This is a genomic window from Nocardiopsis sp. NPDC101807 (assembly GCF_044766605.1).
In the GTDB taxonomy this organism is placed as follows: domain Bacteria; phylum Actinomycetota; class Actinomycetes; order Streptosporangiales; family Streptosporangiaceae; genus Nocardiopsis; species Nocardiopsis tropica.
In genome coordinates, this window is the sequence record NZ_JBIWMK010000011.1 from 57,672 (window position 1) to 112,751 (window position 55,080).

The following is a 55,080-nucleotide window of genomic DNA, read 5'->3' on the forward strand; positions in this document are numbered from 1 at the left end:
GAGGCCCCGCGCGACCACGACCGGTGGCGAGGCGACCGGGGGGACGGTTTTCACAGTGGACTCGGTCACGACAGACAGCTCCAGAGACGGTGAGACGACGGATGTGCGGGGAGTGGTTGATCGGTGTTGCCCGCGCCGGGGGACCCCTCGTCCGGCCCGGCACACCACAACGCTAGGACCGCGGGGGCCGCCCGGGCGTCCACCGCTGGGCCGATCCCGGGATCGGCCGAAGGAGGGGTGCGAGCCGGGTTCGGGACTCCTTCGTCTGGCCGACCCCCCGACTTTCGTCGGGGGCGGGGTCGTCACTGTCCGTGTCGATCGACGGAAACGGTGGCTCCGACCTGCGGTGACGCGAAAGTTCGGGGGGTGTGGCGGAGTGACGGGGCGGTCACCGGACGCGGCGGGACGGGCGGGGGCCGCCCGTAGAATCCGCACCATGAGGACCTGGGTCAACGACAGGGGGCGGTCCGTCGGCGCCCGGTGGCGGAGCAACTGGCAGTGGTGGTGGGACCGCAGGCTCCGCATCGCCGACTGGCTCTACGCGCTGGGGACCCTGCCGCTGAGCCTGCTCCTCCAGGTGGGCGTGAACGGCGTCTTCAGCGGTGCGATCGACACCGCGTCCGCCGCCCTCTCGCGCTCCGGGTCCGTGAGCGCGATGATCGCGCTGCTCGGCCTCGCCGTCCTCCTCTCCGTGGTCCCGGCCTTCGTGGCGGCCGCCGCCATCCTGTTCCGGCGCACCCGGCCCAAGTGGCTGCTCCTGATCGCGGTCGTCCTCCTGGCGGGCTTCGGCAACTTCGTTCCGGCCTCGATCGCCATCTACTCGTACGCCGTCTACTTCGACAACCGCAGGCTGGTCGCCGCCTGGTTCGCCCTGCTGTGCCTGGCCACCGGCGGCGGGTACGGGACCAACGGCCTCACGTACGTCATCGCCGTGGTGTTCTTCCTCGTCGTCCCGGTGACGGCGGGCCTGTGGATCGGGACCAGGCGCCAGCTGGTCGAACGGCTCCACGAGCGGGCCGAGCGGCTCGAACGCGAACAGCACCTGATGGCCGAGCGGGCCCTCACCGCCGAGCGCACCCGTATCGCGCGGGAGATGCACGACGTGGTCGCGCACAGGGTGAGCCTCATGGTGCTGCACGCGGGCGGGCTGGAGGTGTCCTCGGAGGACGCCAGGACGGTCGAGGCCGCGGGTCTGATCCGCACCACGGGACGGGAGGCGCTGTCCGAGCTGCGCGGGATCCTCGGAGTGCTGCGCGACGAGACGACCGCCGCCGCGCCCACGGCGCCCCAGCCCGTCCTGGCGGACCTGGACCGGCTCATCGGCGAGTGGAGCACCGCGGGCATGGTCGTGCGCAGGGAGGAGACGGGCCGGGTGCGGCCCCTGGCGCCGGGGGTCGAGCGCACCGCCTACCGGATCGTCCAGGAGGGGCTGACCAACGCGGCCAAGCACGCCCCCGGCGCGGAGGTCGCCGTGCGCCTGCACCACGGTCCCCGCCAGGTCGAGGTCGAGGTCGCCAACGAGCCCGCGCCCGCGCCGACCGTGCCCATGCCGCAGAGCGGGTTCGGGCTGACCGGCCTCCACGAGCGCGTGGTGCTGGCGGGGGGCGACCTCAGCGCGGGGGTGTGCCCCGACGGGGGGTGGCGGTTGCGCGCTATCTTGCCAACCGGCGGCCACCCGGACCGGGACGCGGAGTGAACCCCGCCGAAGGGGTCCGGGAACCCTGCTCCGGGGGGCAGGGCCCGCCGGGCCGCGCCCGGAGCCGCCGACGGCCGCCGGCGCGGTCGCCGCTGCCTTCGCACACCGACACGAGAGGACCCGCACGGTGATCCGCACGCTCCTGGTCGACGACGAACTCCTGGTCAGGTCCGGGCTGCGGATGATCCTGGACTCCGCCCCCGACATCGAGGTCGTGGGGGAGGGGGGAGACGGGGAGGAGGCCGTGCGCCTCGCCGAGGAGCTCCGCCCCGACGTGGTCCTGCTGGACATCCGCATGCCCGGCACCGACGGGATCACCGCCGCCGGCCGTCTCACGTCCCTGCCCGAACCGCCCCGCGTGGTCCTGCTGACCACGTTCGACCTGGACGAGTACGTGCACAGCGCGCTGCGCGCCGGGGCGGTGGGCTTCCTGCTCAAGGACACGCCGCCGCGCGACCTCATCGCCGCGGTGCGCACCGTGCACGAGGGCCACGCCATGCTCGCCCCCAGCGTCACGAAGCGCATGCTCGAACGCTTCGCCTCGCCCGCCCCCGCCGATTCGGCCGCGGGGCGCGAGGAGGCGGCCCGGCGCCTGTCGGTGCTGAGCGAGCGGGAGCGGTCGGTGCTCGTGTCGGTGGCCCAGGGCATGTCCAACGCCGAGGCGGGCCGCGCCCTGGGGATGCGGGAGGCCACGGTGAAGGCGCACGTCAGCCGCATCCTGGCCAAGATGGGCATGTCCAACCGGGTGCAGGCCGCCATCCTCGCCCACGACGCGGGATGGGCCTGAACCGCGGCGGGATCCCCGGCGCGGGTCGGGCGCCCGCGGCCCGGGGGCGCCCGTCCCCGGCAGAGCACGCACACGTCCACCGACCGGCGCGGAGGTGCCCGTGTCCCCACCGATGAGGTTGACCGCGATCACACTCGACTGCGCCGATCCCCAGGCCCTGGCGGCGTTCTACCAGCGGGCCACCGGCCTCGAACCGCACCCGGGGTCGGACGCCGACTTCGCCGGCCTCACGCGAGGGGACGGGCTCTTCATCGGCTTCCAGCGGGTCGACGGCTACCGTGCTCCGCGCTGGCCCGACCAGGACGTCCCCCAGCAGTTCCATCTCGACTTCGCGGTCGAGGACCTGGACGAGGCGGAGGCCCGGCTGCTGGAGCTGGGCGCCGGCAGACCGGACCACCAGCCGGGCGAGGGGGTGTGGCGGGTCCTCACCGATCCGGCCGGCCATCCCTTCTGCCTGGTGAGGGGTTGACGGCCCGTACCCCGTCCGGCGAGACAACGGTCACTCCGCGCGGCGCGGCGGCGGACGGCGCCGCCCGCGCCGACGAGGTGGGGCCGCATCGGGGCAGGTCCGGCCGCTTGGTGGGGATATGGGGGTCGATGTCGTCCTCCGCCTCAGTTGCGTCTACCGGTCGGTAGCTCGGTACGCTGCAATGCGATCCCACCCCCGGAACATCACGTCGTGGCTGATCACAGCAGCCGCAGGAGAAGAGGAGCCCCTATGTCGCGCTCGGTACTGGTCACCGGCGGCAACCGCGGAATCGGTCTGGCCATCGCCCGTGAGCTGGCCGCCGGTGGAGACTCCGTCGCGGTGACCTACCGGTCCGGCGAACCGCCGGAGGGCCTGCTCGGCGTCCGCTGCGACATCACCGACTCCGCCCAGGTGGACGCCGCCTTCAAGGAGGTCGAGGAGGCGCAGGGCCCCGTCGAGGTGCTCGTCGCCAACGCCGGTATCACCAAGGACCAGCTCCTGGCCCTGATGAGCGAGGACGACTTCTCGTCCGTCGTGGACACCAACCTCACCGGTTCGTTCCGCGTCACCAAGCGCGCGGTGCGCGGCATGATGCGCAAGCGCTCCGGCCGCGTCGTCCTCATCTCGTCCGTGGTGGGCCTCCTCGGCTCCGGCGGCCAGGCCAACTACGCCGCGTCCAAGGCCGGCCTGGTCGGCTTCGGACGCTCCCTCGCCCGTGAGCTCGGCTCGCGCAACATCACGGTCAACGTGGTCGCCCCCGGCTTCGTCGAGACCGACATGACCGCGGTCCTGAGCGAGGACCGCCAGGCGGAGATCAAGAAGAACGTCCCGCTGGGGCGCCTCGGCTCGGCCGAGGACATCGCCAGGACCGTGGGCTTCCTCGCCGGCCCGGGGGGCGCCTACATCACCGGCGCCGTCATCCCCGTGGACGGCGGCCTCGGCATGGGGCACTGAGCCGCCCCGCCCGGCCGCCGGCCCTTCCCCGCACCTCGCAGACCGCAGCCACCGGAGCTCCCCCTCCGGGACAGCAAGACAGGACGGACCACCCGAACCATGGGAATCCTCGAAGGTAAGCGCATCCTCGTCACCGGGGTGCTCACCGACTCCTCCATCGCCTTCCACGTGGCGCGCCTCGCCCAGGAGCAGGGCGCCACGCTCGTGCTCACCGGTTACGGCCGGATGAGCCTGGTGGAGCGCATCGCCAAGCGCCTGCCCGAGACGCCCCCCGTCCTGGAGCTCGACGTCACCGACGACGAGCAGCTCGGCACCCTCGCAGCCCGCGTCGGCGAGCACGTCGACGGCCTCGACGGCATCGTCCACTCCATCGGGTTCACGCCGCAGGGCGCCCTGGGCGGGAACTTCCTCGACACGGAGTGGGCGGACGTGGCCACCGCCGTGCACACGTCCACGTTCTCCCTGAAGTCCCTGACCACCTCCCTCATGCCGCTGATGGGCGGGGGCGGCTCGGTCGTGGCCCTCGACTTCGACAACAGCGTGTCCTACCCCACCTACGACTGGATGGGCGTCGCGAAGTCCGCGCTCGCCTCCACCGCCCGCTACCTGGCGCGCTACGTCGGCGACCGGGACATCCGGGTCAACCTGGTCTCCGCCGGGCCGCTCAGCACCATGGCGGCCCGCAGCATCCCCGGCTTCGCCGAGCTGGCGCAGAACTGGCCGGAGCGGGCCCCGCTGGGCTGGGACATGACCGACCCGGAGCCCGCGGCGAAGGCCGTCGTGGCGCTGCTGTCCGACTGGTTCCCGGCGACGACCGGGGAGACCGTCCACGTCGACGGCGGCTTCCACTCCACCGGGGCCTGACCCGGCCGCCGGGGGCCCGCTCCCCCGTGCGGTAGGTTGACGCGGTCGGGAGCCCCCGGGGCTCCCGACCGCGTGCCGTCCCGGGACCGGTCGCGGCGTGTGCACCCGTGTGCCCGGCGCTTTCCGTGTGACCCTGGTGGACGGCCGCGAGAACCCGAGAAGTGCGACGGCGTCGGAGGGTACGGACGTATGGATCTGGGACTGTCAGGGGCACGGGTGATCGTGACGGGGGCGAGCCGCGGGATCGGCCGCGCCATCGCCCAGGCGTTCGCGGAGGAGGGCGCCGACCTCGCGATCTGCGCCCGCAGCCCCGAACCCCTCGCCAGGGCCGCCGAGGAGCTGAGCGGGACCGGCGTGAAGGTGTTCTCCCGCGAGCTGGACGTGACGGACCACGACGCACTGCCGTCCTTCGTCGAGGACGCGGTGACGGCCCTCGGCGGGCTGGACGTCCTGGTGTCCAACGTGTCCGGCGGCAGCGCCCCCACCGCGGACCAGTGGCAGCGCGGGTTCGACGCCGACCTGATGCCGTTCGTGCGGCTGACCGGGGCGGCCGGGCCCCACCTGCGCGCCTCCGGGCGCGGCGGCGCCGTCGTGCTGGTCTCCACGACCTCCGCACTGCACACCACGGCGCCCGCCGGGCCGCGGTCCTACGGCGCCGTCAAGGCGGCGCTCAACCACCACGCGTCCTCGCTGGCCCGTGCGTGGGCGCCGGACGGGGTGCGGGTCAACACCGTCTCGCCCGGTCCGACCGAGTTCCCCGGCGGGGGGTGGGCGCGCCGCCGCGAGGACGACCCCGCGTTCTACGAGAGCATCCGCGAGCGCATCCCCCACGGACGCCTGGGCCGCCCCGAGGAGGTCGCCCGCCCGGTGGTGTTCCTCGCCAGCCCGGCGGCCGCCTTCGTCACCGGGCAGAACCTGGTCGTCGACGGGGGCTTCCTCGACCGGGTCTGACCCCGGGGCCCCGCCCGTCGGGTGCGCGCGGCTCCGCCCGGGCCCGCGGGGCGCGCACGGGCGGGGCGGACCCCGCGCCCGGGCGCACGCCGCCACCGTCGCCGTACGGCTGTATGGTCGTGTCGGCGCGCCCTGGTACCGTCGTGCGGTGCCCAGAACCGCAGACCACGCCCACAGGCGGGCGCAGATCACCGGGGCCGTGTGCGAGCTGATCGCCGACAGCGGCCTCGGCTCCGTCACCGTGGCCCGCACCGCCGCCCGCGCGGGGATGTCGGTCGGGCTCGTGCAGCACTACTTCCCGTCCAAGGACGACATGCTGCTGCACGCGTTCGAGCGCGTCAGCGGCGACGTCGCCGCCCGTGTCTCCGACATCGTCGGGGCGGGCGCCCGGCACGAGCGGACCATCGCCGAGATCCTCGGCGCGGCCCTGGCCGAGCACCTGCCGCTGGACGGGCCCCGGCGCGCGGAGTTCCGCGTGATCCGGACCTTCGCCGGCCGGGCGCTGGACAACCCGGCCCTGGCCGAGGTGGACGCCCGCGCCGGAGCCGCCATGCACGCCGCACTCGCCCGCGCCGTGGGCAACGGCGTGGAGTGCGGCGAGGTGGCGCCCGGCCTCGACGCCGACGCGGCCGCCGCCCGCCTGGGCGCCGTGACGGAGGGGCTGGCCACCCAGGTCCACCGGGGGACCCCCGGCGCGGCCGAGCGGGCGCGGGCGGTGCTCGGGGCCGAACTCGCCTCCGTCTTCACGGGCGAGTGCCGCCAGTACGCCCGCTGAGGGCCGCCCCGTCCCGGAGGGGGCGGGGCCGCCGCGCCCGGGGCGGCCGCGTGCGGCTACCCCTCGCGCAGGATCCGGACCAGGAGCGTCGAGCGCTCCAGGACGGCGTTGTCCCGCACGCCCGCCTCCAGTGCGCCCGCGGTGGCGTCCACGACCGACACGTGCCGCGTGGCGCGCGTCAGCGCCGTGTACACCTGCGGGCGCGACACGGGGACCTCGGGCGGGAACACCGCCACCACGGCGGGCCAGAGGCCGCCGTGCGCGGCGGCCACCGTCACCGCCCAGCCGTGGCGCAGAGCCGCCGGGTCTGCGACCCTCACCCTGGCGCCGCCGGCGAGCTCCACCACGGCCCCCCGGTCCACCTCGCGCAGGTACCCGGTGTCGCCCGGGACGAAGCCGGGACCCGCGGCGGCCAGCACGACCCGGTCGCCGACGTCGAACCCCCCGTGCGCGCCGGGTCCGGGGTTCAGCCGCTCCTTGCACCCGGCGTTGAGCGAGCGCGTGCCGGCCGGTCCGTCCTCGCGGGCGGCCACCACCTGGACGTCCTCGGCGCCGATGCCCAGCGCGCGCGGGATGGAGTCGGTCACCAGCTGCACCACCCGGTGCGCGGCCTCCTCGGCGGAGGAGGCGGGCACCCGCACGACCTCGCGTCCGGGCGCCTCCACGTCGGGGACGCCGCCGTCGGCCACGGCCGACGCGAGCTCCGCGAGGGGCCCGGGGGCCTCGGCTCCGGCGATCTCCGCCACGTGCGCGGTCCGCGAGGCGGCGACGTCGAGCACGACCCGCCCCGGCGCGGCGGACGGAGCCTGGTGGGGGTCGGCGACGAGGACCAGGTGGGCGCCGTCGGGGCACGCCGCGGCCAGTTCGGCGGTGCGGGCCGCTCCCACGGACATGGCCTCGTACAGCACGACGAGTCCGACCGTCAGGGGAGCCCCGGCCACCAGGTCGGCCAGCGGGACCGCGCGCAGGGGAGCGGGCGCCTCGGGCCCCTCACCAGGGCCCTCCTCGGTCCTCTCGCCCTCCTCGGGCCCGTCGGGGGCCCCGGAGCCCTCCCCCTCGGCCGGTCCCCCCCCGTCGGCGGAGTCCCCGGGCGGGGCGGGGGCCGCCGCGCGGTCCCCCTTGCCGGACGCGTCCCGCGCGGGGCCGTCGCCGGGCCCGGCGTCCGCCCCGCGGGCGCGCGCGATCTCGGCGTCGAGGGCCGCCGCCGCCTGCGCGGTCGGCGCCGCCACCGCGATCCCCACCCGGCTGTCGGCGGCGATCGCGTGCAGGCAGAGCAGGGCCCTGGCGATCTCCCCGGCTTCACCCGGCCCGTGGCTCAGCACGGTCACCGGGCGCAGGGCCGCGGTCACCACGGCCTCGCGGGTCCGGTCGGAGACCGAGAACCCGCCCCGCTCCTCGGCGGCCTCCACGGTCTCCCCGGCGGTCGCCGTGTCCATGATCGGGTCGTTGCCGCCGATCAGCCGCAGCAGCTCCTCGCCCAGGCGCTGTTCGGCGCCGCCCACGTCCGCCAGGGCGTAGTAGCGGTCGGTGTCCTCGGGCACCTCCGGGACCACGCCCTCCTCGAAGTCGAAGTCGTCGTCGGGCTCGTCGGTGCTCTCCAGCACCACCGCGCTCCCGTCGGCCACGGCCGCCTCCAGGGCCGCCGCGGGGGCGGGCGCCCCCAGCTTGCCGACGGCCGCCGCGAGCCGCTTCTCCTCCACGACGGTGTTGCCCCGGCGCGCGGCCAGCCGCAGCACGTGGGCGGTCAGGGCCGCCAGCCGGCGGGGGTCGTCGGGGCGGGCGGAGTCGCCCAGGCGTCTGCGCGCGCAGAAGTCGGCCTGTTCCACGGTCACCTGCGGGAGGCGCAGCAGCAGCCAGGGGTTCGCGTCCAGGTCCGCGGCGGCGCCCGGCCCCAGTGCGGCCAGCAGCCGGGGCGCCAGGGCGCCGGGGGCGCCCATCCGGTCAAGGACGGCGTTGACCTGTTCGACAGCCTCGGACACCTCGGGTGGTTCCCCTCGTCACGCGGTTCGTGGACTCTGGGAGCCTATCGACTCGCGGTGACGTTCCGGTCCGGCGCCGACCCGCGCCGAGCTGCGGGGGGTGCGTCCGCTCAGGCTCCGCGCCGCGTGCGCCCGCGCCCCCGGGCGGGCCCGTCGTCCCCGCCCACGACCTCGCGCACCGCGAGGCAGGGATCGGTGGTCGGGGAGGACTCCTGGATGCTGGTCGCCGCGCGCAGGGCGCTCGCGCGGAACAGGGCCCGGGAGGACTCGTCCACGCCGGCCAGCACGCGCTCCTCGACGCGGTCCACCCGGTCGCGGGCGTCGGCCAGCACCTGGCGTCCGCGCTCGGTGGCGCACACCCGCCGCACCCGGCGGTCGCCGGGGTCGACCCGGCGGCGCACCAGTCCGGCCTCCTCCAGGTCGTCGAGCAGGTAGGTCATCACGCTGCGGTCGATCAGCAGGCGCTCGGCCAGGGCCGCCTGGGTGGGCGGCTCGGAGTGGACCGCCGCGGTGAGGACGTGGTAGCCGCGGCTGCCGTGCGGGATGTCGGTGAGCGAGGACTCCGTGAGCTCGTGCCAGCGGCGCAGCACGACGGCCAGGGACCACCCCAGGGTCGTGCCGGGGCCGCCGTCCGGAGTGGTGGTCGTCATGCCACCGAGAGTACCAGGAATACGTGGTGGCTAAGATAAGTTGTTGCCAACATCATTTGCTGAACAAACTAGTTTCGCCCCCTCCGAGGAGAAGCCCCATGCCCGACTACGGACACCCGCTGGAGTTCGGCGCCTTCGTCACGCCCGCGGCGCAGGACCCCGACCGGGCCGTCACCCTGGCCGAACTCGCGGACGAGGCGGGGCTGGACCTGGTCACCTACCAGGACCACCCCTACAACCCCGGGTTCCTCGACACCTGGACCCTGCTCAGCTGGGTGGCCGCCCGCACCACCCGGATCAGGGTGTCCGGCAACGTGCTCAACCTGCCCCTGCGCGGCCCCGCGATGCTGGCCCGCTCGGCGGCCAGCCTCGACCTGCTCTCCCGCGGCCGGTTCGAGCTCGGCCTCGGCGCCGGGGCCTTCTGGGACGGCATGGAGGCCATGGGCGCGCGGCGCCTGACCCCGCGCCAGTCCGTCGACGCGCTCGACGAGGGCATCGATATCATCCGGGCCGTCTGGGACACCGAGGCCCGCGGCGGTGTCCGCCTCGACGGCGAGCACCACTCCGTCCGGGGCATGAAGCGGGGGCCCGCCCCCGCCCACGACATCGGCATCCACCTCGGCGCCTACAAGCCCCGCATGCTCCGCCTGGTCGGCGCCAAGGCCGACGGCTGGCTGCCCAGCCTCGGCTACCTGCGGCCCGAGGACATGGCCTCGTCCAACAAGACCGTCGACGAGGCCGCCCTGGCGGCCGGCCGCGACCCCCGCCAGATCCGCCGGATGCTCAACCTCTCCCAGAACGCCTTCCTGCCGGGCAACCGGGGCTTCCTCCAGGGGCCGCCCGAGCAGTGGGTGGAGGAACTCCTCCCGCTCGTCCTCGAACACGGATTCTCCACGTTCATCGCCGCCACCGACGACCCCCGCACCCTCCGGACCCTCGCGGCCGAGGTCGCCCCGGCCCTGAGGGAGGCCGTGGCCGCCGAACGCGCCGGAGCGGGCACCCCGACCGGTCCGGTCCGCCCCGTCGCAGCCCTGGCCGCCCGCCGCACCGGCATCGACTACGACGCCGTCCCCGAGGCCCTGCGCGCCGGCGCCGTCGAGCCCGGGGACAAGGGCTACGCCAAGGTCCGCCACGGCTACATGCAGCACGGCAGCCCCGGACTGGTCCTGCGGCCGGGGGACGCCGACGGGGTGGCCTCGGCCCTGGCCTACGCACGGGCCCAGGACGCCCCGCTCCACGTCCGCAGCGGCGGACACGGCATCAGCGGACGCTCCACCGGCGACGGCGGCGTCGTGGTCGACCTCTCCCGCATGGACGGCGTCCAGGTCCTGGACCCCGGCGCCGGACTGGTGCGGCTCGGCGCCGGGGCCCGCTGGGGAGCCGTCGCCTCCGCCCTGGCCCCCCACGGGCTCGCGCTCGGCTCGGGCGACCACGGGGGCGTCGGGGTCGGCGGTCTGGCCACCACCGGCGGACTGGGCTACCTCTCCCGCGCCCACGGCCTGACCATCGACAACATCACCGCCGTCGAGGTCGTCACCGCCGACGGGGAGCTCGTGCGGGCCGACGCCGACCACCGCCCCGACCTGTTCTGGGCGATGCGCGGCGCGGGCGCCAACTTCGGGGTGCTGACCGCGGTCGAGGCCACCGCCGCGCCGCTCCGCGACGTCGTCCTCGGCCAGTTCGCCTACGACGCGAGCGACACGGCCGGGTTCCTGCGGGCCTGGGGCGAGATCGCCGAGGCCGCGCCCCGCGAGGTCACCGCGTTCCTCACCACCGGCCCCGGGCGCGGGGGCGGCGGGCCCGTCGCGCAGGCGATGGTGGTCTACGCCGGGGACGACACGGACCTGGCGGTGCGGGCCCTCGAACCGTTCCTCGCGGCGGGGCCGGTGCTGGACCAGCGCGCCCAGGTCGCGCCCTACCCGGCGATCCTGCCCCACGACGACGCCCCGCACCGGGGCCACGGGCTGCCCGCCTCGCGGACCGGGCTGCTGCGGCACATCACGCCCGAGCTGGCCGGGGGCATGGCCGGGCTGCTCGCCTCGGGCGACGCGTACTTCATGCAGCTGCGACAGGTCGGCGGGGCGGTCAACGACGTCCCCGCCGACGCCACCGCCTACGCCCACCGGACCCAGAACTTCTGCCTGGCCGCCATGTCCTCGGGGCCGCGCGTGCCCCGCATGGACGAGCGCTGGGCAGAGCTGGAGGAGCACCTGGAGGGGATGTACCTCAGCTTCGACACCAGGACCGGGCCGGAGGTCCTCGCGCGGGCCTTCCCCGAACCCGCCCTGGGCAGACTGCGCGCCCTCAAGGCCGAGTACGACCCCGGGAACCTGTTCGACAAGAACTTCCCGATCCCGCCCGCGACCCGGGACTGACCCGGGGAGGGGGCCGGGGGAGCGGCGTCCGGCCGGTGGAGGCGGCGGCCGGAGGGGTCAGCGCTCCGGCCGCGCCGTCGCGTCGTCGAGGGCGTCGCGGATCTCGGACGGCAGTTCCACTCCCTCCACCCCCAGGACCTCCTCCAGCTGGGCGAGGGTCCGCGGCCCGGTGACGGCGGCGGCCACGCCCTCCTGGTCGCGCGCCCAGCTCAGCGCGACCGCCAGCGGCGGCACGCCCAGGCCCTCGGCGGCCGTGCACACCGACTCCACGACGCGGCGGCTGCGGTCGTCCAGGTACGGCTCCACGTACGGGGCCATGTGCGGGAACGCCGCCCGCGAGTCCGGCGGCGTCCCGTTGCGGTACTTGGCGCTGAGCACCCCGCGGCCCAGCGGCGCCCACGCGATCACGTGGGCGCCCGCGGCCGCCGCGGCGGGCCGCAGCCCCCGGTCGGCGCCCCGGTTGAGCAGGGAGTACTCGGTGCCCACGCTCACCAGCGGAACGCGCCCCGGCTGCGCCCTCTGCCAGGTGGCCATGGTGGCGAACTGCCAGGCCTCCAGGTTGCCCGCCCCCACGTAGCGGGCCTTGCCCGCCGCCACCGCGGACTCCATCGCGGCCAGCGACTCCTCCGGCGGGGTGGCCGGGTCGAACACGTGGAGCTGCCACAGGTCGACGTAGTCCGTCTGCAGCCGCCGCAGCGACGCGTCCAGGGACGCCAGCAGGTGCCGCCTGGAGGCGTCCACCGGCCGGTAGCCCTCGGGGGTGTGGCCGGTCTTGGTGGCCACCACCACGTCGTCCCGGCGCACGGCGGCGCGCAGCAGCCGCCCCAGGATGCGCTCGCTCTGCCCGCCCGTGTAGATGTCGGCGGTGTCCACGAGCGTGCCGCCCGCGTCGACGAACGCGGTGAGCTGCTGCCCGGCCTCCTCCTCGGAGGTGTCCTTTCCCCAGGTCATCGTCCCGAGGGCGGTACGAGACACCCAGAGCCCTGATCTGCCCACCTGTCGCTGTTCCATGCGGCGGAGAGTACCGTGTTCACCCGGAGTCGGCCCCGAGTACACCCTCGCCGCGTAGTCTCGGCGCAGCCCGGACCGGGGACGTTCGCCACGATCGCGGCTCGAACACGGCGGGGACCGAACCCTCTCCGTCCCCCGGGCGGCGCCGCCCGCCCCCTCCGCGTACGCGCGCCCCGGCCGGGCCGTTCCCCAGCAGTGCTCCGGCGCCCCCTGACGCCGGACTACCAGAAAGTCCGAAACCGCGTGTCCATCTTCGAGGCGGTCGTTCTCGGCCTCATCCAAGGACTCACCGAGTTCCTGCCTGTCTCCTCCAGCGCCCACCTGCGGGTGTTCGCGGCCTTCTTCAACTGGCCCGACCCGGGTGCGGCCTTCACCGCCGTCAGCCAGATCGGCACCGAACTGGCTGTGGTCGTCTACTTCCGCCGACGCATCTGGGCGGTCATCACCACCTGGTGCCGCTCCCTGTTCGACCGCGAACTGCGCGGTGACGTCAACGCCCGCATGGGCTGGTACGTCATCATCGCCAGCATCCCCATCGGGGTGCTGGGCCTCCTCCTGGAGGAGCAGATCGACGGCGTGTTCCGCGACCTGCGGCTGATCGCGCTCTCCCTCATCGTCTTCGGCGTCATCCTCGGCGCCGTCGACCACTACGCCCGCCGCCAGAACGAGCTGGAGGACCTCACCCTCGGCCGGGGCCTGGTCTTCGGCATGTTCCAGTGCCTGGCGCTCGTGCCGGGCGTCTCCCGCTCCGGCGCGACCATCACCGGCGGGCGCCTGCTGGGCTTCACCCGGCCGGCGGCGGCGGAGTTCGCGTTCCTGATCGCGATGCCCGCCGTGTTCGCCTCCGGCCTCTACAAGATGCTGGACATCGGCGGCAACGAGTACGCGGGCTGGGGCGCCACCCTCGTCGGCACCCTCGTCGCGTTCGTGGTCGGCTACGTGGTCATCGCGTGGCTGATGAGGTTCATCTCCACCCACAGCTTCATGCCGTTCGTGATCTACCGCATCGCCCTGGGCGTGGTCATCCTCGCCCTGGTCCTCTTCGGCGTGCTCTCCCCGGAGGGCGGAGCCGGGGTCGGCTGACCGGGCTCCCCGACCGGTCCGGGGGCGCGCCCCGCCCACACGGCGGGCGCGTCCCCGGGCTCCGGCCCGGCGGCCCCGGCCGGGCCTACCCTGGTGCCCATGGCGACACCAGCACCCCACGAGACCCCGACCGCGCCCGAGGCGGTCACCCTCCTCCTCGTCCGGCACGGGATGACCGACGCCACGGGGCCCCGCCTGGCCGGGCGGGCCGCGGGGGTCCACCTCAACGACACGGGCCGTGCCCAGGCCGCCGACCTGGCCGCGCGCCTGGCCGGACTCCGCCCGGCGGCCCTGCTCTCCAGCCCGCTCGAACGCTGCCGGGAGACGGCCGAGGCCGTCTCCGAACGGCTCGGCGTCCCCGTCACCGAGGACGAGCGCTTCCTGGAGTGCGACTACGGCTCCTGGACCGGGCGCCCGCTGGCCGAGCTGTCCGGCGAACCCCTGTGGCGGGTCGTGCAGGACCACCCCAGTGCCGCCCGCTTCCCCGGCGGCGAGTCGCTCGCCGCCGCCTCGGCCCGCGCCGTCGAGGCCGTCCGCGACTGGAACACCCGCCTGCTGCTGCCCCCGACGGCGTTCCCCGCCGGGGACGGGGACGCGCCGGCCGCGCCGCAGGCCCCGGCCGAGCCGCCCGTGTACGTGGTGTGCAGCCACGGCGACATCATCAAGGCGATCGTCGCCGACGCCCTCGGCATGCACCTGGACCTCTTCCAGCGCCTGCGGGTGGACCCCTGCTCGGTCACCTCCATCACCTACGCGCGCACCCGCCCGTTCCTCAACAAGCTCAACGACACGGGCGAGGGCCTGGCCGCCGGCCTGCCCACCCGGGCCGAGGCGGGCGGGGACGCGGCCGTGGGCGGGGGAGCGGGGAGCCGGGCGCCCGCCCCGGGCGCCGCCTGAGGGGCCGGGGCGGGCCGCGGGCGCCGGGACCCCGTCCCGGACCCGGCACCGGGCCGCCCCGTCCGCCCCGCCGCTCCACCAGCGGATCCGGGGGGTTTGGCGCGGGGCCCGCGCTATCCCTTAAGGTTCTTCCCATGCCCGTCTTTCAGTTCAACCCGCCGGAGCGGTTCGTCGCAGGAACCGTGGGCCAGCCGGGAGACCGCACCTTCTTCCTCCAAGCGGTGGGAGAGGGGCGCATCACCAGCGTCGTGCTGGAGAAGGCGCAGGTCGAGGCGCTCGCCACCCGTATCGAGGAACTGCTGGAAGAAGTGCACCGGCGCTTCGGCTCCCCGCCGGACGACGTCGCCTCGCCCGAGGACGACGGCCCCCTCGAGCAGCCCATCGAGCAGGACTTCCGGGTGGGCACCCTCGCCCTGGCCTGGGACGCCGAGGCGGCCCGCGTCATCATCGAGGCGCAGGAGGTCGACGAGACCGCCGGCGAGGACCTGGTCGAGGACGACGAGGAGGAGCTGGAGGTCTTCGCCGAGGAGGCCCCCGCCCACCGCGACGTCCTGCGCGTCTACCTCACGCCCGGCGCCGCCCGCGCGTTCGCCGGACGCGCGATGAAGGTCGTCGCCGCCGGCCGCCCGGACTGCCCGCTGTGCGGGCGCCCGCTCGACCCCAACGGGCACATCTGCGCGCGCCAGAACGGCTACCGCCCGGACCGCCTCGTCTGACCTCGCCGGTGACGACACCGCCGGCGGTCCCGACACGCTCACTCCCGACCCCCGGAGGGCCGCCATGAGGGACACCGCCGACGCCTTCGACGGCCTCAGCCCCTCCGTGGGGCTCGAACTCCTCCTCCACGGGGAGATCACCGTGGAGGGGCGCCTGACCGCCGCGTCCAACGCCACCCTGTACTGCACGGTCTCCGACGGCGTCCGCTCGGCGGCGTGCGTGTACAAGCCGGTGGCGGGGGAGCGGCCCCTGTGGGACTTCCCCGACGGGACCCTGGCCGGCCGCGAGGTCTCCGCGTACGCCGTCTCCGAGGCGCTGGGCTGGGCGGTCGTGCCGCCCACGGTCCACCGCGAGGGCCCCTTCGGCGAGGGCATGGTGCAGCTGTGGGTGCACGGCGACACGACGGTGGACCTGGTCGCCCTGTCGAGGGAGACCGACAACGCCGGCCTGCGCCGCATGGCGGTGTTCGACGCGGTCGTCAACAACTCCGACCGCAAGATCGGCCACCTGCTGCCCACCCCCGGGGGGCACCTGTACGGCTGCGACCACGGCGTCGCCTTCGCCGAGGACTACAAGCTGCGCACGGTGCTGTGGCAGTGGCAGGGGCAGCCCCTGCCCGAGGACGTCGTGGAGCGGCTGGAGGCGGTGGGGGCCCAGCTCGAGGACTCCGGCAGCGCCCTGTCCGCCGCCCTGCGCCGCCACCTGACCGGCCCGGAGGCCTACGCGGTCCGCAGCCGGGTGGAGCTGCTCGTCCGCCACGGCATCCACCCCTACCCCGCACCGGACTGGCCGGCCGTCCCCTGGCCCCCGGTCTGACCGCGGGCCGTGGAACGGCCCGCACGGCGCCTCCGCCCGCGGCCACGCCCCTCCCGGCGCGCCGACGCCCCGGGCGACGGCCGGAGGCGGGGGCGGGCGCCGGGAGCGTGGACGGGCGGTGTTCTCCCGTGCCCCGTCCCGGGCGTGCGGGTGTGAGTCGTGTCCACTACCGGGGGGTAGGAATGGTGCACTACCGACCACGGCATGCACAATGGTGCACGTGAGCAACGAGTGGAACTACCTTTTCGACATGGACGGCGTCCTCGTACGCGAGGAACACCTGATCCCCGGCGCCGACACGCTGATCGCGGAGCTGCGCGAACACGGGACCCCGTTCATGGTGTTGACCAACAACTCCATGTACACCCCGCGTGATCTGCGCGCGCGTTTGCTCAACACGGGCCTGGACATCCCGGAGGAGTCCATCTGGACGTCGGCGCTGGCGACGGCGCAGTTCCTCCAGACCCAGCGCCCCGGCGGCTCCGCCTACGTCGTCGGCGAGTCGGGGCTCACCACCGCCCTGCACAACGTCGGCTACGTGATGACCGAGCGCAACCCCGACTACGTGGTCCTGGGCGAGACGCGCACCTACAGCTTCGAGGCCATCACCCGCGCGATCCGCCTGGTCCGCGGCGGGGCCAGGTTCATCGCCACCAACCCCGACGAGACCGGTCCGAGCGCCGAGGGCCCTCTGCCCGCCACGGGCGCGGTCGCCGCGCTGATCGAGAAGGCGACGGGGCGGCGCCCCTACTTCATCGGCAAGCCCAACCCCCTGATGATGCGGTCGGCGCTGCGCCGGATCGGCGCCCACTCCGAGAACACGCTGATGGTCGGCGACCGGATGGACACCGACGTGCTCAGCGGCCTGGAGGCGGGCCTGCAGACCGTCCTGGTGCTGACGGGCATCTCCGGCCGCGACACGGCCGAGCAGTTCCCCTACCGCCCCACACGGGTGCTCGAGTCGGTGAAGGAGCTCGTCGGACACACGCAGGACCCCTTCAACCGCGGCTAGGGGGCAGGCCGGAGCCGTGGCCCGTGCGACGTGAGGGCCCGGTCGTGCTCATGGCGGGCGGTGACGCCTCGGGGCACGTGGTGGTCGCCACGGGGAACGTGTCGAGCGCCTCGGCGTCCCGCCCCGGGCCTGGCGGGACCGCTGACCCCTGCGGCCGGGGCCGGGGCACGGCCGCCCGTCCTGCGGGCGGACCCCGCGCACGACGACGGGGGCGGCGGACGCATCGTCCGCCGCCCCCGTGTGTCGCGGGGTGGTCAGGCGCTCTGCCGCTGCTTGGCGAGCTCCTCCACCTTGGCCGCCTCCTCGCGGCGGCGTGCGCGCAGGAGGGCCAGGCGTTCGGCGAGGACCTCCTCGAGGTCCTCCATGCTCCGGCGCTCCAGCAGCATGTCCCAGTGCGTGCGCACCGGCTTGGTGTTCTTGGGCTCTTCGCCGTTGCCGTCCCGCCGAAGGGCGCGGTCGCCGCAGAAGCGGCACTCCCATTCGACGGGGATCTCGGCCTCGGTCGCGAACGTGACCGAGAAGCGGTGGCCCCGGGTGCAGTCGTAGGTGACTTCCTGCCGCGGAGCCAGGTCGGTGTTGCGGTCGTTCTCGTAGCTCGTCGCCCCGAGCCGGGTGCCGCGAAGTGCTCGCTCGGCCATCGTGTGGGTGCCTCCAGGCGCTTGTGCGGTCTCGCGGGGTGTAACACGTCGTTCCACGTCAAGATTCCCCGCTGACCTGAGGTCGAATCACCCCGGGAGCTCTCGGGGCCACTCGTCCTCGGAAACTTCGTCCGGCGCGCAGAGTCTGGCACATGTGACCTGCGGCACTCCAGGGTGCCCTTTTCGGGTGTGTCTCTATTCCGCGCGTCCTTGGAAGAAAAACATCCCGTACACCCCCTTTGTTCCATAGGCCGACGCGTCGCGGCTCACGCGCCGGTCAGGGGCGCCGCGTGTCCCCCGGGGGCGGGCCGACCGGTCGGGGCCGGTCCTGTCCGCCCCGGCGGAACGGCGCGGCATCGCGCTCCGTGTCCGTCCGGTCGCCGCCGTTCCCGCGGTGCGGTCGCCCGCGCGAGGAGATGCGCGCCGCGGCGGGCGGCCGCGCAGGTGTTCCGCGGCCCCCTGGGCGCGCTAGTCACACCTGCCACATCTGTAACACGGGAGCGCTTGCGCGTGCTGTTGTCGCTGTTCACGAGATGTGCGTCCGGATTGTCCGGACAATGGCGTCTGCTCATTTTCCGAGAGGCCGAGAAAGTGCTTATCACGTTTCGGAAGCCCTCTGTCCGGCGGGATGCGGGCGCCCGGGTCGAGGCCCCCATTGATTCTTCATTGTCCTGGCATGGTCGCTTCCGTCGTCTGATGGTATGTTGACTCGCTGTGCGCTGAAAAGCGCTGGTTGAGACAATTGCGTCCTCCCTTTCGGTGGACTCCCGTATGCGGAAAACGATCTTTCCGCGTGCCCCCGTGCACTGCCCGCAAGTGAAGACGCCGCCGGACGTGGAGCCCGATGACCGCCTGGAAGACCCCCCTCCCCCCGGGAGACGCGCCGCCGAGGACGCGCGTCCCGCGCCGGCTCCTCCTGCTCCCGCTGGCCGCCCTGCCCTTCTGGGGCTGGACCCTGTGGGCCGTCCCCGGGCTCCGGGACCTCCCGGTCGCCGCGGTGTCCGCCGTGCCCCTCCTGCTGCTCGCGGCCCTCGCCCTGCTCCTGGACCGCCGTGACCGCCGGGTCCGCGAGCTCGGCGCCGAGCTCGCCGGCCTGCGCGCCGACACCGCCGCGCTCGCCGACGAGCACCTGCCCCGGCTGGTCGAGCGCCTGCGCGCCGGGGACTCCGCGGAGACCGCCCTGCACCGCCTGCCCCGGATCGCCGACCCCGGGGCGCACACCGCGCTGAAGGCGGTCGCCGCGGAGATCGCCGCCGCCGAACGCCGCAGGTCGGCCGCCATGGTCGCCTGCGCCACCGCGGCCGGGCGGGTCCAGGCGCTCACCACCACGATGCTCGCCGACCTGCGCCGGATGCAGGAGCGCCACGGCGACGGCTCCGGGGACGACGTCCTCGGCGACCTCATGCACCTGGACCACGGCACCGCCCAGGCGGGGCGCATCGCCGACAGCATCGCCGTCCTGACCGGGGCGCGCTCCGGCCGCCGCTGGGGCCGGGCCATCGCGATGGAGAGCGTCGTGCGCGGAGCCATGGGGCGCATCGGCGCCTACCGGCGCGTCCGCGTCCACAACGTGTCCGAGCAGGCCGTCGCCGGGTTCGCCGCCGAGGGCGTCATCCACGCCCTCGCCGAGATCCTCGACAACGCGGCCAAGTTCTCGCCGCCCACCGCCGAGGTCCACGTCCACGTTGAGGAGGTGCAGGCCGGGATCGCCGTCATGGTCGAGGACGGCGGGCTGGTCATGGGGGAGGAGGCCCTGCGCCGGGCCCGCAGCGCGGTCGAGAACCGCCTCGACCTCTCCGCCATCTCCGGCACGCGCCTCGGCCTGTCGGTCGTGGGCCGGATCGCCCACCGGTACGGCCTGTCGGTCTCCTTCCGGTCCTCCTCGCGCGGCGGCACCGCGGTCGTCCTGCTCCTGCCCCGCAAGCTCGTCAAACCGCTGCCCGAGCCCGCGGTCCGCCCGGCGCCCGAGGAGGCCCCCTCCACCCCGGTCCGCCCGGGGACCGCGGACGCCGGGACCGGACCGCTCCCCGCCGCGGCGCCGGCCGCCGCGGGCGGCGGGCTGCCCCAGCGCCGCCGCGGGCAGACCCTCGCCGCCGCCGAGGGCGCCGGGCCCCGACCCCGTACGACACGTCCCGCCACCGCGGCCCAGGGGTTCGGCGCGTTCCGCTCCGCTGTGCGCGGCCAGGACCCGACCGGATCACCGAAGGACGCATGATGGACCTCGACACGTTGACCTGGCTTCTCGAAGGCCTCCTCGAACGCACGCCCGGCACCCGCCACGCACTCGTCCTGTCACGCGACGGGCTGAAGCTGTGCCACAGCGCGGGCCTGCGCACCGACAGCGCCGACCACCTCGCGGCCATCGCCGCCGGGGTGCAGAGCCTGGCGCACAGCGCGTCGGTGGAGTTCGGCGACGGAGGGGGCGGCGTCCGCCAGGCCATGGCCGAGTTCTACGGCGGGCTGCTGTTCATCGTCGAGGCGGGGCACGGGGCCCACCTCGCCGTCATCACGTCGGCGGAGGCCGAGCCCGGCCTGGTCGGGCACAACATGAACGAACTCGTCGAGCAGATGGGCGAGCACCTCACCACGCCGCCGCGCGCGGTCCCCGGACCGGCATGAACGGCGCCCACCGCCACGAGGGGCCCGACCGGCTCTACGTGATCACCTCCGGCCGGAGCGGGGGAGCCGACGCGTCGCTGGACGCGGTCACCCTCGTCGTGGCCGAGAGCGCGGCCGTGCCCGGCATGCAGTCGGAGCACGCCGAGATCCTGCGCCTGTGCCGGAACCCGACGGCGGTGGTGGAGGTGTCGGCGCACCTGCGCCTGCCCGTGGCGGTCGTGCGCATCCTGCTCACGGACCTCCTGGACACCGGCAGGATCACCGCGCGCCACCCCCGGCCGGCGCCCTCGCCGGCCCAGCCCCTCGCCTCACCGGACGTCCTGGAGAAGGTCCTCGTTGCACTCCACAACCTCTGAGCCCCCCGCTCCCGGGCCCCGCACCGCCGAGGCGCCGCTGCCCGGGACCACGGAGCAGGCCCTCAAGATCACCGTCCTCGGGGGCTTCGGCGTCGGCAAGACCACCCTGGTGCGCTCGGTCAGCGAGATCCGGCCGCTCGACACCGAGGAGACCATGACGCGGGCGGGCGCGGCCGTCGACGACCTGGAGGGCGTGGAGGGCAAGCGGGCCACCACCGTCGCCTTCGACTTCGGCCGCATCACCCTGGACGCCACCGCTGTCCTGTACGTGTTCGGGGCGCCCGGCCAGGAGCGCTTCTGGTTCCTGTGGGACCGCCTCTTCGCCGGGTCGCTCGGCGCGGTCGTCCTCGTGGACACCCGCCGCCTGGAGGAGTCCTGGTACGCCATCGACCGGCTGGAGGCCCAGGGGACCCCCTTCGTCGTCGCCCACAACGACTTCGGGGAGACCCCCCACGGCCTCGACGAGGTGCGCGCCGCCCTCGACCTCGACCCGGCCGTCCCGCTCCTGCGCTGCGACGCGCGCGAGCGCGACTCGGCCAAGCAGGTCCTGATCTCGCTGGTCCGGCACGTCCGCTCCCTCGTCGCGGCGCGGAGCGCCCGGTGAGCGGCCCCTGCGCGGACCCCCGGCCCCGGCCGCCCGCGCGGCACTGACACCGGTGCCGGCGCCGCCGCGGTCCGGCACACGCCCACCCCCAGGCCACGCGCGCGACCGGGCACGAGACGGTCGGCGCGGGGCAGCGCCCCCTCCAGGAGAGGAACCCCGTGCGAGGCCAGCCCGTCAAGCTGTACGACCCCGCGTTCAACGCCGACCCCGAGGGCTTCTACCGGTCCATGCGCGAGGAGCACGGGCCGGTCGTGCCCGTGCTCATGGACGGGGACGTCCCCGCCTGGCTGGTCATCGGCTACCAGGAGCTCCACCACGTGCTGAGCGACCACGGCGTGTTCGCCCGCAGCCCGCGGCGCTGGAACGCCTGGGACAGGGTGCCGGAGAACTGGCCGCTGCTCCCGGTGCTGGTCCCGCTCCCCAACCTGCTCTCGGCGGAGGGCGAGGACCACCGGCGGAGGGTGCGGGCGGTCAACGACGCCCTCGACGGCGCCGACCCGCACGAGCTGCGCATGGTCGCCACCCGCATCGCCGACCGCCTCGTCGACGGCTTCTGCGCCTCCTCCTCGGCCGACCTGCGCTCCCAGTACGCCCAGCGCCTGCCCTCCCTGCTCCTGTGCTGGATGTACGGCATGGACGACGACCGGGGCGAGAGGATCGCCTCCCTCATGGGGACCGTCTTCGACGCCGGCCCCGACTCCCAGAGGGCCCACGCCGAGATCGCCGCCGAGCTGGCCGGGCTGATCGCCGCGCGCAGGGCCGAGCCCGGACCGGACGTGGTCTCCCGGATGATCGCCCACCCCGCCGCCTACACGGAGGAGGACCTCGTCGCCGAACTCGTGGCGGTCCTGGGCGGGGCCCACCAGACCACCTCGGAGTGGATCGGCAACGCGCTGCGCCTGATGCTCACCGACGACCGGTTCTCCGCCTCCCTGTCCGGGGCGCGCAGCAGCGTCCAGGAGGCCCTGACCGAGGTCCTGTGGGAGGACTCCCCGTCGCAGATGAACGCGGGCCGCTTCGCCGTCCACGACGTGGAGCTGGGCGGGAAGGTCGTCCGCAAGGGCGACCTGCTGCTGCTCGGGTACGCCGCGGCCAACAAGGACCCGCGCGTGCACGCCGGTCCGCGCGCGCCCGGCGGCGGGACCAACCACGCCCACCTGTCCTTCTCCCACGGAGAACACGGCTGCCCCCACGCCGCGCGGGGGACGGCCGAGACCATGGCCATCACGGCCATCGAGGTCCTGCTCGACCGTCTGCCCGACATCGAGCTGGCGGTACCCGCCGACGAGGTCCGGTGGCGTCCGTCGCCCTGGGTCCGGGGGGTCGTCTCCCTCCCGGTCACCTTCACTCCAGCACCCCCCCGAGGAGTCATGTGATGCCCTGTCCCGTTCAGCACACCCCCGACGGAGCGGTCCTCGTCCACGCGGTGCCCGAGGACGTGCAGGCCGACCGCGAGCGCCTGTACCAGGAGGGCCCGGTCACCCGGGTGGAGCTGCCCGGCGGCGTGCGCGCCTGGGCCACCACCCACCACGAGGTCAGCCGGGCCACGCTCAACGACCCCCGGTTCGTCAAGAGCGTCGCCCACTGGGCCGACTTCCAGAGCGGCGCGGTCACCGCCGAGTGGCCGCTCATGGGGACCATCCCCACCGACGACACCAACATGCTCGCCCTGGACGGCGCGCCGCACCGCAGGATGCGCCGGCTCATCGCCAGCCCCTTCTCCGCGCGCCGGGTCGAGAGGCTGCGCCCGCGGATCGAGGCGCTGACCTCCAAGGCCCTGGACGCGCTGGAGGAGCGGGCGGGCGAGCGGCTGGACCTGAGGTCGGAGTTCACGTTCAAGGTGCCCATGGCCGTGATCGGCGAGCTGTACGGGGTGGCGGAGGAGGAGTACGCCAACCTGGGCGAGATGTACGCCAAGCTCTTCTCCGGCACCACGGAGGAGGGGGAGCACCTCCAGGTCTACGCGACCCTGTTCCAGTTCTTCGCGGAGATGACGGCCCGCAAGAGGGCCGCCGTGGACGAGCACGACGACTTCACCGCCGACCTGCTCCGGGCCGGCGAGGGGGAGGACGACGCCCTCAGCGACACGGAGATCGCCGTCACCCTGCTGACGGTGGTCGCGGCCGGGCACGAGACGACCGTCAACCTGCTCAACAACGTGGTGCGCGCGCTGCTCGCCCACCCCGAGCAGCTCGACCGGCTCAGGCGCGGCGAGGTCACCTGGGACGCGGTGGTCGAGGAGACCCTGCGCTACGACCCGCCCAACAACGTCATGATGTTCCGGTTCGCCACCGAGGACGTCGAGATCGGCGGCGAGACCATCCGCAAGGGCGAGGCGCTGATGACGCACTACGGCGCCGCGACGCGGGACCGGCAGGAGTTCGGCGAGGAGCCGCACCCGTCGGTGTTCGACCCGGACCGGACGCGGGGCCGCCACATCACCTTCGGGTACGGTCCGCACATCTGCCCCGGCGCGCCCCTGTCGCGGCTGGAGGCCGGGATCATCCTGCCGATGCTCTTCGAGCGCTTCCCCGACCTGCGCCTGGCGGTCCCGGACGAGGAGCTGGAGGTCGTGGCGGCGCTGTCGGTGACCAGCCTGCGGGAGTTCCCCGTCGTCCTGCGCCCGTAGGCGGTCCGGCCGGGGCGGGGGCCGTCCGGGGAGGGGCGGCCCCCGCCCCGGCGGAGCGGGAAACCGTCGACAACTCCTTACGTTGACAAGCCCCTGCACTGACGACACCGGGTCGTAGACTCGGCGGGTCGTGGGTTCTCGCGGGGGACACGGGGGAAACGGGAATGGCGTCGAACCGGCTGGCCGCCACCGCGGCCGTCATCCTCCTCGTGACCGCCGCGCCCGGCTGCGACGCCCCCGGCGTCAGCCTCCCGCCCGGCGGCGGGCACGCGCCGACCGACCCCGCCGGCGCGCCCCCGGCGCCCGGGCCGGCCCGCACCCCCGGCGGGGAGGGCGGACCCCGCCCCACCCCGGGATCGGACCACGAGGAGCGGCCCTCCGCATCCGACCCCGGGACCGAGGAGGCGCAGGAGCCGGAGGAGGCCCCGGAGGAGGCCGTGACGGCGTACATGGAGGCGCTCGCCTCCGGCGACCCCGCACGGATGGCCGCCGGGCTGGCGTACGCGGCCGAGGGCTCCACCGCCCACGACTACCTCGTCCACCAGGCGTCCGTCGCCCGCGCCGGGACCGACGGGGGCGCCCCCGCCGCCGCCTTCGAGGCGGAGCGCACCGCCCACGGCTGGAAGCTGTGCCGCGAGTCCGACCCGGGCGGCGCACCGGGCTGCTCCGGGTACCGGGGCTTCACCGCGCAGGACGGGCTGGTCGGCGGCCTGCGCGTGAACGGCGGCGACCCCGGCCCGGGCCTGCTGGTCCCCGCCCCGGGCACGCGTCCCCGGGCGGAGTCCGCAGGGGTGAGCGCCACCCTGCTGACCGCCTACCGGTCGACCACCGCCAAGGCCCTGGTGGTGACGGTCGGCTTCGAGACGCGCGAGAACGCCGACCTCGACCTGCGCGGGGCCGTCTACCGGAGCGGGACCGGACACGAGAGCCGGGTGGACGCCGTCGTGGGACGCCCCGAACTCGACGCGGGGACCCTCGCCCGCGCCGCCTTCCACCTGCCCGGAGCCTCCTCCGGCGGCGTCCTCCGGGTGGGGGGATGCCTGGAGGAGTGCGCCTCCCTCGTCGAACTGGCGGTGCCCGTCAGGTGAGAGCGCCGGAACCGGGCGGGGGCCGCCCTCCGGCGTCGCCGGGGCTGTGGCCCCCCGCAGGCCCCGGTGATAGATTGTGGCGCCACACGGCGCAATTCGTACGAAACCCATGAGGACCCCGGGCTCGCGCCCCCGGTCCGGACACCGCGGGTGACCACGCGGCCCGGCGCCCGGCCGCCGCGCAGACGGGCCGGGTCGCTCCCCCTACCCCCCGGGGGAGCGGCCCGGCCTCCCGCCGGGAGCGCCCGGGAGGCGCCCGCCCTACCTCGCGCGGCGCACCCGCGCCTCGTCCCACACCGGCTCGGGGGCCTCGTACACGCCACCGTCCGCGCCGAACACGACGAACCTGTCGAACCCCCGCGCGAACCACCGGTCGTGCGTGACCGCCAGGATGGTGCCCTGGTAGGCATCCAGAGCCGACTCCAGCGCTTCCGCCGACACCACGTCCAGGTTGTCCGTCGGCTCGTCCAGCAGCAGCATGGTCGTCCCCGACAGCTCCAGCAGCAGCACCTGGAACCGCGCCTGCTGGCCGCCCGACAGCGTGTCGAACGCCTGCTCCGCGGCCGGCGCCAGCTCGTAGCGGTCCAGCGCCCGCCCCGACTCCTCCCGCGGGATCCCCCGCCGGGACCCCTCGCCCCGGTGCAGGATGTCCAGGAGCGTGCGGCCCGCGAACTCCGGGTGCTCGTGGGTCTGCGCGAACCACCCGGGCAGCACGCGCGCGCCCAGCCGGGCCGTCCCGGAGTGCTCCACGGAGGGCACCCGCGCCCGCTCCTCCTCCGACAGCGGGGTCGACGCCGGGTCGCTGCCGCCCCCGGCCAGCAGCCGCAGGAAGTGCGACTTCCCCGACCCGTTCGAGCCCAGCACGGCCACCCGCTCGCCGAACCAGACTTCCAGGTCGAACGGGCGCATCAGCCCCGTCAGCTCCAGCCCCGAGCACACCAGGGCCCGCTTGCCGGTGCGCCCGCCGCGCAGCCGCATCCGCAGGTTCTGCTCCCGGGGCAGGTTCTCCGGCGGCCCCGCGTCCTCGAACCGGCGCAGGCGGGTCCGCGCCGACTGGTACCGCGAGGCCATGTCCGAGTTGTAGGACGCCTTCTGCTTGTAGGTGGCCACCAGCGCCCTCAGCTTGGCGTGCTCCTCGTCCCAGCGCCGCCGCAGCTCGTCCAGGCGCTCGAACCGCTCCCGGCGCGCCGCGTGGTAGGTGTCGAAGGCGCCCCCGTGCGTCCACGCGGTGTTGCCCGCGGCGCCCAGCTCGACCGTGACGATGCGGTCGGGGACCCGGCTCAGCAGCTCGCGGTCGTGGGAGACGAACAGCACGGTCTTCGGGGAGGCCAGCAGGGCCTCCTCCAACCACCGCTTGCCGGGCACGTCCAGGTAGTTGTCCGGCTCGTCCAGCAGCAGGAGCGGTGCCGGCCCCCGCAGGAGGGCCTCGATGACCAGGCGCTTCTGCTCACCGCCCGACAGGGTGCGCACCTCGCGCCACCGGCAGCGCTCGTAGGGGACGCCCAGCGCGGCCGTGCAGCACTGGTCCCACACCACCTCGGCCTCGTAGCCCCCGGCGTCCCCGTACCGGGCGATCGCCCCGGCGTAGCGCATCTGCGTCTTCTCGCCGTCGTCGACCATCATCGCCGCCTCGGCCGCCTCCACGTCGGCGTGCGCCTCGCGCACCGCCGCCGGCGACACCGACACCAGCAGCTCGTGCACGGTGGTCTCGTCGCGCACGTGCCCGATGAACTGCGGCATCACCCCCAGCTCGCCGTCCAGGGTGACCGCGCCCTCCCCGGGGCGCTGATCGCCGCGCACGATCCGCAGCAGGGTGCTCTTGCCCGCGCCGTTGGCCCCCACCAGCGCCGTCTTGGAACCCTCGCCCACCCGGAAGGACACCGCGTCCAGCAGGACCCGCCCGTCGGGAAGGGTATGACTGACCTGGTTGACGTCGATGTAGCCCAAGACCGCTCTCCACGTGGGGTTCTGCCGGAACGCGCGGGGTCGCCGGCGCGTCCCGGAAGGCTTCCACGCCCCGCTCCGCGTCGGCAACCCGTTTTCCGCGGGGCGCGGTCCCGCCCGGTGGCGCGGCCCCGGGCCCCGGCCGCACCGGAGCCGCTCCGGTGCCCGCTCCGTGTCGGCGGCCCGCCCCCCACGCGGCCCCGGGCCGTACCGTGGCGCGGACCGGCGTCCCGGCCCCGGCCCGGAGCTCGCGCCGCGCCGCCGGGGCCGACCGCCGCCGGGCCGGGAACCCGGGGAAGCCCCCGGCCCCCCTCACCGGGAGCGGCCACCGCCGCCCGGCCCGGCCCGCCGCCGGACTCAGCCCAGGAGCCCGTGCATCCGGGCGCGTGTCAGGACCGCGATGGTGAAGGCGTCGGTGATCCGCCCGTCGCCGACCATCTCCTCCGCCTCGCCCGGGGACACGACCAGGGAGCGGCGGAGGCCCTCCCCGACGTCGACCGGGCCCAGCGACGCCACCCGTGCGGCCCACAGCCGGGCGTGCCCGCCGAACAGCCCCGAGTCCGGGTGCACGGAGCCCAGGTCGAACAGCTCCGAGGCCTCCGCGCCGAGCTCCTCGCGGAGCTCGCGGCGCACCCCCGCCTCACCGGGCTCGCCGTCCTCGCCGAACCCGCGCGGGGCCTCCACGTGCCAGGCCCGGGTGGCGTGCCGGAAGTGCTCGACCAGCACCACCGAGTCGCCCAACAGGGGAAGAACGACGGCGCCGGGCTCCCGGTCCGAGCCCAGCACGCGCACGTAGGCGCCCAGCCGGCCGTCCGGGAAGCGCACGGCGTCCCGCACCACCGTGACGTACTCGTCCGCGTAGACGACGCCGACGCTCCCGCCCGCGCGCTCCCGCGCCTTGGCCACGTCCTCCGGGTCGGTGAGGATCTCGATCCCCCCGGAGAGGTTGGCGAACTCCTCCGGGCGTGAGGCACGCAACGCGGTGTAGGGATCCACGGGTCTCCCACGGTCGGTCCCGTCCAGGGGTCACTCCTCGTCGTTGACCTGCTGGTCGGAGGGGCGGCCGGCGACACGGTCGTCGGCGTGGACCCGGCCGCGGTCCTCCCTGAACAGACGGACGATGTCGTCGAGGTCGCTCTTGGCGTTCCCCAGCCGCATGGTCGGAAACGTGATGCTGTGGGACAGGCTCCTCGCGGCGGGCGAGAACCGGTCGCGGAACACCAGGCGCGCCACCAGCGGGGCCTGGGCCGCGGCCACCCCCAACCCCGCCAGGACGAGGTTGTCCTCCGACAGGACGGTGACCGTCATCCCCGGCGCCTGGAGGACCAGGTCGGTGACGATCGACCGGGGACCGCCCCGTCCGGCCGCCGGGCCGCCCAGCCTGCGCGCCGTGCGCAGCATCTGCGCGTGCGACCGGGCCGCGGCCCTGGTGAGCTCCGCGAACTCCTCGGCGTCGGGGACCCGGTCCCAGCTCAGGCCGGTGGTCAGGCGGCCCACCGCGTCCGTGTAGGCCCTCCACTCCGGGCTCGCCCTCAGCCGGACGACGGCCCGCAACGACAGGTCCGTGTAGGAGTTGGGCCCGTCGAGGGCGCGGTACAGGGTGTCGGCGTAGACGCCGCGGAAGGTGGTGAGCAGGCGGGCCAGGGACTCGGGGTCCGCCTCCGGCCCCGCGCCGTCCAGCTCCTGGAGCACGCTCCTCGGGGGCGACTGGGGAGGGGTGTGGGCGTTGGCGCCGCCCAGGGTGGGCAGGGCCGTGTTGTACACGAGGTCCACCAGGTGCTTGACGGGCACGACGTGGTCGCCCTCCCGGAGCAGGCGCTCATGCGGCAGGGTCCCCTCCCGGGTGAGGAAGCGCTGGTAGACCGTGCTGCGGGTGACCTGCCCGGTGTCCTGCTCCGCCCCGGCCGCGAAGGCCGCGACCTCCCGCAGCAGGGTCCGGCGCATGTCGTCCACCTGTTCGCGCGGCAGGCCCAGGCCCTCGGCCAGCCGGTGGGGGTCGAGCTCGTGGACGCGTGCCACGCGCTCGGCGAAGAACCGGTTGGTGTCGGCCGTGAAGGCGGAGTTGGCCCCGTCGTCCCAGGAGTAGCGCAGGCAGGCGGGGCGGGTCTGGCGCACGAGCTCGGTCCACGCGTCGAAGACGCCGTCGTCCACCGTGAACGCGGGCCTCTCGTCGGCCGACCGCTCGTAGAGCAGGTAGGGGATGATCGCGCGTTCGTCGAGCAGGGCGGCCAGGGCCGCCCGTTCCCCGGGGTCGCACCCCGGGGCGTAGTGGCGGTTGAGCACCGGGTTGTTCAGTAGGAAAGCACGGTTGACGAGCAGCGTTCCGCTGTTGACCAGCGCGCGGCGCAGCTCCGCGCCGGCCGCGGCGTCGACCTCGTCCGTGCCCTCCCACGGCCTGGCGTCCTGGCGCTCGGCCGCCAGGTCGGGGGGCATCCACTGGTTGTCCAGGGCCTGGGCGAAGGCCGGGGCGTCGGGCAGGTCGTCGAAGCCCAGCCTGGTGCCGTCGTCGGGGGAGCGGTCGTCGGTGACGTGCGGAGGGGGCATGGGGGCGGCCCTTCCTCGGGAAGCGCCCGCGGGGCGGAGCCGGGGCGACGTGGCCGACCCGCGGACCGGGAGGGCCTCCTCCGTCGCCTCTCGGACAGCGGGGCCGCCGGGCCCCGGAGGTCTTCGCTCCCCGCTCCTTCCGGTGTCGGCCCCGGCCGTCCACTGTGCGCCGGAGCGCCGCCCTCGCCCCGGAAGGCTTCCACGCCCGGTGCCGGGCGGTGCCGGCGGCCCGCTCCCCACGCGGAGCCGTCCCGTCCCGCGGCAGGGACCGGCGCCCCGGCCCCGTGGGCGCGGCAGCCCGGGACCTTCCCGCCCGCGGTCGTCGCCACCCCTCCCGGCCACGTCCGGACACGGCTGACCTGACCGAACGCGGCCGGTCGGGCCCGGCGGCCGGGCCTGCCCCTCGTGTGTCGGAGCGCCGCCCGCGCCCCGCGCGGTAGTTGGATGGGTGCCCGGGGAGAGGGGACGGGAACCGGGGCGTCCGTCCGACGACCCGCACCTGAACGGGGCCGGGCCGGGGGAGTGCGGCCGGGCGCCCGGAACCACCACCGAGCAGGGGGACGCATGCAGATCGGGTACAAACTGGCGACCGAGGCCTTCGGGCCCGAGGAGCTCATCCGGCAGGCGGTGCTGGCCGAGCGCGCCGGGTTCGACTTCGTGGAGATCAGCGACCACTACCACCCCTGGCTGGACAACCAGGGCCACTCGCCGTTCACCTGGACCGTGCTCGGCGCCATCGCGGCCAGGACCGAGCGGATCGGGCTGGTGACCGGGGTGACCTGTCCGACGGTGCGCTACCACCCGGCGATCATCGCCCAGGCCGCCGCGACCCTGGCCCTGGTCTCCCGGGGGCGCTTCGTCCTCGGCGTCGGCTCCGGGGAGCGGCTCAACGAGCACGTCGTCGGCCAGGAGTTCCCCGACTCGGTGCACGTGCGGCACGACATGCTGCGCGAGGCCCTGGAGATCATCCGCCTGCTCTGGAGCGGCGGCTACCAGTCCTACGAGGGCGACTACCTGCGACTGGAGGACGCCCGCGTCTTCGACCTGCCCGACACCCTGCCGCTGATCGCCGTGGCGGCCAGCGGAGGGGTGTCGGCCAGGCTCGCGGCCGAGTACGGCGACGGACTGTTCGCCACCGAGGCCAAGGGCGAGATCGTGCGCGACTACCGCGACGCCGGCGGCGACGGCCCGGGCTACGCCGAGGTGCCCATGGCCTGGGCGCAGGACGAGCACACCGCCGCGCAGGCCGCCCTGGAGACCTCCCGCTGGGCCCTGACCGGGTGGAAGGTCATGAGTGAACTGCCCAACCCGGTCAACTTCGAGGCCGCCACCACCACGGTCCGGGAGGAGGACGTCCTGGCGCACTTCGCCTGCGGGCCCGACCCCGAGCGCTACGTCGAGGCCGCCCGCACGTACGTCGACGCGGGCTTCGACCGCCTGGTCATGCAGAACGCGGGGCCCGACCCCGACGGGTTCGTCGACTTCTACCGGCGCGAGCTGGACGGACGCCTGCGCGCGCTCTCCCCGTCCTGAGCCGTGCCGTCCGCCGGGCCCGCTGAGCCCGGCGGACGGCGGGCGGCGCGGGAGGCGCGAGGCTCAGCCCGCGGGGACCGCGCCGTTCAGACCCGCGGGGGCTCCGGCACCTCGACGCCGCCCATCCACCGCTCCAGCCCGTCCCGGTCCACCAGGACCATGTGCTCCGCGCCTTCACGGGCCGCCGCCTCGGTGAACCCGTTGGAGGCCACGAACATCCCCTGGTAGCCCTCGAAGCTGCTGTTCAGGATCCCGATGAAGGCGCGGACGTCGTTCGGAGGCACCGGATGGCGCCACCGCTTGCACTGGACCACCACCTCGCTCCCGCCGGGGGAGCGCGCGGTGATGTCCGCCCCGCCGTCGTCGGCCCCGCCGACCACGATGACCGCCGTGTAGCCGTGCACCCGCATCAGGCCCGCGACGTACTCCTCGAACTCCGTGCCGGACATCAGGTCCAGCTCCGACAGGTCGGTCCGCGCGAGCGCCCGCCTCTCCCGGGTCCTGCGCACACGGCCCACGGCCCACCAGGACAGGGCGGCCACCGCCACCGCCGCCGCGACCCACAGCAGGGGCCGCGGGGCGCTCTGGGCCACCCACGCGCCGACCATCAGCGCCACCACCGCGGCGAGCACGGCGCCGTGCCGGTGTCTCCACACGAACCGTCGTTCCCTCGTTCCGACGTCCACGTTCCTCCTGGGGGCAAGGGGTCCTCTGCCGGACCCCTTCCCCGGGAACGCCGTTCCTCACGGGGATCCGGGCCGCGTCCCTGTGGCGGTTCCCACGGCGCCGACCGGTGCGGGACGGGACGGCACGGGGTCCCGCCCCTGGTCCGCGGGCACCCCGGACGAAACACAGGCGTCACAGGCGGACTACCATGGCCGCGCGGTGTCGACCGGCAACGGCGGCAACCGTCCGGGGACAGTACCCACCGCCCCCGGGGCACACACGGAAGTAGTCCGATGACGGTCATCAAGAACATCGCCGACTTCGTCGGCCGGTGGTTCGCCCTGCTGGTCCTGGCCGGAGCGGTCGTGGGCCTCGCGGTCCCCGACCAGGCCGCGCTCGTCGCCCCGCACGTCTCCCTGCTCCTCGGCGTCATCATGTTCGGCATGGGGCTGACGATGCGCCCCGTCGACTTCGCGATCGTCGCCAAGCACCCCAAGGCCGTCGTCCTCGGCGTCCTCGCCCAGTACACGGTCATGCCGCTCCTGGGCTGGGGCATCGCCCACGTGCTCGGCCTGCCGCCCCTGCTGGTCGTCGGCATGGTCCTGGTGGGCTCCGCGCCCGGAGGCACCGCCTCCAACGTCATCGTCTACCTCGCCCGCGGCGACGTGGCCCTCTCGGTGGCGATGACCTCCATCTCCACCATGCTCGCCCCGGTCGTGACCCCCCTCCTCGTGCTGGGCCTGGCGGGGTCCTCCTTGCCCGTCTCGGCGTCCGACCTCTTCCTGTCGATCCTGCAGGTGGTCCTCTTCCCGGTCGTCGCCGGTCTGCTGCTGCGCATGGCGGCGAAGCGGTTCGTGGAGAGGATCCTGCCGGTCCTGCCGCTGGTGTCGGTCGTGGGCATCGTCCTCGTCGTCGCCGCCGTGGTCGGCGCCAACGCCGACGCGGTGTTGTCCACCGGGCTCCTCGTCGCCCTGGCCGTGGTGCTGCACAACTCCCTCGGCCTGGGCCTGGGATACCTGGTCGGCGTGGTCGGCGGGATGCCCGAGAGCGCCCGGCGCGCGGTCAGCGTCGAGGTGGGCATGCAGAACTCCGGCCTCGCCGCCGCCCTTGCGACCGCGCACTTCGCACCGCTCGCGGCGCTGCCCGCCGCACTGTTCTCCGTGTGGCACAACCTGTCGGGCGCGCTCGTCGCGACCTACTGGGCCCGGCGCGCGCCCCGCGACGCGACCGGGACGGAGGAGAGGGCCGCCTCCGCGGAGGAGTTCCCCCGGGACTGACCCGCACCGGTACGGAGGGTCGCCCGGACCCGTACGCCGTGCCCCCCAGGCTGCCTCCTGGGGGGCACGGCGCTGTCACGGGGGCGCCCCTGGGGGACCGGCCCTGCGGAGGACCCACACCCGTACGGCGGGCCGGACAGCGGAGCCGATGTGCTCCCTCCGGTGGCCGGGTCTCCGGGTACCGGCCGGGGTTCTCCGTCGGCAGGTCCGCTACGACGCGGCGGCGTGGGCGATGCCCTGGGCGCTGCTCCGCAGCATGTTCCGGCTGATCCACCCGAGCATGCGGTTGGCGATCCAGCCCCGCACGGCGTTGGGCCAGTCCATGCGCAGGTGCAGCCTGGCGTGGTCGCCGACCGGCTCGATGACGATCCGCGTCCTGCGGGGGGTCTCGGACCCCGGGTTCCGCGTCCAGGTCACCTCGCGGCCGGGGACGCTGTGCGTCATGGACTCCCGGCTTGTCTGCCCCGACATGGCGGTCAGCTCCACGACACCGCCGCCGAGCTGTCGCGACGACACGGCGGACGGCTCCCACTCGCTCCGGCGCCCCGGGGCGCTGACCAGCTCCCAGACCCGTTCCGCCGACACGGGCACCTGGAGGTCGTAGGTCGTGCACGCCCACCCCTCGGACGGCTGCCCGTCGAGGCGGGAGCCGTCCGCAGGGATCGGCTCGGGGGCCTCCACCGGCTCGTCGAGGTCGCGTCGGAACCTGTCGGTGTCCACGCCCAGCCGGTCCAGCAGCCTGCGTACCCGGCCGCCCTCGTCGTCGATCAGCGCCGCGAGCAGGGCCGTGTCGCCCCCGCTCCACGGGCAGTCGATCTCGATCTCCTCCAGGCGGGGGGTGAGCGGAAGGAGCCCCGGCTTCCCACCGCCGGAGGGGGGCGGCACGGGCACGTCGATCCCGAGCAGGGCGAGATCCTCGCGGAGGATCCCGTCGATCGCCGAACGTCCCTCGGACAGGCCCACCCCGGCGTTCATGAGCAGACGGGCGCCCGGGCCGCCGTTGACGAGTATTCCCAGGAGCAGGTGCTCGAAGCCGACCTCGTGCCGGCCCGCGCGCGCCGCCTCACGGCTCGCGGCCTCGTGGATCGCGGCCCGGTCGTAACTCCTGCTGAGCAGACCCTGTTTAGGCGACGGGTTCGTCATCCTTGTCCTCTTTCGGTCGCTTCGACGTGACGCAGCCGTTTCCCGTACTTCTTGTGGACGGCCTGACGGGTCACCCCGAGCGCGGCGGCGATGGAGGACCACGACTCACCCGATCGCAGAGCCTCCTCGACCTGCCGCAGTTCCAGGGAGTCGACCACCGCGCGCAACGAGGCGACGGCGCGCAGACCCTGTACGGGGGTCGACGTGTCCGATGCGACGGCTGCCAGCTCTACTGCGTCCATGTTGTCAACCTAGGTTGCGCGCTCCCTGGTGTCAACCTGGGTTGCGCGCATGCGTCGGTGTCGGTCTGCGGAGATCGGGGGTGGCGCTCCGGGCGCCATGGGGGCCGGAAAAACCCATGGAGGCTGATATGTCGCCTTCGGGGCTGAAGCGCTACCCGTGCCGGACAGGGTTCATGTGTTCTCCCCATGGCCTGAACCGGACACGATTCTTCCTGTGATCGGCGCACGACCCAGCGTGATTGTTGTCAGGCTTCGTGTATGCCTGAGCAACGACGTCCGCTCTTCATCCCCTGCTCCGGGTTCCTCGCGCTCGCCCTCACGGCGGCCCTGGGCAACCCGCACGTGCTCCTCGCCCCCTGCACGCCTCCCACGCAGTCCGCCGCCCCCGCCCCCGCCGAGGAACGCGACACGCTCGCACGCCGCCGGGCCCGCGGCGGACACGACCGCGTCCGCGCGCTCACCCGCTGTCCCCGGCCCCCGAAGCGCCCCCTGGGCCGGGTCCCGCACCCCCGCTGCCACTTCGACTGACCCCCCACCCAGACGCCGGCGCCCGGGGCCGTGGCGGACCCGGGCGCCGGCCCCCGAGGGGGCACGGTGCGCCTGCAGAGCGCCGTCAGACCTCCGGCCCCGGGACCGCGCAGGAGCCGGCCATGGCGGCGGTGTCCCGGTAGAAGGGGCGCACCTCCGTGATGAGCCCGCCCTCCACGCTGATCGTCCGAAGGACCGGGAGACCGGTCCGCCGCCCGGTCCGCCGCGCTCGTGCGCGGACGTGCGTCAGCACCACGGGCGGCCGCCCCGTGGAGGGGAACCGCTGCTCCGCCATGTCGAAGGACTCCAGGTCCGGCTCATCGCGGTGAAGAACCGCTCCGCCCGTCCCGAACCCGGACGTCGGCCTCCCCGCCCCGGCCGAGAGAGAAGATGCGGGGGAAACGCAGAGAAGTCGGGGTTCTCACACGAACACCCTCCGGGTCTGTGAGCTGCACTGTCGGCGCCGTGAGCCCGTTCGGCCGTGGAACGAACCCCCAACAGGCCGGTTGACCCCCGCTGACAGGGCGCCTCTGTCAGCGGGCCGTTGGCCGGGTGGGGGCGTGTGTGTCCTCGGGGCAGTCCCGGCCGGGATGCGCAGGCCAGAGCCCGGAGGTCGGGAACGCGGGGGCGCGGCAGTGACCGACCGACCTTCACGCGCTGCCATCGAAACACCTACAGCTGGCCTGTACGGAGTCGGACACCGCGCCGTGCAGTGCGGTCAGGTGAGCAGCACCGCCATCAGGACGAGGCCGACCAGCAGGCCCAGGAAAGCGGCTTGCCACGGGAGGACGCGCAAGGGTCCGGTCGGCGTCGCGTGGGTGCCCCGTCCGTTCTCCTCTTCGATTCGGGAGAGCTCCGACAGGGCTTCGGCTGCACGTCGCTCCTCGTTCTGGGCTCGCTCCCGGTGGAGGTCGCGCTGGCCGGCCAGTTCGGTCACCGTCCGTTCGAGCTCCTGTTGGACCTGCAGGAGTTCGCTCTCACGTACCTCTGCCTCCTGACGCGCACGGACGAGCTCGTCACGCGTTCCGGCGACGCGCCGCTCTTCCTCCTGCGCCCACTCGTAGTGGAGGTCGCGTTGCTGCGAGAGTTCCGTGATCTCCCTCCGAAGAACCTCGTTGCGCTGCAGTTCCGATTCCGCTCGCGCGAAGTGCAGCATGACCTGGTCCTCCTGGAGTTCGTCCCGCTCGGCCTCGACCCGCAGACGCTGCTCACGCGACTCCTTGAGCTCGCTGTGCAGCTCTTCGATCCTGTGGAGAGCGTGCGTGCGCTCCTCTTCCAGGTGGGCGATGCGTCGGCGCAGGAGGCCGTGTTCGGCCGCCGAGGTCTTGCGATGTTCCTCCAACTGACGCCGGAGGGAGGAGACCTCCCCCGCCAGCTGTCCCGCCCGGAGCGTCTCGGCTCCGAGGGTGGCGAGGAGTTCCCGTTCCTCGTCGTCCAGACCTTCCCGCTTCCGGGTCAGGACGGTGATCTGCTGGTAGTACACCCCGCCGTCGATGTCACGCGCCATCACGGTCGGGCTGTGGATATCCCCGTGCAGCCGGTTCTCGCTGCCGGAAGGCTGCCCGGACCCCCGGGCCTTCTCTGACTCGTCTGGTTCGGGCATCGCTTCCTCGTCGGCCCGGGGGCGGATCAGGCGTGCAGGATGTCAGGCGTCGGGGAAGCGGTGCCCGAACTGCTCCAGCCTGGTCCGGGCCCGGTTCAGCTCCTCCTCGGTGAACAACGGTGAGAACTCCGGCTGCGTCCGTGCCTCCTCCGCCGACTCGCCCGCCGCGTCCTGGCCGCGCCGGTTCACGAACCCCAGCAGTGAGTCCACCATCTCCCGAACCTGCATGGACCGGGCGTCGTCCGGTTCGCCGGCGACCACAACGACCGGCCTCAGCGGTTCCACCGCTTCGGCGGTGGAGTCGGAGCCCGAGGCGAGCTCGGACAGGAACGAGTCGGCCACGTCGGCCAGCAGTTCCCGGCGCGCTGCCAGGAAGTCCAGGTAGTTCTCGACCCCCACTTGGCCACCGCAACCGCCGAGCAGCTCGCCGCACCAGAAGGTGGCGTCCTGGTGCCGGTCCCTGAAGCTCAGGGCCAGGTGTCGTTCCATGGGGAGGAACACGGGCTCATCGGAACGGCGCCCGCCGAGGGTCGCGGTCTGGACCAACCGGTGATCGTAGGTCATGGAGAACGAATAGCAGCGGGTCGGCGGGCGCGGTAGAGGCCGAGTCCGGTTGGCCGGGTTCGGTCATGCGGTGAACCGATGGTGTTGCCGGGCGGCCCTTGCTGTGAGGGAGGATCGGGGCGTGTGCGCTGGGCGTCGGTGCTACGGAGACCACTCCAACCCGGGGTCGTACGGGATCCCTGCCCGCGTCCGGAAGGCCGGCATGCGCTCGGAGGGTGAAGCGTCAGCGGACGGTCGACATTCCGTGCGCGACACCGGCCCGTGTGGAGAAGGCACGCGCCTGTTACCGCACCCCGGAGCTGCCGGAGCTGCCGGTGATGGTGGACATGGTCGCGGTGTGGTAGCGGTATTCACTCCCACGGGTCGGGGTCCCGAAGGTCCTGCGTGTTTTCGCCGAGCACCTGCTGCGCCTGCGCGCCGAGCATCTCGGTCAGGCAGCGGTACACCCCGGTGTTGCCGATGTCGACGTATTGCATCCACGGAACCCGGGACATGGCGTCGACCACCGTCGGCGTGAGCACCTGGGGCAGGACTGACAGAAGCTGATCGGGCAGTGGCTCCTCTGTCAGGCACAGCCACGCCAGTGCTGCGCCCAGTCGTGTCTCGGCGGTTTGGCCGGAGGAGGCCCACAGCTCACGGGCCCAGACGGTGGTGTCACGGTTCGTGTGGTGCTCGCGAGCCAGTTGCGCGATGGCCAGAACCAGGCTGACGCGCACCTCGGGAGCTTTCTCGACGTCCAGCCGACCGTGCAGGGCGACCGAGGTCCGTTCGACCTCGCCGTCGACCGCCGCGAGGGCGTAGCAGGCAGAGCAGCGTACTGCGGTGAAGGTTCAGAACAGGGCGTGGCCGTGGGCCGCCACGAGCGGGGCCAGGTCGGGTGTGCCGAAACGTGTCCGCAGTTCCTTGAAGCGGGTCACCTTGTCCTCGCCGAAGCGGGCGACGGACGCGGCGTAGGAGTCGGCGGAGAAGAACACCGGCGGGTTCCGCTTGCTGTGGAACTTGTCCGCGTACATCACCAGCTCCTCCTCGACCGACTCGGCGAGGTAGTCCGCCTCCGGGACGGGCAGCCCCTGGTCGCGGACGTCCTCGCGGGTCAGGCCCACCCCGGTGTGGTGCGAGCAGAAACGGCACAGCGCCTCGGGCAGCCCCTCCTGGGCGAGGATCTCGTGGCCGAGCACCCCGTGGCTCACGTAGCGCGCGTGGTTGAGCCGGCCGGAGGGGTCGTACAGGCGGTAGACCCCGATGTCGTGCAGCAGGCATCCGGCCCGCACCAGGTCGCGGTCCAACACGAGGTCGGAACGGTCGATGAGCTGCTCGGCGATGGCGCGGACGATCTCGCAGTGGGTGTGGACGAGGTCGAACGCCTCCCGGGTGGGTGCGTACCGTTCGTGCAGCGCACGGATCTCTTCGTCGTTCGGGATCACCATGCTCAGACGGTAACCGGCGTGGAGACCGCTCGAGGACGGGGTGCGACGCGGCGCGCTTGCAAAGGCCGGGGCCGGCATCGGGAACGCCGATCAGCCGCCGGCTCGCTGTCCGGCGATGGGGGAGCCTTCAGGGCGGAGGTGCGCCAGGAGCGCTCGGAAGCGCTCCTGGGAGTCGGCTTCGGTGCCGTCACCGATCCGGTACCAGACCGCGTGGGTCAGGGGCGGTCCGACCGTGACCGCGGGCACCGGGGCAGCCATGGCCCGCTCCGACCCGATCGAGGCCACCCCCTCCACCCCGATGCCCAGACCGATCGGCAGGGAGGGCCCGGACCGGCGTGCCTCATAGCCCAGGTCCGGCCGTCCGGTACGGCGGTGCACGCTGATCGTCTGGAGGACCCCTCGTGAGGTGAACTCCTCGACCAGGGCGGACAGGACCGACAGGTCGGGCTCATCGCCGGGTGGGTGTCCCACAGCGAGCGTGATGCTCTCCTTCACCCCTTCCGGCACGCGGGTGACGAGCAGGGTCCCGGAGAACGGCCGGACCGGTTCGGTGCGGAGGGTGTTCGGTGGGCCGGTGAAGAGGAACCATGAACTCCCCGGGGCGCGTTTGCGGGCCAACGCGGTCAGGTCCGCGGGGTCCCAGGCCAGGGTGGCGGGCTCACCGGTCCCCCACAGGGCCGGTACGGAGCCGGCCAGGGTCCGGGACAGGAATTCCACCGACCTTCCCAGGCGGAGCCCGGCATCGGCGGGGTTCAGGACCTTCAGATCGACGAGGATCTGGGTTCCCCGGTCCTCCTCCGCCCCTCGGAAGGCCGAATGCGGCACGTTCTCGGGGGCCGCGGTCGTGTCGCGGACGAAACCGGCTTCCCCGTTCCAGGCCAGGGGGACCCCGGAGAAGCCGTCGTAGTACCGGCCGTCCGGAGCCCGGGCCACCCAGCGTGCCATCGGGGTGCCCAGAACCGAACGCAGTGCGTGGGTGATACGCGAACCCGAAGGGGTCACCAGCTGGAACGCCCGGCCCTCCTTCGCGTGTTCGGCGACAGCGTCCACCAGCCATGTGGAGAGCGGGACCACCGGGCGGTCCTGGACGGCCAGAGCCACCCGGTCCGTGACGCGGGTGATCGCGGGGTGGTCGGTGGCCCCGGCCAGCAGGGGATCGTCGCGGTCGAGTCGGCGCTCGGGCTCCCAGACGAGGCCTCCGAACTCCGCTACGAGGGCACCGGCGAAGCCGCGGACCGCCCCTGCCGTGTCCGCCCCTCCCGGGCCGGTCTCGGCCCCGCGTGCCTCCACCCACCACGGCTGGGTTGGCAGGTCGTCGGCGATCCCCTCGGCGAGCAGGCGGTCGGCCTCGGAGGACAGCGCGAGCCTCTGTGCCGCTTGGACGGCCGCGACCATGCGTCCCGACGCGTCGCGGAGCTGGACGACTGCTCCGCCGGCGACGGCACGGACCTGCAGCTCCGGTCCCGCCTGGACCAGTGCCCTGGTCATGCCGCGCAGGGTGGGTGCCCTCTCGAGCAGGGCGACCACGTCATGTGTCATGGGGTTCCTCGAGTCAAAGACGCTCGGTCACGTCGAGTCCTGTGATCTTCGAGCCGCTGCGCGGTGCGGCCACACCGTAGACACAGCTGTACCGAAGCAGTTATCTCTGGTGAACCGTCTCGGTGTGAAGAGTGATGTGGAGCTGATGGCGCTTCTTCTGGGGTGTACTCGAGTCAAGGGCGCCTCAACAGCGAGTTCCTCGTCTCACTGCGTTGCGGTCCCCCACCACCAGTGATGGGGAGGGATGCCCAGAGGCACTGCAGTCGACACGGCAGCTTCCGCTTCGGGAAGTCCTTTCCGTAGTTCTTCGTCAATGGCTTCGATGTCCTCCATGTCCACGAGAGAGAGCGAGACGCTGCCCAGGAAGGCCTCGAACAGGTTCTCCAGCGCGGAGCGGTACAGGCACGCCGGGTACCAACCCGAGCTCGCTGACGCGAGCGCGTATGTCTCAGCCTGTCTGACGTAACCGTTGAGTTCGCCTCTGCGAAGCGTGACCAACTCGGCGATCCTGGTTCGTTCCTGGCGTGTATCAGTGTCGGTGGGCCAACTCCTGGTAGCGCCCAGCAGCATGATCATGGCGCGGTCCAACGGCATGCCCGGATCGTAAAGATCGGCCACGGCCCGGGTGAGGTGGTCTCCTGCGCTTCCGTTGAAGGAGTGGATGGGGTGCTGAGGTGACTCGGGCCAGCCGAAACTGTCGAGGTGGACTTGACCATCGGGTTCCACACGTATTCGGGCGGACAGTGAGATGGAGACCAGCTCAGCCTCCTGCCCCTGGCGTTGGAACCCCAGAACACGGGTTCCGTCGGACAGAAGATCGTCGAGGCTCAACACGCCATCGCGCATAGTTGCGGAGGCGGCCTCGTGGTACGCGTGGATGGCGGAGCCGCTCTTGCGTTCCACTACGGGAAGTTCGATGAGGCGGCGCTTGGCCTGCGTGGCTGCTTCGACAGGCGAAGCAAACCCGATCTGGTCGGCAGCCATCCGAATGGCCTCGGACAGGGCGACGGCGTCGGTGCGGGGGTCGATCTGGCTACCAGTGCGTCCCAGCTCCGCAACTGCGATGAGGTCTTCGTTCAAGCGTCTCTGTGCGAAGCCGGGGTCAGAGACGATGCGTTCCGCTGCGATCTCCTCCGGCGTGCGATCGGAATTCATCAGGATTCCAGCCCATCGTGCCAGTCATAATGGAGTCTTCCGTCGATCTCCTCTTGGCTCATGTCCTTCCGTGTCGGGGCGTGCCACCACCAATGCGAGTCAGGTATCCACGCAGGTATCTCCTCCTCGGGGACGGGAGGAATGTCGTCCGCGTCTTCTCTGTATGTCTCTTCTGCTTCCTCGAGGGTTTCAAGGTCGACTGGGCTGACGAGCGCAGTCAAGGGAACGAACTCGTCATTGATTATCTGAAGGTTGCTCCTTATTTGGCATGACCTTTTGAAGCCGTCTAGCCTGCTCATTCGGGAATAGTATTCACACTGGCTTATGTAGCTGAGCAGAGAGGCGAGATTTCTTCCCTCTTTCAACGCAGCAGATATGCGGGACCTGAATGATTCTTGCTCCTCTGGCGGGAGTAGGACGAATCCGCCTCCTGCGTACAAAGCTACAGCAAGAACAATGCCCTGTTCCGTGTTCTCGGGATTTTGGCTTTCGGTTCCGGTTTGGAATTTGGATAGAATCTCTTCCATGAGATTTTTGGTGTCTTCAAGGAGTCCCATGTTCCTACTATACTATTCTCGTCTTGGATCCGTAGGTCGACATCACGGCTCCGGTGTGCTCCCGAAGATAGACTTGAGCCACCATGACCTGGACTTCCCTCGTTCCGCTGGGGGTGGGTGTGATTGGTTCGGGGGTCACTACCCGCTCGAACGTCATGTGTATTCCGCCGTCCTCCAGGCGGGTGAAGTTCACCAGTTCTCCCTCTCTGATGGTGGTTTCGGCACTGTTGAAGTAGTCTCGAACGGGGTCCCCGGTCCTTTCCGCCGTGGGGATCTCGAGCTGGTGCTTTCGTGCATGGTATGCGGCTGAACTCTCTGGTCCCATGCCGATTTCCCCTGCTTGTGAGCGGGTCAGGTCGGCTATTTCTGGATCCGGGGGATCGGTTTCAATTCTCGGAGATTCGCTCCTCATCTCACGCACTGTGGAGCGATCGAATTCGAGGCGCTCCGCTATATTCACCTCCCCGTTCAGAATTATATTTGCCGCATTTGTCTTTGCCTGGTTCGGGATGTTTACCTGGCTTGGTCCTTCTCCTAGTTCGCTCCTGATCTCTGCTTCGATCCTTAGTGCTTCTTGGTCGAAGGTTGCCTTGAAGTACTCATAGCGGTAGGCGAATTCGAATGGGCTGGTCGTTCCGTCGAGGGCAAACCTGATTCCCTCGGGCATCATGATATCGGCAAGTCGAAGTTTCTTCCTGTCCGGGAATTTGTTGTCGAGTACAGCCTTGGCTGCCCTCTGCCAGCCGCGACCGTCGCGTTCGTTGTCTCCACGGAACTGGTTGATCTCTTCGTCAGTCAGCCCTGCGTTGCGAAGTGCGTCTTCAAAGCTGTCCGCCTTCCTGAGAGCTTTCTCCTGTTCAGGATCCGGAACTGGTTCGGGCCGGTCGGGGCCGGAGGGGCCGGGCGGCCCGGGGGGTCTCGGGGGTCCGCCTGAAGAGGAGTCCCCTGCACTCGGGTCCGCGTCCTCGTGCACGGTGACCGGATCGCTGCCCTCGTCGAGCCGGGGTCCGTCGCCGTCGGCGCTGTTGTCGACCGTGCCGTCGGCGTGCATCTCCATGCCGTCGGGGGTGACGGGGACCCGGGAGTTCTCGCTGCCGCCGGGGCCGTCCCCATGTCCGGTGGAGCCGCTGTTCTCCAGGGCGTCGATGGTCCAGGGCGCCTCACCGTCGAGTTCGGCCATCCGGCCGCCGTCGGCGGTGTCCATGTCATCGGCGAGGTCCTCGTTGCGCCGCGCGATCTCGGAGAAGGCAGCGTCGACCTCTGCGGTCGTCGGATCGCGCCGCACATCCTCGTCCGCTCGCTGACCGGGTGTGTCGGCGTCCTGAGAACCGGCACCGTCCCTGTCGGACTCCGGGCGTTCCGGGGGGTTGCTCTCCGGGGCGGCGGGCTCGGCGGGTGGTGTGGAGGGTTCCGGCGTCGGATCCGGACTGTTGTCCGGTGCAGGGGCCGGGTCTGCTTGCGGCCCCTGGTTCTGATGGGCCTCCAGGTCGCTCAGAGACTCGTGCATGTCCCCGAGACCTGCGGGGACGCCGCTTCCGTCGGGCTCGATGCTGTCCGGTGCTGTGGGCGCGTCCGGGTGGGTGCCGTCAGGCCTGAGAGTGGGGCTGGACTCGTTGTTCGCGGTGGTGGAGGAGCCGTCGGAACCCTCGGAGCCGTCCGCGTCGATGCCTCCGCTGATGGGGCCGTCGCCGGTTCCGGCGCCTCCCAGGATGCGCGACACCCGGGCGGCGATCATGGGCACACCGACCACCGCCCCGACACCTGTGGCGCTCAACGCCGCGCCACCCGCGATCATGCCGATGTTGGTCAGAACGGTGCCGAACACGTAGCCGGGGCGCTCTCCCAGTTCGGTCCAGGGGAAGAAACCGTGGATCGCGTCGCCCCAGGCGCCCCTGGCGGTGTCCCACCACTCGCCGGGGCTGTTCACCATCTCACCGGTCTGGGGGTTGTAGAAGCCGGTCATGGCTCCGAGGCCCGCGATCGAGTCGCCCCAGTACGAGGTGAAGTTGTCCCCCCAGCCGCCGGTGAACCAGCCCTCGGAACCGTGGATCCCGACCGCGCCGCCCATGTCCTCCAGGCTGCCCATGAGGACGTCCCCGCCCCCGTGGATCGCGTCCACGTACCACATGTGGTCGGTGCCCTGGGGGGAGCCCCACGGGGTCCCGACGTCCTCGGGCGCCTCCTCGAAGCCGTGGACGGCCTCGCCGGCACCGGGCTGGGTGGTTCCGTCGGCGTTGCTCGCGATAAAGGTGGTGCCGCCGAACAGTGCGGTGATGGCGTTGGCGCACTCCCGTTCGGCCTCCTGGTACTGCTGGTGGAGCGAGTTCACGTGGTTGAGCAGGTTGTTGTGCTCCTCGACCTTGTCGCTCTCGCCGCCGAAGAAGCCGCCGTCGTCCCAGTCGTCGTCGCTCCGGATCTCCGCGACCAGGTCTCTGGCGTCCTGGCGGGCCTGGACCAGCTCGGAGCGCAGCTCACGTGCCCTCTCGGCGAAGGTCTCCAGTGCGGTCGCCGCCGTGCCGAAGTCGGTTTCCACCGCGTCGCCCGTGGTGGCGACGGGGTCGACCGCCGAGTACAGGGTCTCGGCCTCGGGCGCGCTGTAGACGGCCTGGAGCCCGGCCCATGAGCTTTTGATGCTCTGTCCTGATTCGGCGATGTTCTCGCCGTCGGTCCTGAGGCCGCCGGCCGCGCTTTCCAACAGCACGGTGTTCACGATGGGGACGGGGATCGCATCCGGGTCGATCAGGTCATCACTCACTGAGCATTCGCTATCCGTGTAGGGGGTGCACTTCAGCGGTGGCTGGGGCGAGGCCGGTCTGTGTGTCGTTTTGCGTCGCGTTCGCGGAGGAAGGGTCTTGTGACCTTGGTGCGGGTCGGCGGAGAAGGAGTGCCTGCGGCAGTTTCGTGGGGCCGGAAGGCGCTATGGAGGCTGTCCCTTCCTCCGTCGGGGAGTTCGGGAGGCACGTTCATGGAGTGGGCGTGATTGCCGGGGGAGCGTTCCTACGCGATCTCTCCCGCGTTGGCCTGGGCGTCCGCGGCCATCTGCAGGTTGCCGTTGACATAGTGCAAGGTGGCATCGCTGGCGCCCCCGACCGCACTGGCGCTCTTTTCGACCATGCCGCCGACCTCGTCGAAGTAGTGCTCGGCGAACTCGGAGAGGGCCATCCCGATCGGGTCGCTGTTGGCCGCGCTGTTGGCCTCGTTCAGATGCGTTTCCATCGAATTCAAGTGCGAGGTGAGCCCTTGGCTTCCCTCTTCGTCGCCTATGTGTCCGGAGACGCCTGAGAGGACGCTGAATACCTCTCCGGTCTGGATGTTCCAGGCTGACACGTGGGTCTCCCCTCTGCCTCGGGACGTGGGAACGGGGTGGCGTTTCTAGTGGCGATGCAGACTCTATTGCCATGGTTTCGCCCCATGCATCACTGTTTCCGCGTCGTCAGAGGTCAAGCGGATGATCGGTGGCCGATTCCGGCCAGTACTGCTCCGGAAGGGCACAGGAGAAGGGGCGGCCCGGGCCGAACCGTGTCGGCCCCATGCGCTTCGGAAGGCATGGGTATTCCAGCGCGATCATGGCCGATCGAATGTCGCGGCAGGCCTCGCCCATCTTCGTTCGCCATTGCACGGGCAACTCACCAAAGGCATCCGATACCCGTATTGCCATATAGGCGGGAGAGGGACCTGCTGACAGGGTGTCTGCTGCAGAGAAAACACGGTTCGCACGCAGGACCGGCAGAGGGCGTGCAGGAGGCTCACAGCGGACCGGCCAACTGCCGGCCGATCGATGACTACCTGGACGGAACCGGGAGCGCAGGGACTCTGCGGGTTCGACGGGCCGACCGTGGCAGGCCGGAAGCCGAGAGCCGTACCCGGACCCCTGCGCCGAACACTCCGGTGGTCGCGACCTGCTCGGCCGGCAGGGATGACACGGGCGGCGGGTGCCGCGGCGCCGGACGGACGACGACCCGTGAGCGAGGCCGGCCAGGACGCCCACCGGCCCCGGACCCGGCGCCGATCCGCGTCACCGCTCATCCTTGGAAGTCTGAAAAACGAGGTTTGACACCGAATATGGTCTGATGGGATCAGATATCTTTTTCGGTGGACTGGACCAGGTGAAGGGGTGTCCGGGGTGGACGTCCTCCGCAGGAACAACGTGACGATCACCGGGACGGACGAGGGGCCCACGGTGGTCCTCGCCCACGGGTTCGGCTGCGACCAGAACCTGTGGCGCCTGGTGGCGCCGGCCCTCGCCGAGCGGTACCGGGTGGTGCTCTTCGACTACGTCGGCTCCGGCGGGTCGGATCTGGCCTCCTGGAGCGAGGAGAGGTACTCCTCGCTGGACGGCTACGCCCAGGACGTGGTGGAGCTGAGCCGGGCGCTGGACCTCGAAGGGGCCGTGTTCGTGGGCCACTCGGTCAGCGCCATGGTCGGCGTCCTGGCTGTCCGGGCTGTGCCGGAGCGCATCGGCGCCCTGGTGATGGTGACCCCCTCGCCCCGCTACATCGACGACGGGGACTACCGCGGCGGCTTCAGCACACAGGACATCCACGAGCTGCTGGCCTCGCTGGAGTCCAACTACCTGGGCTGGTCGTCGGCCATGGCGCCGATGATCATGGGCAACCCCGAGCGGCCCGAGCTGGGCCAGGAGCTGACCGACAGCTTCTGCGCGACCGACCCCGACATCGCCCGGGTCTTCGCCCGCACCACCTTCCTGTCCGACAACCGTGCGGACTTGGAGGGCGTGGAGGTCCCGACCCTCGTCCTGGAGTGCTCCCAGGACCTCATCGCCCCCCGCGGGGTCGGGGCCTTCGTCCACGAGTCGATCCCCTCCTCCCGGCTGGTCACGCTGGAGGCCACCGGCCACTGCCCGCAGCTGAGCGCACCCCAGGCCACCGCGGAGGCGATCCTGGACTTCCTGGACACCCTGCGGAGCACGCCGTGACCGGGGGACCCGAACCGTCCGGGAGGAGCGGCCGCCCCGACACGGCCGTCGGCGCACTGCTGGAGCAGGGGGCGGAGGAGTTCTACGAGTTCGCGCCCTGCGGGTACCTGTCGACGCTCATGGACGGCACGATCGTCCGGATCAACGCCACGCTGCTGGAGTGGCTCGGCCTGGAACGCGACGCCGTGGTGGACCGGATGCGCTTCAGCGACCTCCTCACCGTGGGCGGCAGGCTCTACCACGAGACGCACTTCGCGCCGCTGCTGTACATGCGGGGCAAGGCCGGCGGTATCGCCCTGGAGATGAGGGCCGCCGGGGGAGCCCGCCTCCCCGTGCTCGTCTCCTCCGTCGTCAAGCACGACGGCCGGGGCGAACCGCTGCTGATCCACACCAACGTCTTCGACGCCACCGAACGCCGCGCCTACGAGGAAGAGCTGCTGCACCGGCGCAGGGAGGCGGATCGGGCCCGTACCGAGGCCGAGCGGCTCCAGACCGAGGCCGATCGGGCCCGTGCCGAGGCCGACCGGGCGCACCGGCAGGCCGACACCGACCGGGCCCGTCTGAAGGACGCGCTCACGGTCCTGCAGAAGGCCCTCCTGCCCGACAGCCTGCCCGCCGTGCCGGGCATGGAAGCGGCCTCCTACTACCACCCTGCCTCCCCCGACCAGCTGGGCGGCGACTTCTACGACCTCATCCACCTGGACGACACCCGCTGGGTGTTCTTCCTCGGCGACGTGCGCGGCAAGGGCCCCGAGGCCGCGACCCTGACCTCCCGCGTCCGGTACGCCCTGCGCGCCGCCGCCCTGCACACCTCGGAGCCCGCCGAGGCCCTGGACACGCTGAACACCGTCCTCCTGGAGGGGCACGCCCACGACGAGGAGGCACGGCACTGCACCGTCGTCCTCGGCATCCTCGAACCCGACGGCGACGGAGGACCCGCCCGGGTCCGCCTGGCCTCGGGCGGCCACCCGCCGGCCCTGGTCCTGCGCGCCGACGGCCGGGTCGACCTCCTGGACACCCCCGGAGGGATGCTCGTCGGCGTGCTGCCCGGCGCCGGATTCGCCACGGCCGAGACCGTCCTGGGCCCCGGCGACACCCTCCTGCTCTACACCGACGGCCTGACCGAGGCCCGCACGGGTCCCCGGCGCGACACCCTGTACGGCGAGGACGGCCTGCTCGCCTTCGCCGAGCAACACGCCCCCTCCAGCCCCTCCAAGGCGATCAACGCCCTGAGCGACCTGCTCTGGGGCTTCGGTGAAGGGCTCGACGACGACACCGCGCTGCTCGCGCTCGGGGTCCCCGAGGTCCCAGGGGCCGCTGCCGGGAGGGCGGACACCGGGTGAGAGCCCACCGGAAGCCGTGCTGGCGCGGGCGGACCCGTGCCGGTTTCCCCCGAGCCGCTGCCGGATACTGGTGCCCATGGCGATCATTCACAGTGCGACCCTCACACCGAGCAAACCGGCGCTGATCGGGGCCTGGCTGGACGGCCGTCCGTGGGCGGGGCAGGGAACCGACGAGGTGCTGGGCGCGTACCGGTTCGACGACCCGGAGGGCGAGGTCGGGGTGGAGGCGTTCCTGGTCCGGCGCGGGGACCGCCTGCTCCACGTGCCGCTGACCTACCGGGGCGCTCCCCTCGCCGGTCACGAGGAGCACCTCGTCGGCACCCTGGAGCACTCCGTCCTCGGTCCGCGCTGGGTCTACGACGGAACCCGGGACGGGGTGGCGCTCGCGTGCTTCCGGCGGGCGCTGGTGGGTGAGCAGGAGCAGGCGGAGCTGGAGATCCACGAGGGCGGCCGCGTCGTGGGGCGCAGGGCCCAGCAGGTCGCGGTGTCCAGGGAAGCCGGTGGGGAGAACACCGGTTCCGGTGCGGCCCAGGGCGGGCAGGTGCTGGTCCCGCACGTGCTGGACGCCGAGGCCGAGGGCAGGTCGCGGCTCCGCGCCCGGTGCGGGGACCTGAATGTGGTGGTCGCGGTACTGACCTGATCCGAGGCCTTCCTGCCCCGGCCTCCGCCGTGTGCTCCCCGCGGCCCCAGCGGATCGCGGACGATGCGGTCGGCCCGGACACGGCCCCGACCCCCCGCGAACCGGATCGGACGGCGCAGGCCGCCGGGACCGCCCCCTCCCGCCCGAGCGGCGGGGGAGGGAGCGGTCCCGTGCGGCTCAGGCCGGGGAGGGCTCCAGGCCCAGCTCCCCGGTCAGGAACCGGCGCAGGTGCGCGCGGGCCTGCTCGATGCTCAGCGGCGGGGCGCCGCGCAGGCGGCGCAGGGCCAGACCGTCGACCAGGGCGTTGAAGCGGGTCGTGGTCTCGGCGACGTCGGGACAGCGGAACTCCCCCCGGTCGCGGCCCCGGGCGATCAGCTCGGCCACCCGGTCCGACCACTCCTCGTACCGGCGGTGCTGGCGCGAGTCCGGCTCCAGGCTGGCGTCGGCCGCCCAGTTGTCGAACCACAGCCGCCAGTGCCGGTCGGTCTCCGGGCTGAACACGCCCTCGACGAGCGTGGTCAGCCCCTCCGCGGCGGTGGGGCAGGCCAGCATCCGCTCGCCGAGCGGGCGGTAGTAGGAGTCGATCTCGATCGACACCGCCTCGCTGAGGATCTCCCGCACACCGCCGAAGTGGTACGTGACCGTGCCCACGGACACCCCCGCCGCGCGGGCGATGTCGCGCACGCCCACCCGGCTCGCCCCGTGCTCGATCACCAGCGGCACGACGGCCTCCAGGATGAGCCGCCGCCGCACCTCGGTGGGCTGGCGGGTGCGCTTGTCCGGCGCGACCGCGCGGCGCCTGGCCCCCGCCGCCCCGGCGACCGGCGGCCCCTCGGCAGGGCCGGTCATCCCGCGGTCCTGGGGATCTCGCGCTCCCAGCGCCGGGTGGCGACGACCTCGCCGCCGGAGCGGGCCTCCACCGTGCTGTGCACGACGAAGTGGTCCGCGGTGGCGGTCAGTTCGCTCGAGGTCCGCACGGAAACGTCCCAGTCCTCCCGGCGCATGGTGATCTCCCACTCGGATCCTGCCATGGCCGACAACGGGTCGTCGACCCGGATCCGGTACCGTTCCCGCGCCTTCTCCGTGTACACGAGACCGTTGGGGTAGGTGCGCGTCCCCCCGTAGTTGGGGTCGACGTCGAGCACCCACTCGCCGGTCCCGACGTCGTGCGACACCAGGCGCTCGGGCCGGGCCTCCGACGCGCCCAGCTCCACCGCCAGCGGCGTCGCCTGCTCCGGCTCCTCGAACTCCACCGGCGCGCGCCCCTCGTCCGTGCCCGCGGGCCGCACCGGGAGCAGCAGCGCGCTCCGGTCGGGCCACACGGTCAGGGCCGGGTCGTCGGGCTGCGGCCACACCCACGGCCAGTACGCGGTCGACACCGCGACGCGGATCCGGTGCCCGGCGGGGAACGCGTACCCCGTCCCGGTGAGCTCCACCTCCACGTCCTCGGGGTTTCCGGGCTCCCACGGCGCCGACCTGTCCCGGCCGTACCGGCTGCCCAGGTTCAGCACGCCGCGGGTGACGAGGGTCGAGGCCCCGTCGGGGGCGACGTCGCACACCCGTACGATCACGGTGCCCCGGGGCTTGTCGGCGTCCAGGCGCAGGCGCACCCGCGCCCGGCCCAGGACCTCGACGCGCTCGGCCAGCGGCTCGCCGTCGAAGCACGTCGACCTGCCGTCCTCCTCCCGCTGGTCGGGGGGCAGGTCGGTGGCGTTGCCGTAGGGGAAGAAGCGGCCCGCGTCGACGCCCGTGTGCTGGGGGCTGTGCACCGTCACCGGTGCGCCGCCCGCCGCGCCGAGGGGCCGTTCGGACCAGCGGGTCGCCGGGGAGGGCCAGGCGTCGTCGGTGACCCAGCGGCCGGGCCGCTCCGTGTAGGCGGTCGCGGGCGGCACCGGCTCCTGGACCCACGACCGCAGCCGCGGGGTGTCCATGGCGCCGTTGTCCGCGTCCTTGAGCCAGTGGTCCCACCAGCGCAGGGTCTCCTGGAGGAAGCCGATGTGCGGGCCGGGCGGCCGTGCGATGTCGGGGTACTGGTGCGCCCAGGGCCCCAGCAGTCCGCGCACCGGGCCGGGCAGGTGCTCCACCAGCCGCAGCACGGTGTCCCGGTAGGGGTCGGCCCACCCGCCGACGGCCAGCACCGCGGCGTCGATCGCGGAGTAGTCCTCGCACACGCTGCCGTGCCGCCAGTAGTCGTCCCGGGTCTGGTGGTCCAGCCAGGTGTGGACGAACGGCTCCAGCGCGTCGAGACGCTCCTTCCACATCGGCAGCCACGCGTCGCCGACCGTGATCGGGTCCGGCGGACGCGACGTGAACGCCAGCATCGTGCCGGACCAGCCGGCCATGTCGATGCCCAGCACCGAGCCGCCGATGTAGTGGACGTCGTTGTCGTAGCGGTCGTCGGCCGAGCACACCGTGACGATCGCCTTGAGCGGTTCCGGGCGCCGGGCGGCGATCTGGAGCGAGTTGAACCCTCCCCAGGAGATGCCGAACATCCCCACCCGGCCGGTGCACCAGGGCTGCGCGGCCAGCCACTCCACGACCGCGACCCCGTCGGCGGTCTCCTGCTCGGCGTACTCGTCGAGCATCACGCCCTCGGAGTCCCCGGACCCCCGCAGGTCCACCCGCACCGACGCGTAGCCGTGGCCCGCGTAGTAGGGGTGGCGCTGGGCGTCGCGCGGCGACGTCCAGTCGCCCTTGCGGTAGGGCAGGTACTCCAGCAGCGCCGGGACGGGGTCCGCCAGGGCGTCCGCCGGCAGCCACACGCGCGCGTGCAGCCGCGTGCCGTCGGCCATCGGGATCCAGTCCTCGCGGACCTCGACCTCGCGCGCGAAGTCCTCTCGGTAGCGCATGCTCCCCCGTTCGTCTCTCGTGTGGGCCCGTGCGTGACGGGGCCGTTCGTGTGTCGGGAACCGTGTGTCAGGACCGCGGGCCGGTCCCGTCGGCGTCCCACCGGCGGATCCGGTGGCCCCCGCCCAGGTCGATCCACTCCGGGTCGGGAACCTCCGCCAGGTCCCGGGGCGGGGCGGCCGTGGCCCCGGCCGGCCCGGGCGCCTGCGCGGTCGCGCCGGCGCCCTCCCCGACCGGCCGCGGTTCCAGGACCGCGTCCAGCAGCCGCCGGGTGTAGGGGTGGTTGGGCCCGGAGAAGACCGCCGCGACCGGGCCCTCCTCCACGACCAGCCCGTCCCGCATCACCGCGACCCGGTCGGCGATCCCGCGCACCACCGCTAGGTCGTGGCTGATGAACACGAACGCCAGGTCCCGCTCGGTGCGCAGGTCGTCCAGCAGCGCGAGCACGGCCGCCTGGACCGACACGTCGAGCGCCGTGGTGACCTCGTCGGCGACCACCACGCGCGGGTCCCCGGCCAGGGCGCGGGCGATGCCGACCCGCTGGCGCTGCCCGCCGGAGAGCTGTCCGGGCAGCCGGTCCGACAGCGCCGGGTCCAGGGCGACGTCCGCGATCAGCTCGCGCGCCCGGTCGTCGGCGCGGGACCGCTCGGCCAGGCCGAAGAACCGCAGCGGCCGGCGCACGGCCTCGCGGACGATCCTCCGCGGGTTGAGGGAGGTGTCGGCGTTCTGGAACACGAGCTGGACGCGGCGGCGGACGCCCGGCGGGCGCTGCCGCGCACGCACGGCCAGGTCGCCTTCGCCGTCCCGGCCCCCGTCCCCGGTGCGGTCGTCGCCCCCGGAATCCGCGCCGAGCAGCCGCATGGTCCCCGAGGACGGTGCGCGCAGGCCCGCCAGGGACCAGGCCAGCGTCGACTTCCCACTGCCCGACTCCCCGACCAGGGCCAGCACCTCGCCCCGGCGCAACCCGAGCGAGACGCCGCCGACGGCCCGGTGCGCGCCGTAGTCGATCGTGACGTCGCGCAGGGACACCACCTCGGGCGCGTCGTCGGGGACCGGCACGCGCTCGCGCACGGTCCGCGTCCCGTCCTCGGCGACCTCGGCCAGCCCCCGGTCGCCGATCCGGGGAACGCTCGCGAGCAGGCGGCGCGTGTACGGGTGCCGCGGCGCGTCGAACAGCTCGGCCGCCACGGCGGCCTCCACGACCTCGCCCTCCCGCATGACCACGACGCGTCCGGCCATCCGTGCGACGACCCCCAGGTCGTGGCTGACCAGGACCGACGTCAGGCCGAACTCCTCGCCCAGTCCGGCCACCAGGTCCAGGATCCGCGCCTGGGTGACCACGTCCAGAGCGGTCGTGGGCTCGTCCAGCACCAGCACCTTGGGGCGCGCCGCCAGCGCCATGGCGATCGCCACCCGCTGCTGCTGCCCGCCGGAGAGCTGGTGCGGGTACCGGCGCACGATCCCCCCGGGGTCGGGCAGCCCGACCTTCTCCACCAGGGAGCGGACCCGCTCGCCCCGCTCCGCGCGCGTCAGCCCCTGGGACAGCAGGGACTCCCCGATCTGGGCGCCGACGCGCATCGACGGCGTGAGCGCGTGCCCCGCGTTCTGCCCCACCATGGCGATGTCGCGGGTGCGCAGCTCCCGCAGGCCCCGCCGGTCCAGGGACAGGACGTCCTTGCCGTCGACCAGGACCCGGCCGCCGGTGACCCGGGAGCCGTGCCGTAGGTGGCCGAGCAGGGCCCCGGCGACGGTGGACTTGCCGCTGCCGGACTCGCCGACCACGGCCACCGTCTCCCCGGCCGCCGCCTCGAAGGTCACCTCGCGGGCCACGGTCACGTCGGCGCCGCCGGAACGGTAGGCCACGGACAGCCCCTCGACCCGCACCAGGGGGCCGGACTCGATGCCGCTCATGAGCTCTCCTTCGCGCGGTCGACGCCCCAGGCCCGGGACAGGCCGTCGGCGGACAGGTTCAGCCCGACGACCAGGGTCGCCAGGGCGATGATCGGGGCGAGCGTCGCCCACGGCACCACGACCATGGCGGTGCGGTTCTCGGCGACCATCAGCCCCCAGTCCGGGGTGGGCGGGTTGGCGCCGAACCCGAGGAAGGACAGCGAGCTGATCAGCAGCACGACCCATGAGGCCCGCATCGCGAACTCCACCGACACCACGTGGGCGATGTTCGGCAGGACCTCGCGGACCAGGATGGAGACGGTGCGCTCACCGCGCGCCCGCGCGGCGGTCACGTAGTCGAGCGGTGCCACCCCCAGCGCCGCGGCGCGCACCACGCGCACCACCTGGGGCGCGTAGACCACGGTCACGGCGAGGACGATCACCGCCGGGCCCGCCCCGAGCACGGTCACCACGACCAGCAGCGCCAGGATCGGCGGGATGGCCAGGATCGCGTCCAGCACGCGCATCAGCGCGTCGTCCAGCCGGCCGCCCCTGAGCGCGGCCGCGCAGCCCACGACGGTGCCGAGCGCCACCGCGCAGGCGGTCGCGGCGAAGGACACCGTCAGCGCGTAGCGGCCGCCGTACAGCACCCGGCTCACCACGTCGCGGCCGTAGGAGTCGGTGCCCGCCCAGTGGTCGGCGCCCGGCCCGAGCAGGGCTCCGCCGGGGTCGTTGGCGGTGGGGGAGTAGGAGGTGAGCAGCGGTGCGAACAGCGCCAGCAGCACGTGCAGGGCGACCAGGGACAGGCCGACCACGGCGGGGGTGGACCGCGCCAGCGAGCGCAGCGTCGCGCGGACCGTCCCGGTCGTCTCGGCGGGCCCGGAGGCCCCGTGCGGGGACCCGGTCATCGGGCGCTCCTCTCTCCGGTGCGCAGGCGCGGGTTGAGCGCCATCGCCCCCAGGTCGGCGGCGAGGTTGCACAGCACGTACACGGTCGCGCTGACCACGGCGATGGCCTGCAGGACCGGCAGGTCGCGGTTGTGCACGGCCTCCAGCAGCATCCGGCCGACGCCGGGGTAGTTGAAGACGTTCTCGACCACGGCCACGCCGCCGACCAGCCACGCCACGTTCATCGCGATCACGTTCAGCGTGGGCAGCAGCGCGCTGGGCAGGGCGTGGCGCACCACGACCCGGCCCGTGCCGAGGCCCTTGAGCCGCGCGGTGGTCACGAACTCGCTCTCCATGACGTCGATGACGCTGGTCCTGGTCATCCGCACGATGTAGGCGGTCATCACCACCGACAGCGCGATGGTCGGCAGCACGACCGCGGGCAACAGGTCGGCGACCGGCGCGGACGCCTCGTCCAGGACCACGGCGGGCAGGACCGGCACGGTGATGGACAGCGCCAGCACGAGCAGGGTCGCCACGACGAACTCCGGCACGCTCATCCCGATCAGCGTCAGGGTGGAGATCACCGTGTCCGGCCAGCGGTCCCGGTACAGGCCGGCGACGACGCCCAGCACGATCGAGGAGGTGACCGCGACGGCGATGGTGGCGACCGCGATCAGTATCGTGTTGCGCAGGTGCAGCCACAGGGTCGCGGAGACGGGCTCGCCGGAGACCAGGGACACCCCGAAGTCGCCGCGCACCGCACCGGTGATCCATTCGAGGAACCGCAGGACGGCCGGGCGGTTCAGGCCCATCTGCTCGCGCAGCGCGGCCACGGCGTCGGG

The 55,080-nt window shown here is 73.2% G+C and carries 53 protein-coding genes (2 of these 53 running past the window's edge); 27 read left to right on the forward strand and 26 right to left on the reverse strand.

Annotated features, from left to right (window positions below; genetic code table 11):
- Positions 1-69 carry the beginning of an ABC transporter ATP-binding protein gene (locus ACIRPH_RS28170; protein WP_402919653.1) on the reverse strand. Its footprint begins 699 nt before the window's first position, so 69 of the gene's 768 nt are visible here — the first part of the coding sequence; it begins with the start codon at positions 67-69; the stop codon falls past the left edge of the window.
- A 367-nt stretch (positions 70-436) separates the two neighbouring features.
- Here ACIRPH_RS28170 and ACIRPH_RS28175 point away from each other — a divergent pair, with 367 nt between their 5' ends.
- The 7 genes from ACIRPH_RS28175 to ACIRPH_RS28205 all read left to right on the forward strand — a co-directional run bounded on the left by ACIRPH_RS28175 (position 437) and on the right by ACIRPH_RS28205 (position 6,496).
- A complete protein-coding gene (locus tag ACIRPH_RS28175; RefSeq protein ID WP_402919655.1) occupies positions 437-1,696 on the forward strand; it encodes a sensor histidine kinase in 1,260 nt (419 codons plus the stop codon).
- A gap of 127 nt (positions 1,697-1,823) precedes the next feature.
- Entirely contained in the window at positions 1,824-2,483 is a 660-nt protein-coding gene (locus tag ACIRPH_RS28180; RefSeq protein ID WP_402919657.1) for a response regulator, read from the forward strand.
- 100 nt (positions 2,484-2,583) lie between these two features.
- Positions 2,584-2,952 (forward strand): VOC family protein, encoded by a 369-nt coding sequence (locus tag ACIRPH_RS28185; protein ID WP_402919659.1) that lies wholly within the window; start codon positions 2,584-2,586, stop codon positions 2,950-2,952.
- A gap of 249 nt (positions 2,953-3,201) precedes the next feature.
- A complete protein-coding gene (locus tag ACIRPH_RS28190) occupies positions 3,202-3,906 on the forward strand; it encodes a beta-ketoacyl-ACP reductase (protein WP_330159964.1) in 705 nt (234 codons plus the stop codon).
- Positions 3,907-4,005: 99 nt separating this feature from the next.
- Positions 4,006-4,770: an enoyl-ACP reductase FabI gene (fabI, locus tag ACIRPH_RS28195; protein ID WP_402919661.1), complete on the forward strand. Its 765-nt coding sequence runs from the start codon at positions 4,006-4,008 to the stop codon at positions 4,768-4,770.
- A 189-nt stretch (positions 4,771-4,959) separates the two neighbouring features.
- Positions 4,960-5,721 carry an SDR family NAD(P)-dependent oxidoreductase gene (locus ACIRPH_RS28200; RefSeq protein WP_402919663.1) on the forward strand — a complete coding sequence of 254 codons (762 nt, stop codon included), beginning with the start codon at positions 4,960-4,962 and terminating at the stop codon, positions 5,719-5,721.
- 148 nt (positions 5,722-5,869) lie between these two features.
- A complete protein-coding gene (locus ACIRPH_RS28205; RefSeq protein ID WP_402919665.1) occupies positions 5,870-6,496 on the forward strand; it encodes a TetR/AcrR family transcriptional regulator in 627 nt (208 codons plus the stop codon).
- A gap of 56 nt (positions 6,497-6,552) precedes the next feature.
- Here ACIRPH_RS28205 and ACIRPH_RS28210 read toward each other — a convergent pair whose 3' ends face one another.
- Together ACIRPH_RS28210 and ACIRPH_RS28215 are read right to left on the reverse strand one after the other, a co-directional pair.
- Entirely contained in the window at positions 6,553-8,475 is a 1,923-nt protein-coding gene (locus tag ACIRPH_RS28210) for a helix-hairpin-helix domain-containing protein (RefSeq protein WP_402919667.1), read from the reverse strand.
- A 110-nt stretch (positions 8,476-8,585) separates the two neighbouring features.
- Complete coding sequence (locus ACIRPH_RS28215) at positions 8,586-9,125, reverse strand: MarR family winged helix-turn-helix transcriptional regulator (protein WP_402919669.1); 540 nt, start codon at positions 9,123-9,125, stop codon at positions 8,586-8,588.
- Positions 9,126-9,223: 98 nt separating this feature from the next.
- Here ACIRPH_RS28215 and ACIRPH_RS28220 point away from each other — a divergent pair, with 98 nt between their 5' ends.
- The gene (locus ACIRPH_RS28220; RefSeq protein ID WP_402919671.1) at positions 9,224-11,500 is read left to right on the forward strand and encodes an LLM class flavin-dependent oxidoreductase; all 2,277 of its coding nucleotides are present in this window, start codon (positions 9,224-9,226) and stop codon (positions 11,498-11,500) included.
- A gap of 57 nt (positions 11,501-11,557) precedes the next feature.
- Here the strand turns inward: ACIRPH_RS28220 and ACIRPH_RS28225 are convergent, their stop codons facing one another.
- The gene (locus ACIRPH_RS28225; RefSeq protein WP_402919673.1) at positions 11,558-12,511 is read right to left on the reverse strand and encodes an aldo/keto reductase; all 954 of its coding nucleotides are present in this window, start codon (positions 12,509-12,511) and stop codon (positions 11,558-11,560) included.
- A gap of 243 nt (positions 12,512-12,754) precedes the next feature.
- On the opposite strand from ACIRPH_RS28225, the gene ACIRPH_RS28230 reads away from it, so the two are divergent.
- The 5 genes from ACIRPH_RS28230 (at position 12,755) to ACIRPH_RS28250 (ending at position 17,036) form a co-directional block, all read left to right on the forward strand.
- A complete protein-coding gene (locus tag ACIRPH_RS28230) occupies positions 12,755-13,594 on the forward strand; it encodes an undecaprenyl-diphosphate phosphatase (protein WP_402919675.1) in 840 nt (279 codons plus the stop codon).
- Positions 13,595-13,693: 99 nt separating this feature from the next.
- The gene (locus ACIRPH_RS28235; RefSeq protein WP_402919677.1) at positions 13,694-14,491 is read left to right on the forward strand and encodes a histidine phosphatase family protein; all 798 of its coding nucleotides are present in this window, start codon (positions 13,694-13,696) and stop codon (positions 14,489-14,491) included.
- A gap of 134 nt (positions 14,492-14,625) precedes the next feature.
- Entirely contained in the window at positions 14,626-15,207 is a 582-nt protein-coding gene (locus ACIRPH_RS28240) for a DUF3090 domain-containing protein (protein WP_344184017.1), read from the forward strand.
- A 64-nt stretch (positions 15,208-15,271) separates the two neighbouring features.
- Positions 15,272-16,024: an SCO1664 family protein gene (locus ACIRPH_RS28245; protein ID WP_402919679.1), complete on the forward strand. Its 753-nt coding sequence runs from the start codon at positions 15,272-15,274 to the stop codon at positions 16,022-16,024.
- Between the two features lie 211 nt (positions 16,025-16,235).
- Positions 16,236-17,036, forward strand: coding sequence for an HAD-IIA family hydrolase (locus ACIRPH_RS28250; protein ID WP_267949242.1), 801 nt, complete (start codon positions 16,236-16,238; stop codon positions 17,034-17,036).
- A 254-nt stretch (positions 17,037-17,290) separates the two neighbouring features.
- On the opposite strand, the gene ACIRPH_RS28255 is transcribed toward ACIRPH_RS28250, so the two are convergent.
- A complete protein-coding gene (locus tag ACIRPH_RS28255; protein ID WP_267949243.1) occupies positions 17,291-17,674 on the reverse strand; it encodes an RNA polymerase-binding protein RbpA in 384 nt (127 codons plus the stop codon).
- Between the two features lie 844 nt (positions 17,675-18,518).
- Here ACIRPH_RS28255 and ACIRPH_RS28260 point away from each other — a divergent pair.
- The 7 genes from ACIRPH_RS28260 to ACIRPH_RS28290 all read left to right on the forward strand — a co-directional run bounded on the left by ACIRPH_RS28260 (position 18,519) and on the right by ACIRPH_RS28290 (position 24,970).
- A complete protein-coding gene (locus ACIRPH_RS28260) occupies positions 18,519-19,889 on the forward strand; it encodes an ATP-binding protein (RefSeq protein WP_402919682.1) in 1,371 nt (456 codons plus the stop codon).
- Complete coding sequence (locus ACIRPH_RS28265; protein WP_330159974.1) at positions 19,889-20,293, forward strand: roadblock/LC7 domain-containing protein; 405 nt, start codon at positions 19,889-19,891, stop codon at positions 20,291-20,293. The genes ACIRPH_RS28260 and ACIRPH_RS28265 overlap by 1 nt, the downstream gene beginning before the upstream one ends.
- Positions 20,290-20,649 (forward strand): DUF742 domain-containing protein, encoded by a 360-nt coding sequence (locus tag ACIRPH_RS28270; protein ID WP_402919684.1) that lies wholly within the window; start codon positions 20,290-20,292, stop codon positions 20,647-20,649. The genes ACIRPH_RS28265 and ACIRPH_RS28270 overlap by 4 nt, the downstream gene beginning before the upstream one ends.
- On the forward strand, positions 20,630-21,253 hold the full coding sequence (locus ACIRPH_RS28275) for a GTP-binding protein (protein WP_402919686.1): 624 nt from the start codon (positions 20,630-20,632) through the stop codon (positions 21,251-21,253). Before ACIRPH_RS28270 ends, ACIRPH_RS28275 begins: the two co-directional genes overlap by 20 nt.
- Before the next feature lie 158 nt (positions 21,254-21,411).
- Positions 21,412-22,629, forward strand: a complete 1,218-nt coding sequence (locus tag ACIRPH_RS28280; protein ID WP_402919688.1) for a cytochrome P450 — start codon at positions 21,412-21,414, stop codon at positions 22,627-22,629.
- The gene (locus ACIRPH_RS28285) at positions 22,629-23,882 is read left to right on the forward strand and encodes a cytochrome P450 (protein ID WP_402919690.1); all 1,254 of its coding nucleotides are present in this window, start codon (positions 22,629-22,631) and stop codon (positions 23,880-23,882) included. The genes ACIRPH_RS28280 and ACIRPH_RS28285 overlap by 1 nt, the downstream gene beginning before the upstream one ends.
- Before the next feature lie 164 nt (positions 23,883-24,046).
- Positions 24,047-24,970 carry a hypothetical protein gene (locus ACIRPH_RS28290; RefSeq protein WP_402919692.1) on the forward strand — a complete coding sequence of 308 codons (924 nt, stop codon included), beginning with the start codon at positions 24,047-24,049 and terminating at the stop codon, positions 24,968-24,970.
- Between the two features lie 261 nt (positions 24,971-25,231).
- Here the strand turns inward: ACIRPH_RS28290 and ACIRPH_RS28295 are convergent, their stop codons facing one another.
- The 3 genes from ACIRPH_RS28295 to ACIRPH_RS28305 form a co-directional block, all read right to left on the reverse strand.
- Positions 25,232-26,917: an ABC-F family ATP-binding cassette domain-containing protein gene (locus ACIRPH_RS28295; protein ID WP_402919694.1), complete on the reverse strand. Its 1,686-nt coding sequence runs from the start codon at positions 26,915-26,917 to the stop codon at positions 25,232-25,234.
- 354 nt (positions 26,918-27,271) lie between these two features.
- On the reverse strand, positions 27,272-27,910 hold the full coding sequence (locus ACIRPH_RS28300) for an NUDIX hydrolase (RefSeq protein ID WP_402919696.1): 639 nt from the start codon (positions 27,908-27,910) through the stop codon (positions 27,272-27,274).
- 30 nt (positions 27,911-27,940) lie between these two features.
- Positions 27,941-29,458 (reverse strand): hypothetical protein, encoded by a 1,518-nt coding sequence (locus ACIRPH_RS28305; RefSeq protein WP_402919698.1) that lies wholly within the window; start codon positions 29,456-29,458, stop codon positions 27,941-27,943.
- Between the two features lie 564 nt (positions 29,459-30,022).
- Between ACIRPH_RS28305 and ACIRPH_RS28310 the strand changes: the two genes are divergently transcribed.
- Positions 30,023-30,991, forward strand: a complete 969-nt coding sequence (locus ACIRPH_RS28310; protein WP_402919700.1) for a TIGR03557 family F420-dependent LLM class oxidoreductase — start codon at positions 30,023-30,025, stop codon at positions 30,989-30,991.
- Positions 30,992-31,077: 86 nt separating this feature from the next.
- Here the strand turns inward: ACIRPH_RS28310 and ACIRPH_RS28315 are convergent, their stop codons facing one another.
- Positions 31,078-31,599, reverse strand: coding sequence for a restriction endonuclease (locus ACIRPH_RS28315; protein WP_402919961.1), 522 nt, complete (start codon positions 31,597-31,599; stop codon positions 31,078-31,080).
- A gap of 351 nt (positions 31,600-31,950) precedes the next feature.
- Between ACIRPH_RS28315 and ACIRPH_RS28320 the strand changes: the two genes are divergently transcribed.
- Complete coding sequence (locus ACIRPH_RS28320) at positions 31,951-32,934, forward strand: bile acid:sodium symporter family protein (RefSeq protein WP_402919702.1); 984 nt, start codon at positions 31,951-31,953, stop codon at positions 32,932-32,934.
- Positions 32,935-33,144: 210 nt separating this feature from the next.
- On the opposite strand, the gene ACIRPH_RS28325 is transcribed toward ACIRPH_RS28320, so the two are convergent.
- Together ACIRPH_RS28325 and ACIRPH_RS28330 are read right to left on the reverse strand one after the other, a co-directional pair.
- Complete coding sequence (locus tag ACIRPH_RS28325; protein WP_402919704.1) at positions 33,145-34,077, reverse strand: Clp protease N-terminal domain-containing protein; 933 nt, start codon at positions 34,075-34,077, stop codon at positions 33,145-33,147.
- A complete protein-coding gene (locus ACIRPH_RS28330) occupies positions 34,074-34,319 on the reverse strand; it encodes a hypothetical protein (protein WP_402919706.1) in 246 nt (81 codons plus the stop codon). The genes ACIRPH_RS28325 and ACIRPH_RS28330 overlap by 4 nt, the downstream gene beginning before the upstream one ends.
- A 258-nt stretch (positions 34,320-34,577) precedes the next feature.
- Between ACIRPH_RS28330 and ACIRPH_RS28335 the strand changes: the two genes are divergently transcribed.
- On the forward strand, positions 34,578-34,847 hold the full coding sequence (locus tag ACIRPH_RS28335; protein WP_402919708.1) for a hypothetical protein: 270 nt from the start codon (positions 34,578-34,580) through the stop codon (positions 34,845-34,847).
- Positions 34,848-34,932: 85 nt separating this feature from the next.
- On the opposite strand, the gene ACIRPH_RS28340 is transcribed toward ACIRPH_RS28335, so the two are convergent.
- From ACIRPH_RS28340 to ACIRPH_RS28350, 3 genes are all read right to left on the reverse strand, one after another.
- Entirely contained in the window at positions 34,933-35,142 is a 210-nt protein-coding gene (locus ACIRPH_RS28340; protein ID WP_402919710.1) for a hypothetical protein, read from the reverse strand.
- Positions 35,143-35,565: 423 nt separating this feature from the next.
- The gene (locus tag ACIRPH_RS28345) at positions 35,566-36,450 is read right to left on the reverse strand and encodes a hypothetical protein (RefSeq protein ID WP_402919712.1); all 885 of its coding nucleotides are present in this window, start codon (positions 36,448-36,450) and stop codon (positions 35,566-35,568) included.
- Positions 36,451-36,492: 42 nt separating this feature from the next.
- Positions 36,493-37,014 carry a hypothetical protein gene (locus ACIRPH_RS28350; RefSeq protein ID WP_402919714.1) on the reverse strand — a complete coding sequence of 174 codons (522 nt, stop codon included), beginning with the start codon at positions 37,012-37,014 and terminating at the stop codon, positions 36,493-36,495.
- Between the two features lie 215 nt (positions 37,015-37,229).
- On the opposite strand from ACIRPH_RS28350, the gene ACIRPH_RS28355 reads away from it, so the two are divergent.
- Positions 37,230-37,358: a hypothetical protein gene (locus tag ACIRPH_RS28355; protein WP_402919716.1), complete on the forward strand. Its 129-nt coding sequence runs from the start codon at positions 37,230-37,232 to the stop codon at positions 37,356-37,358.
- A 6-nt stretch (positions 37,359-37,364) separates the two neighbouring features.
- On the opposite strand, the gene ACIRPH_RS28360 is transcribed toward ACIRPH_RS28355, so the two are convergent.
- The 7 genes from ACIRPH_RS28360 to ACIRPH_RS28390 all read right to left on the reverse strand — a co-directional run bounded on the left by ACIRPH_RS28360 (position 37,365) and on the right by ACIRPH_RS28390 (position 45,019).
- Positions 37,365-37,730, reverse strand: a complete 366-nt coding sequence (locus tag ACIRPH_RS28360; RefSeq protein WP_402919718.1) for a hypothetical protein — start codon at positions 37,728-37,730, stop codon at positions 37,365-37,367.
- Between the two features lie 114 nt (positions 37,731-37,844).
- Positions 37,845-38,441, reverse strand: coding sequence for an HD domain-containing protein (locus ACIRPH_RS28365; RefSeq protein WP_402919720.1), 597 nt, complete (start codon positions 38,439-38,441; stop codon positions 37,845-37,847).
- Between the two features lie 90 nt (positions 38,442-38,531).
- Positions 38,532-39,980, reverse strand: coding sequence for a DUF6177 family protein (locus tag ACIRPH_RS28370; RefSeq protein ID WP_402919722.1), 1,449 nt, complete (start codon positions 39,978-39,980; stop codon positions 38,532-38,534).
- A gap of 204 nt (positions 39,981-40,184) precedes the next feature.
- Positions 40,185-41,135: a hypothetical protein gene (locus ACIRPH_RS28375; protein WP_402919724.1), complete on the reverse strand. Its 951-nt coding sequence runs from the start codon at positions 41,133-41,135 to the stop codon at positions 40,185-40,187.
- Positions 41,135-41,692 carry a hypothetical protein gene (locus ACIRPH_RS28380; RefSeq protein WP_402919726.1) on the reverse strand — a complete coding sequence of 186 codons (558 nt, stop codon included), beginning with the start codon at positions 41,690-41,692 and terminating at the stop codon, positions 41,135-41,137. The genes ACIRPH_RS28375 and ACIRPH_RS28380 overlap by 1 nt, the downstream gene beginning before the upstream one ends.
- A gap of 7 nt (positions 41,693-41,699) precedes the next feature.
- On the reverse strand, positions 41,700-44,447 hold the full coding sequence (locus ACIRPH_RS28385) for a hypothetical protein (protein ID WP_402919728.1): 2,748 nt from the start codon (positions 44,445-44,447) through the stop codon (positions 41,700-41,702).
- A gap of 242 nt (positions 44,448-44,689) precedes the next feature.
- Positions 44,690-45,019 (reverse strand): DUF6507 family protein, encoded by a 330-nt coding sequence (locus ACIRPH_RS28390; protein ID WP_402919730.1) that lies wholly within the window; start codon positions 45,017-45,019, stop codon positions 44,690-44,692.
- Positions 45,020-45,815: 796 nt separating this feature from the next.
- On the opposite strand from ACIRPH_RS28390, the gene ACIRPH_RS28395 reads away from it, so the two are divergent.
- From ACIRPH_RS28395 to ACIRPH_RS28405, 3 genes are all read left to right on the forward strand, one after another.
- Positions 45,816-46,628, forward strand: coding sequence for an alpha/beta fold hydrolase (locus ACIRPH_RS28395; RefSeq protein ID WP_402919963.1), 813 nt, complete (start codon positions 45,816-45,818; stop codon positions 46,626-46,628).
- Positions 46,625-47,971: a PP2C family protein-serine/threonine phosphatase gene (locus ACIRPH_RS28400; protein ID WP_402919732.1), complete on the forward strand. Its 1,347-nt coding sequence runs from the start codon at positions 46,625-46,627 to the stop codon at positions 47,969-47,971. Before ACIRPH_RS28395 ends, ACIRPH_RS28400 begins: the two co-directional genes overlap by 4 nt.
- A 76-nt stretch (positions 47,972-48,047) precedes the next feature.
- A complete protein-coding gene (locus ACIRPH_RS28405; RefSeq protein WP_402919734.1) occupies positions 48,048-48,611 on the forward strand; it encodes a hypothetical protein in 564 nt (187 codons plus the stop codon).
- A gap of 177 nt (positions 48,612-48,788) precedes the next feature.
- Here ACIRPH_RS28405 and ACIRPH_RS28410 read toward each other — a convergent pair whose 3' ends face one another.
- The 5 genes from ACIRPH_RS28410 to ACIRPH_RS28430 all read right to left on the reverse strand — a co-directional run.
- Positions 48,789-49,460, reverse strand: a complete 672-nt coding sequence (locus ACIRPH_RS28410) for a TetR/AcrR family transcriptional regulator (RefSeq protein WP_402919736.1) — start codon at positions 49,458-49,460, stop codon at positions 48,789-48,791.
- Entirely contained in the window at positions 49,457-51,460 is a 2,004-nt protein-coding gene (locus ACIRPH_RS28415) for a CocE/NonD family hydrolase (RefSeq protein WP_402919738.1), read from the reverse strand. The genes ACIRPH_RS28410 and ACIRPH_RS28415 overlap by 4 nt, the downstream gene beginning before the upstream one ends.
- Before the next feature lie 67 nt (positions 51,461-51,527).
- A complete protein-coding gene (locus ACIRPH_RS28420; RefSeq protein WP_402919740.1) occupies positions 51,528-53,369 on the reverse strand; it encodes a dipeptide ABC transporter ATP-binding protein in 1,842 nt (613 codons plus the stop codon).
- Positions 53,366-54,256 carry an ABC transporter permease gene (locus ACIRPH_RS28425; protein WP_402919742.1) on the reverse strand — a complete coding sequence of 297 codons (891 nt, stop codon included), beginning with the start codon at positions 54,254-54,256 and terminating at the stop codon, positions 53,366-53,368. The genes ACIRPH_RS28420 and ACIRPH_RS28425 overlap by 4 nt, the downstream gene beginning before the upstream one ends.
- Positions 54,253-55,080, reverse strand: the 3' portion of a protein-coding gene (locus tag ACIRPH_RS28430) for an ABC transporter permease (protein ID WP_402919744.1). The gene runs 132 nt beyond the window's last position; 828 of the gene's 960 nt are visible here — the last part of the coding sequence; the start codon falls outside the window, past its right edge — the gene reads right to left on this strand; its stop codon occupies positions 54,253-54,255. The genes ACIRPH_RS28425 and ACIRPH_RS28430 overlap by 4 nt, the downstream gene beginning before the upstream one ends.

What these genes read in the sequence shown, in the direction of transcription:
- ACIRPH_RS28175 (WP_402919655.1), top strand. Translation starts at nt 437, where the DNA reads ATGAGGACCTGGGTCAACGACAGGGGGCGGTCCGTCGGCGCCCGGTGG.
- ACIRPH_RS28190 (WP_330159964.1), top strand. Translation starts at nt 3,202, where the DNA reads ATGTCGCGCTCGGTACTGGTCACCGGCGGCAACCGCGGAATCGGTCTG.
- fabI (WP_402919661.1), top strand. Translation starts at nt 4,006, where the DNA reads ATGGGAATCCTCGAAGGTAAGCGCATCCTCGTCACCGGGGTGCTCACC.
- ACIRPH_RS28200 (WP_402919663.1), top strand. Translation starts at nt 4,960, where the DNA reads ATGGATCTGGGACTGTCAGGGGCACGGGTGATCGTGACGGGGGCGAGC.
- ACIRPH_RS28215 (WP_402919669.1), bottom strand. Translation starts at nt 9,125, where the DNA reads ATGACGACCACCACTCCGGACGGCGGCCCCGGCACGACCCTGGGGTGG.
- ACIRPH_RS28220 (WP_402919671.1), top strand. Translation starts at nt 9,224, where the DNA reads ATGCCCGACTACGGACACCCGCTGGAGTTCGGCGCCTTCGTCACGCCC.
- ACIRPH_RS28225 (WP_402919673.1), bottom strand. Translation starts at nt 12,511, where the DNA reads ATGGAACAGCGACAGGTGGGCAGATCAGGGCTCTGGGTGTCTCGTACC.
- ACIRPH_RS28235 (WP_402919677.1), top strand. Translation starts at nt 13,694, where the DNA reads ATGGCGACACCAGCACCCCACGAGACCCCGACCGCGCCCGAGGCGGTC.
- ACIRPH_RS28240 (WP_344184017.1), top strand. Translation starts at nt 14,626, where the DNA reads ATGCCCGTCTTTCAGTTCAACCCGCCGGAGCGGTTCGTCGCAGGAACC.
- ACIRPH_RS28245 (WP_402919679.1), top strand. Translation starts at nt 15,272, where the DNA reads ATGAGGGACACCGCCGACGCCTTCGACGGCCTCAGCCCCTCCGTGGGG.
- ACIRPH_RS28250 (WP_267949242.1), top strand. Translation starts at nt 16,236, where the DNA reads ATGGTGCACGTGAGCAACGAGTGGAACTACCTTTTCGACATGGACGGC.
- ACIRPH_RS28255 (WP_267949243.1), bottom strand. Translation starts at nt 17,674, where the DNA reads ATGGCCGAGCGAGCACTTCGCGGCACCCGGCTCGGGGCGACGAGCTAC.
- ACIRPH_RS28260 (WP_402919682.1), top strand. Translation starts at nt 18,519, where the DNA reads ATGACCGCCTGGAAGACCCCCCTCCCCCCGGGAGACGCGCCGCCGAGG.
- ACIRPH_RS28265 (WP_330159974.1), top strand. Translation starts at nt 19,889, where the DNA reads ATGGACCTCGACACGTTGACCTGGCTTCTCGAAGGCCTCCTCGAACGC.
- ACIRPH_RS28270 (WP_402919684.1), top strand. Translation starts at nt 20,290, where the DNA reads ATGAACGGCGCCCACCGCCACGAGGGGCCCGACCGGCTCTACGTGATC.
- ACIRPH_RS28285 (WP_402919690.1), top strand. Translation starts at nt 22,629, where the DNA reads ATGCCCTGTCCCGTTCAGCACACCCCCGACGGAGCGGTCCTCGTCCAC.
- ACIRPH_RS28290 (WP_402919692.1), top strand. Translation starts at nt 24,047, where the DNA reads ATGGCGTCGAACCGGCTGGCCGCCACCGCGGCCGTCATCCTCCTCGTG.
- ACIRPH_RS28305 (WP_402919698.1), bottom strand. Translation starts at nt 29,458, where the DNA reads ATGCCCCCTCCGCACGTCACCGACGACCGCTCCCCCGACGACGGCACC.
- ACIRPH_RS28310 (WP_402919700.1), top strand. Translation starts at nt 30,023, where the DNA reads ATGCAGATCGGGTACAAACTGGCGACCGAGGCCTTCGGGCCCGAGGAG.
- ACIRPH_RS28315 (WP_402919961.1), bottom strand. Translation starts at nt 31,599, where the DNA reads ATGGTCGGCGCGTGGGTGGCCCAGAGCGCCCCGCGGCCCCTGCTGTGG.
- ACIRPH_RS28320 (WP_402919702.1), top strand. Translation starts at nt 31,951, where the DNA reads ATGACGGTCATCAAGAACATCGCCGACTTCGTCGGCCGGTGGTTCGCC.
- ACIRPH_RS28325 (WP_402919704.1), bottom strand. Translation starts at nt 34,077, where the DNA reads ATGACGAACCCGTCGCCTAAACAGGGTCTGCTCAGCAGGAGTTACGAC.
- ACIRPH_RS28330 (WP_402919706.1), bottom strand. Translation starts at nt 34,319, where the DNA reads ATGGACGCAGTAGAGCTGGCAGCCGTCGCATCGGACACGTCGACCCCC.
- ACIRPH_RS28335 (WP_402919708.1), top strand. Translation starts at nt 34,578, where the DNA reads ATGCCTGAGCAACGACGTCCGCTCTTCATCCCCTGCTCCGGGTTCCTC.
- ACIRPH_RS28340 (WP_402919710.1), bottom strand. Translation starts at nt 35,142, where the DNA reads ATGGCGGAGCAGCGGTTCCCCTCCACGGGGCGGCCGCCCGTGGTGCTG.
- ACIRPH_RS28345 (WP_402919712.1), bottom strand. Translation starts at nt 36,450, where the DNA reads ATGCCCGAACCAGACGAGTCAGAGAAGGCCCGGGGGTCCGGGCAGCCT.
- ACIRPH_RS28350 (WP_402919714.1), bottom strand. Translation starts at nt 37,014, where the DNA reads ATGACCTACGATCACCGGTTGGTCCAGACCGCGACCCTCGGCGGGCGC.
- ACIRPH_RS28365 (WP_402919720.1), bottom strand. Translation starts at nt 38,441, where the DNA reads ATGGTGATCCCGAACGACGAAGAGATCCGTGCGCTGCACGAACGGTAC.
- ACIRPH_RS28370 (WP_402919722.1), bottom strand. Translation starts at nt 39,980, where the DNA reads ATGACACATGACGTGGTCGCCCTGCTCGAGAGGGCACCCACCCTGCGC.
- ACIRPH_RS28375 (WP_402919724.1), bottom strand. Translation starts at nt 41,135, where the DNA reads ATGAATTCCGATCGCACGCCGGAGGAGATCGCAGCGGAACGCATCGTC.
- ACIRPH_RS28380 (WP_402919726.1), bottom strand. Translation starts at nt 41,692, where the DNA reads ATGGGACTCCTTGAAGACACCAAAAATCTCATGGAAGAGATTCTATCC.
- ACIRPH_RS28405 (WP_402919734.1), top strand. Translation starts at nt 48,048, where the DNA reads ATGGCGATCATTCACAGTGCGACCCTCACACCGAGCAAACCGGCGCTG.
- ACIRPH_RS28410 (WP_402919736.1), bottom strand. Translation starts at nt 49,460, where the DNA reads ATGACCGGCCCTGCCGAGGGGCCGCCGGTCGCCGGGGCGGCGGGGGCC.
- ACIRPH_RS28415 (WP_402919738.1), bottom strand. Translation starts at nt 51,460, where the DNA reads ATGCGCTACCGAGAGGACTTCGCGCGCGAGGTCGAGGTCCGCGAGGAC.
- ACIRPH_RS28420 (WP_402919740.1), bottom strand. Translation starts at nt 53,369, where the DNA reads ATGAGCGGCATCGAGTCCGGCCCCCTGGTGCGGGTCGAGGGGCTGTCC.
- ACIRPH_RS28425 (WP_402919742.1), bottom strand. Translation starts at nt 54,256, where the DNA reads ATGACCGGGTCCCCGCACGGGGCCTCCGGGCCCGCCGAGACGACCGGG.